The following is a 57031-nucleotide window of genomic DNA, read 5'->3' as shown; positions in this document are numbered from 1 at the left end:
ACACCCGCGGTACGAGGCGCCCACTTCCAGACGCTTTTCGCTCAGCGTACATCCGTACTGCCACCCGGCAGAAAACAGTTCCACCCCCGCCCTGCCGGCGGCACGAATGATGGATATGCTTGTAGGGGCGTCGGTAATTTTCTCCGTTCCCAGGCCTAGCAGGAGGCCGCAGCAAAGGGCAGCTTTGTCCCATGCAGAAGGCGTATCTCATGTCACCGCAACTCCCCCTCGACGAACTCACCACCGCCCTTGCACGCATCAAAGGCCTGCTCCTGACAGAAGAAAAAGTGGATCGGGCAGTTCAGCTGCTGGCAGAGGGAATCCGGGACGCTTTCCCCGGAAGTTCAGGCGCCGGCGTATCCCTTTTGGACGAACAGGGCCGCAGGACCAGCACCGGAGCAACGGACGAGGTGGTGCTCCTGGCCGATCAGGCTCAATACGAATTGGGCCAAGGGCCGTGCCTGACAGCCTGGGCAACCGAGCGGACGGTCGTAATACATGACATGTCGGTTGAGGACCGTTGGCCGCTCTGGTCCCAGGCGATCAGAGACATCTCCATTCGGTCCGTTATCAGCGCACCCCTTATGTCCGGAACGAAGTGCCTGGGAGCTTTGAAAGTCTACTCAAGCCGGCCCGAAGCTTTCGATGCCAGCATCGCCCGGCCGCTGGAGAAACTCGCCTTCCCCGCAACTACGCTGCTGGACAGCATCCAGACTTCCGAGGCGCCCGTACGCTTCAGCGAAACCCTCACGTCAGCACTGGCCAGCCGGGACACCATCAACCGTGCCCAAGGGTTCCTCATGCAACAGCACCAGCTGAGCCAGGACCAGGCGCTCCAGGAACTTCTGCGCCTGTCCCGGACCAGCAGACAGTCCCTGGTCAGCATTTGCAGTGAGATCCTCAGCGGCACGAGGAATGAGTCCGATGGCCGAAACTGACAAAAACCGCCCCGATCCCTCCAGCGCACTTGGACACGAGCAAAGCAGGGGCCTCCGCCGAGCCCTTGCCGGTTCCGAGATTGGCATTGGGGATTTGTGGCTGCGGTACTTCAGCATCGGAGGCAAGGTAGGCGAATACGAAGTCGACGCCTACATTCAGTCCCTGCTGTCGCTGCCCCCGATTGAGCGGGACCTCCTTGCCCACGCCGCAAACGAACTCATCGATGAACTCCCGCCCCGCCTCCGCGCACCCTACACAGACGAGAACCCCCGCCCGGCGACGCCCACTGCGGAATCCCCTCGGCTGCCGCCGGCACCGTAACGGCATCAGCGCCTGCCCCATCAAGGACAGCCCATCCGGGTCTGGCGTGAACCAGGGAGGCTAGGAGAGATTCCGTTGAGGCGCCGCGGCTTCGGGTTCATCAGAGGGTTTGGGCAGCAACCGCTCCGAGGATGAATGCATGGCGTCTCTCACTTTGGCCAGCCGCGCTGTTGGGATATCCGCGTTCTGCAACGCAGTCTCCAGTTCAGCCAGGGCAGTTCGGAGAGCCGGGGCTTCCGGGTGCTGGATGACCGCCGGAAGGCACGCGTCCAAGGCTTGTCCGAAGTCTTCTTTGTCGATTGCGTGCAGACGTGGTGCAAGCCGGGCAAAGGACCGCATCAGCTCGGCGCCGGCCTGGACCTGGTGCGACTCCGCAGTGGCTATCACGAGGTTGGACAAAGCCGTAAGTCCCCGGGCCACCGCACCATCGGTATAAACGATCGGCAATTCGTTGCGTTCCTTGGAGCGGTCGGACCTGTCCCGCTCTCCGCTGATCAACCAGCGCCCCAGCAGATCTGAAAGCGACCGCACAGCCGCTATGGCGGTACTCGGGCTCTGACCGGCACTGGTACCCGTGGCCCACGCTATGTTCTCCAGCTGGTCCAGGGCATAACCGGCCTCCGCATCAACATCCCTGACATCATCGATGCCAAAAGCGGAGAGAACGTCGGCATCATATGAATCATCGTCCGCATCGACTCCCACAAGACGGGCCACGACGTCGGCGAACACCAGATACTCACCCAAACGACCCTCAATGAGTATCTCCCCTTCGCGAACTGAGCGCGCCACTGCTGCCAGCTTCGGCAGGTCGATCGTCACCACGTACCCGCTGTCCAGTACACGAACGGTTCTCTCGGTGGTGCCCGGCGTGGTCTTTCGCTTTATCCTGGTGCTCCCCAGCAGGCGCAGCTCGCTTTCCCTGGCTTCAAGAGCCAGTTCATGGATAGAACGCATCACTGACTCGGGCCGCATCTGGTCAATTGTGGCGTGGATCAGCATCAAGAGGACCACCAGGGCGGTAATCGTCAGGAGCAGCGTGACGCAGGCTCCGTAAACGGGAGGGGGGTCCTGTCTGGCAAGACCGAGGACCAGAAAGGTGAAGGCAGAGGCACCCACAAAAAACCCGAAGTAAACCTGATTCGCCTTACGCCTCAGGAACTGGTCCAGGACCACTGGAGTCAGGGAGCTGGCCGTCTGCTGCACGGCAAGCAGCAGGACTGAGAAGGTAATGGACGTGACAGTCAGGAGACTTGTGGCCACCGCCGAAACAAACCCAACGGCACCGTCTCCGGGCACGAGCGTTTCCGCTGCCGTTCGAAGCCCCGCATGACCTCCAGAGGCAGCGTCGAGCACAGACACGGACACGCCTGCCAGACAAAAAGCCAACGTGATCAGCAAGGGCAGCCGCAGAAACTCGCTGATGCCTCGCTGCAGGCGGGTGGCTTCGTGCATGCCACCCGAGCTGCGGAGGGGATCCCTGAGTGCGGCTGCACGCATGTCCCGGTTGTCCGCGTCGCCCATCTGCACCTCCCGGATCGCAAGGCAAACACTAAGTCTGCTTATTATCCCATGTGCATCGCTTTCTGGGAGGTGAATCCGGCCACGGCAACACTGGTACCGTGCTGCTAGTACACCCGCCGCGGGAGCACGGACAGGAAACCGGACAATGGCCTCGAGACCAGAACCAGGCGTAGAAGCAGTGTCTGGCGCCCCCGCCCGCCGGCGCGGCGGCAAGCGCTGGCTTGCCGTGCCTGCCCTCGCCGCGGCCGGGCTGGCGGCCCTGCTCGCGGTGCCGCCAAATGTCGGCGGCAGCTCCGCCGTCGTACCTTCTGCTGCCCCTTCAGCGGCGAGCGCGGCAGCCGCCCCCAGTCCATCTACCCGCCCAGCGTCCCCTGCCGAGAAGGCCCCGACGAAGGCCGAGGTGCCGGCGGCTGCGGCACCGATCAGGTTGTCGATCAAGGCTGCGGACATCGACATGAAGGTCCTCCCGCTGACGCCCAGCGAGGATGAGCTCGCGGCCCAGTCTCTCGTACCGCCGCTCACGCTGGACGCCTACTGGCTCACAGCGTACGGCGTTCCGGGTGCGGGCTCGTCGAACACGACGTACATTGCCGGGCACAGCTGGGACGGCAAAGAGGCGCCTTTCAATAGGCTCAGCGACCGCTCCCTCGTCGGCGCGCCCGTCACCGTTACGACCGCCACGGGAACGCTGCGCTACGTCGTGGACTCGGTCACGACGCACGACAAAAACTCCCTCAAGGACAGCGAGATCTGGAACGTCGTGCCCAACCGGGTGGTCCTGATCAGCTGCTACACGGAGGACCCGTGGGGCAAGAACGTCGTGGTCACGGCCTCCCCCGCCCCGTAACGACGCTCTCTCACCTTTCGCCGCCAAACCCCAAAACGCTCTCTCACCTTTCGCCGCCAAACCCCCAACGCTCTCTCACCTTTCGGCTCCCGGCCAGCGCACTACTGTCCGCGAACGGAGAGGAATGCGTCCAGCGCGGCGAGGTCGTCCGTGTTAATGTGGTCCACTCCGGCGTTGTGCAGCTCGGTCCAAACGGCTTCCCGCGCGGGGCCCGGCTGGTCCGGCGTGGCCCAGAAGCGCACGCGGTAGCCCTTGGAGTGAGCCGTCTCCACATAGGTACGGAGCTTCGCGCGCTCGATTTCCGGCATCGGGCCAATTCCCTGCCAGGTGAAGAGCTTGGTCCAGTTGTCGCTGACCAGCGGCATCAGCGCTGCAGGTGCGCCCGACGCCAGGTCAGCGGAGCGTCCGTCGTAGAACCCGAAGCGCTTGTCGGCAGCCTGCATCGTCCCCAGCGGGCGGTTCCCGCTGATGACGGCGGTTACCGGCCCTTCCGTGACCTTGCCGTTCGCGTACCGAGTCAGAAGCTGAGGGTGTTCGGCCAGCTCCTCCTCAATGGCTTTATACGTCGCTTCACCCTCGCTCTTGATGTCGATCATCAGCTGCACGCTGCCGTCCCAGCCCGGGAAGACGCTGTGCCCTTTCTGCCGCACGAGTTCGTCCAGTGGATCCAGGTACAGGCTCTCGAGCGTGACGCCGGCGCGGGTGTCCACCAGGTCATGGGCGACGCGCAGCTCGCCATCGACCAGCCAGACGTCCGCCTCCACGCTCGTGAAACCGTGCTTCAGCGCGTCGAGCAACGGACGGTCATGCTCGTAGTCATTGTGTGCGTGAGCTGCGGCATGCGGTTGCCCGAGGGCGGCGTCGGGTGCCTGCCCAGCAGATGAGGGCGCAGCGGTTCCGATCACTGCCGTGAGGCCTACCAGTGCGGTGACGGTGCTTTTGAGCAGCACGGGGTTCTCCTTAAGTGCGGTTCGGACAGCCGTCACGCTCCCTGTTTGAGACCGTACGACGGCGTGCCCCACCACATTGCCGACCGGCAGGTAACGCCTGGCTACTGGAGACTGACGCCAGCGTGAACGGGACATGTCGTCAAGCCGTCAGCCCTCTTCCCTCCCACGGGTGGGAGGGCGTTTCAGAAAAACAGGCAAAAGGTGGGAGAGCGTTCCAGAAAAACCCGTCAGAAGTGAGAGAGCATCCGGAAAAAGCAGGCGAAAAGTGAGAGAGGGTTGGATTTGGCGGTGGTAGCGTGACGCCTATGCAGGACGTTCCCGGCCGCGAACCCCGACCCGCCCCCCGCGGCAGGGACGGCGCACCACGAGGCCGGGGCCGCGGCAGGGAGAGTGCCCCGCTGGTCAAGGCCACCCGCTACAGGGGCCGCACGGGACGCGGCAAGAGTGCCCGCGACAAGGGAGCCGCACTCCGGGGCAAAACGGGTCTGCTCAGGCTGCGCGGCTCCAAGGCATTCCCCCGGCTGCTGAACGTCTTCGCGCCGCAGCATCCCGCCCAGCTGATCGTCCTTGGTTTCGCCGCAGCGGTTGCGCTGGGCACCGGGCTCCTGATGCTGCCCATCTCCCGGAACGGACCCCAGGGTGCACCCTTCGTGGACGCACTGTTCACCTCCACGTCGGCGGTCTGCGTGACCGGGCTGAGCACGGTTGACACCCCGGTCTACTGGAGCGCATTCGGCAAGGCCGTCATCCTGGTCCTGATCCAGGTGGGCGGGTTCGGCGTGATGTCTTTCGGCACGCTGCTAGGGGTCCTGCTGGCCCGCCGGCTGGGCCTCCGCTCGAGGCTCGCGGCGGCCGCGGAAGCACAGGCGACCGGCCTGGGCGCGGTCCGTCAGGTCATGCTGGGCGTGCTTGCCATCACCCTCGTGGTGGAGGTGATCCTCGCCGGGCTGCTGGCGGCCCGGTACGTCGCCGCCTACGGATACTCCCCCGGGCGGGCCCTCTGGCACGGCGTCTTCCACTCGGTATCGGCGTTCAACAACGCAGGCTTCGCCCTGCACACGGACAATCTGATCGACTTCGCGGGCGACCCTTGGGTCTGCTTGCCGATCGCCGCCGCAGCGATCATCGGCGGCCTCGGTTTTCCGGTGCTGTTCGAACTGCACCGGCAGTACCGTAAACCCATCCACTGGAGCATGAACACGAAGCTGGTCCTGGTGGGAACGGTTGTACTCCTCGTCGGCGGCGCCGGCTTCCTGACCGCCGTCGAATGGTCCAACCCGGCCACGCTGGGAGGGCTCAGACCAGGCGAACGCGTCCTGGCTGGCTTCTTCCAGTCGGTTACTACCCGCACCGCAGGCTTCAACAGCATCGACATCGGCCAGATGCACCCGGTCTCGTGGCTTGGAATGGACATCCTGATGTTCATCGGCGGCGGTCCGGCAGGCACCGCGGGCGGCCTGAAAATCACCACGTTCGGAGTGCTGTTCTTCATCCTTGTCACTGAGCTGCGGGGCGGAACCGGCGTGAACGTCTTCAGCAAGCAGCTGCCACGCGCCGTGCACCGGCAGGCCATCACCGTGGTTCTGCTGTCCATCGCCCTGGTGGTCGGCTCCACCGTCTTCCTGATGCTCATCACCGACTTCGGCCAGGAACGGATCCTGTTTGAAGTTGTGTCCGCCTTCTCGACGACGGGACTCTCCACCGGGATCACCGCCGCCTTGCCGCCGGCCGGGCAGCTGGTCCTGGTTGTGCTGATGTTCGTCGGGCGTCTCGGTCCGGCCACGCTGGGTGCGGCGCTGGCATTGCGGGAACGCCCGGTTCTGTATGAATACCCGAAGGAAAGGCCCCTCATTGGCTAAGAACATCTTCTCCCGCAGCGGCGACCTTCCGGCGCTGGCCGATTCCGTCGTCGTTATCGGTTTGGGCCGCTTCGGAGGCGCCCTGGCCCTGGAACTTGAGGCGCAGGGCACGGAGGTCCTCGGCATCGACGCGGATGAAGAGACGGTGCAGTCCTACAACGGGCGCCTGACCCATGTGGTGCGGGCGGACTCTACCAAGGAGGAGGTGCTGCGCCAGCTCTCGGTGCACGAGTTCGACCGGGCCGTGGTGGGCATCGGCACCGACATCGAGGCGAGCATCCTTACCACCTCCCGCCTCCTCACGTTCCGCAAGCCGCAGATCTGGGCCAAGGCCATCAGCGATCCGCATGCCGAGATTTTGGAGCAGCTCGGCGTTGACCATGTAATCCGCCCGGAGCACGACATGGGCAAGCGCGTGGCCCACTTGGTCCGGGGGTCCCTGCTGGACTACGTGGAGTTCGAGGATGACTTCGTGATGATCCGCACCAGCCCGCCGGCCGAAGCGCAGGACCGGCCGCTCGGCGTGCTGGGCCTGCGGGACAAGTACGGCATCACGATCGTGGCGGTCAAGCGCCCCGGTGGCACGTGGGGCCACACCACGGCCCAGACCGTTCTCTACGAGGAGGACCAGATCATCGTGCAGGGCAGCAAGACCCAGGCCGAGCGGTTCAGCAACTTGGCCTGACGCTCACTTCGCCGGCAGGAACGCCGCGCTCCGCGCGCTGGCGCCCGTTTTCGGCACCACCGGGGCGACGGCGGGACCAGCAGCGGGGGCGACGGCGGGCTTCCGGGGAGGCGGACCGGGTTTCCCGACGGCGGGCCTCGGCGTCCGGGGCGTGAGCCGCCGGACGCTGAGCTGCTCGAGGTCCAGGAGCCGCCGGGCGCCGGTGCGGGAATCGATGATCCAGAACAGGTCGATTCCATCCAATGTGCTGACCACCTTTCCCCGGTGTGCGAGCCGCCCCCGGTGCCAGGCCTCGATCTCCTCCCCCAGTGCAAGCTCTGCCAATGACCGCACCTGAAGATCCTCATCCTCACCCATCCGTGGGCTCCTTTCACGCAACTGCTTCAACAGGGCCAGCCTGCACCATGAAGTTTTCCCGGGCGTTTCGAAAATGAGCCTGCCGGGTGTCGTTTATGTTTCCTTCGGGACCGAAAACCGCACGCGTTATCGCAGGTCAGCGAGCGATCGACGTATGGTGTGATGGCAGACACCCGCGCGACTGCCAGGCGGCAAACCAAGTCAGCAAGAATGTTTCCTCGGGCGTGCAGCAGACCGCGCAGATGCTCAAGGACACGACCGGGTTCGACGTGATCGAAATGCTCAAGGGCTTCGGCAGTTCAACCCCCGCCGCAAACACCCCGGGCACCGGCGATGGCGCGGTCAACCGCAAAAAACCGAGTTGACGCCAGGAGCGTTGCTGGCCGCTCCCCGATAAAATGAGAGTGGCCGCCGCGGCAGCAGCGCCGCTCCGGCTTTCTCGTACAGGAGGTCATGATGGGTTTGGGTGACAAGATCCACAACGCCGCCGAAAAACTCCACGGCAGAAGCAAGGAAGCGGCAGGCCGCGCTACCGGAGACGAACGGCTCCGGTCCGAAGGTAAGGGCCGCCACATCCGGGCCGACCTCAAGCAGGCCGGCGAAAAAATCAAGGATGCCTTCAGGAGGCATTAACCTTCGGTAGGCACTGAAGGTCCCGTTTTAGAGTTGGAGGCCCTGTCCTGTGAAAGCGGACAGGGTCTCTGCCGGTTTCGGCCCAACAGCACTAAAAGTGCACCGAATCACATCTCCACCCATCCACCCGGGCAGCAGCTCCGAATTGCAGGTGTCCCTCTCAGGGGAGAACCACCAAACTTGCACAAGGAGAATGCTTTCCGATGAACAAGACACTGCGCTTCCTGGCCGTTCCCACCCTTGCCCTGGGCGCCCTCGCCCTCTCCGGCGTACCCGCTGTGGCCCACGAGGGAGACCATTCCTATCAGGCCCAGCTAGGCCAACTCAACGGCAGCTCCGCTTCCGGCACCGTGGCCGTGCATGTGACCGGCAACCAGGCCCACGTCGCCCTGAATGTCTCCGGCCTGGCCGAAACCTTCAACAACGCGCCGTACCCGCACGTCCAGCACATCCACGTTGGCGCCAAGGGCCAGTGCCCGGCACCCGGAGCCGACGCCAACGGCGACGGCGTTATCTCCACCACCGAAGGCGCACCCTCCTACGGCAAGATCGGCACCACCCTCTCCACCAGCGGCGACACCAGCCCCGCGGCCGGCCTCGACCTGAAGCTCGCCGGACAGGGCGGCGCCTACACCATCGACCGCACCTTCGAACTCAACGCCGAGACCAAGCAGGCACTGCATGACGGGACCGCCGTCGTCGTCGTTCACGGCCTTGACCCCGCCACCCTGAGCGCTGCAGGCCAGGCCGCCAAGAGCGATCTCGTCCCGTCCCTGCCGCTGGCCGCCACGTCGCCGGCACTGTGCGGCACGCTGGTCGCGGGCCAGATGGCCATGCCTGAGGGCGGCGCTGACACCGGTGTTGCCCAGGCTTCGGAGACGAACGACCCCGGTGCCCTCGCCTTAGGCGGCGGCCTGGTTCTCGCCGCAGCAGCAGGCGGCACCTATGTCATCCGCCGCCGGAAAGCAGCTCAGGCGGCCTAGTCAGGATCCGGCAGCCCTCCACTCAAGCGCGAACGGGCACTTAAGGCCCCGATTCTAAGGGCCTCAAGTGTCCGTTCGCGCTTGGCCTGGGCCGCCGGGCTGCAGGAATTGCACAACGTGAAAGACGGGAACTGGGATGGATAAGGCTATGAGAAACCGCAACGTGCTGGGGTCGCTGGCGGTGGCGTCGCTGCTGCTGTCCGGCTGCGCTGCGGCTGTCGGGGCACCGGGAACAGCACCGGCGGACAGCCAAAACAGGGGCAGCCAAACCACGGGCAGTCAGCCAGCAACCCCGGCGCCGGTATCCTCCTCCCCCGCGGCAACAGAAGCAGCGAGCGCCGGCTCGACCCGCGGCCCGTCCGAAGCGTCCAAGATGATCTGCAACGACGACACCACGGGCGATATCTCCCAGATCCTGGCGCTCACCTCGGCACCCCGCACCGAGAGCACCTGGGCAGACAGCACCTACACCTGCACCTACCGCCTCGCCGGCGGCCCGCTGGTCATCACCGTCAAGGAATCACCGGACGCGGCATCGGCCCGGAAGCACTTCGCCGCCCTCCACCGGAAACTCCGCGGCGCCGAACCCATCAAGGGACTCGCAAACCTGGGGTTCCCTGCCTACCAGACGGCCGACGGCTCCGTCGTTTTCCTGAAAGACAACAGCACCCTCCACGTCGACGGCACCCGCCTGCCGGCTGCACTTGGCCCCAACGGCGTTACACCTGCCGAGTTTTCCTACCAGGTAGCCACGACCATCCTCGCCTGCTGGACGAAGCACCACTAGGACCATGACAACCTCATCGAACCGCCCCCGCCCGCCTGCCGTACCAGGAGTTGCCGTACCAAAAGTTGCTGTGCCGGGAGCTGCCGGGCAGAGTATTACCGGGCCGCGACGCGCACTGCCGGCCGTTTCCCTGATGATGCTGGCAGCCCTGGCCCTGACGGGTTGCGGAGCAGCAGCAGCAACAGGTGACGCCCCGCCGTCGTCCGTTCCGTCTGCCGCTGCTACAGACAAGGCGCCAGGCCAGGCGTCAGGCGAGGTAGAAAACACGACGGCGGCACCCAAGCCAGCGGGCCCGTCACCCACGCCGTCCCAGAAGAAGCCGGCAGCTGCGCCTGCAACCGTCGAGATTCCGGATATCGGCGTCCGGTCGCCACTGATCAAGCTGGGGCTGCGGCCGAACCGGTCTCTGGAGGTGCCGCCGGACGGCCCGGGAGCGCCGGCCGGCTGGTACAGCGGCTCGCCGTCGCCGGGGGCCATAGGGCCTGCCGTTCTGTTGGGCCACGTGAACGCGACCGGCGGCGGACCGGGAGTCTTCGCGGACCTCCGTGCATTAAAGAACGGCGCCGACATCAGGGTGACCCGCGAGGACGGCAGCACGGCCTCATTTGCTGTGTACCGGGCCGCCGCCTACAGCAAGAACAGCTTTCCCACAGTGGAGGTGTACGGCAACACCAAGGCTTCGGAGCTGCGCCTCATCACGTGCGACGGGTACGACCCCGCGACGGGAGGATTTGACGACAACTACGTGGTGTACGCAAAACTGATGGACCCGGCTACGAGGTAGGACAGTTTTCGCGCGGCCGCTGCCTATTTAGTGGACGGCGCGTTAGTGGACGGCGCGGGAGCTCTGTGCGGGCCTGAAATAGTCGGTCAGGAATCCCGCCAAGACACTGGTCAGGATCAGTATGGCGGCCGGCAAAAGCGTGATCGGGCCCACGAAGTCGCGAATGTCGATTCCAAAGAGGATCATCAGGAGGACGGCGAGGAGAATATACGCAATCGCCAACGCCGCCCCGACGCTTGTGATGGTCCTTCCCAGTGTCCGCCGCTTCTTCTTTGGGAACTGCTTCGCGTACTCATCGGCTGTGCCGAATTCCGCTGCCGCTGAGGTCCCTGCTGCTGCCTGATGAGCCCGCACTTCGCCCAGCACTTCTGCAATCTCGGACTCCGACAGCCCTCGGATCCTCAGATTAAAGGTTAGGTTTCGCTCGTAGTTCATGCTTATTCCTGTCGGATTGTGCGGATTTCGGTGAGGGCCTGGCTCATCCGCTGCCAGGCTGCTGCCGCCCGGGCCAACTCGTCTCTGCCGCGTTCGGTGAGTGTGTAACTAGATAGGTTAGCAACCTGCCCAGTGTTGAACTGCGTTGAACGGAATCGGTTGCCGTCTTGCGGACGCTCGGTAAGAGCTGTTGTGACGCTGGTCAGAAACGGCACAGCCGGAGGTGTCAGCCTGCCCCCTGGCCCGGCTCCAGCGCCAGTGGTGTGTGGCTGTAGGGGGCGCGCGGCATCCAGGGCGACTCCATCACGATTTCGTTCATGGCCCGCGCGAGAAGATCGCGTTCCTCCGGCGGCAGGCTTCCTTCCTCTGCCGCGTACGCGTTGACTTCGCTTTCATCGGCATTGCCGCCGATGCCCAGGTAATAAATCCAGAGCTGGGCCAGATTCATCCCGAGCTCCCGGATTATCGAAGCCGTCAGGATCTGCTGGTCGGCTTCCCTCATCACTGACCACCCGCCACTGCCGATTGTTCCAGCTCGAAGTTGTTGCTAGGCGTCGAAATGGGTGTTCACCGTGGTGTCTGAACAGACGGAGGCCACGACGGTGGCGGCAACGTCGCGAAGCTTGACGTTGCGGGCACTGGAAGCGTTCTTCAGGATTGACATGGCTGTCGCCTGGCTGCATCGGTTTTCGGCCATGATGATCCCCGCGGCCAAGTCGATGGTGGTGCGGGACTTCATGGCGGCTGATAGGTCATTTTTTGCGTCCGCCAGCTGGGCGATCCGAAGCGCCAGGCGCAGTGAGGTGTTGGCCTGTATGGCGAATTGCTCAGCACGGTCTATGTCAAGTCCAGAGAAGCCGTGGGCCCGCGTAGAGTAGAGATTCAGCCCTACTCCCGCGCTCCCATCATTCAGGCAGGGAACGGCGAGAATCGAGTTGACTCCTTCACTCGAAGCGGCCCTGGCGTACTGCGGCCAACGGTTGTCCTCCCGCAGTTCGGGAACATGAACGGTCACCGACTCATGGATGGCGGTGAGGCACGGACCATCGTTATAGCCGTATTGGATTTCGTCCAAAGCCCTGGCATGGGCGTCGCTGCTGGCTATGGTGGCGGCCCTCTTTTGGCGGATCAAGGTTACTCCGCAAAAAATCTCCTGCCCCGGCGAGGCCAGTTCCGAGGCGGCGACCACCGCAAGTTCGTGGAGAAAGTCTTCAACATCCACACTGTCAAGAACCAGATCCTGGAGATGTTCCTTGGTTCGGCTCTTGGTGTCCGGGGTCACTTCATCGGCCATGGCGGGCCTCATTCCTGATAGCTCCCTCATCCGCCCTGCTTACGACGGGAGCGGTGGGGGTCCGCTCAGTAACGAACGGTCCCCCAAGCCTACATCCGCACCGCTCCCGCGTCTGCTTGTTTTTTCTTGCCCTGCGGCTGCTCACGCGCCGGGATGGTCGTTGGCGACCACCCTGACGTTTTTCATGGACGGATCGGCCGGGTCGGGCAGAACCATGCCTGCATCGGCGCTGCTGCGAAGGTACTCGATGACGGCGCCATTGATCCTCTCCCGGGGAAGAATGGCAGGAATGCCCGGCTTCGTTCTGATCCACAACTTCCTCTCCTTAGCCCGAAAAGCTAAAAGCAAGTATGCTTACTATTTGCAGACGATTTTTCGCTTCTTGGAACCCTCGGACGGGTCGCTGACGCCGGGTGCTACTCCGCGTCACCCACAGGTGTCCCTCGGCCGAGAGGGCAGACATGCGAGGAGGGTGCAATGGAATACCGGCAGCCGAGTCAGCCGCGTTTGTTCGGCGTTGAGGAAGAGTTGCTGCTCGTTGACGGCGGGACGTTCCTGCCGGTGCCGGCGGCCCAGCGCGCGCTGGACCTGAAGCCGCCTCCGGCTCCGACCTCCACGCTGGAACTGGAAGTCCAGCTCGAGCAGATCGAAGTCGTGAACAGTCCCTGCTCCAGCATCATGGAGGTGCTGGAGGTCATCAGGCGGGGACGGTCCCTCGCAGACGCCGCAGCGCAGAATGTGGGGGCGCGGGCCGTGGCCATGGCGACATGCGCGACGGCGGCATCGCCCCACCTGGTGCAAACCACCCGTTACCTCGCAATGCAGTCAGGTTTTGGGCGCACACTGCGCGAACAGCTCACCTGCGGCTACCACGTACATGTGGAGGTGGGCTCCGCTGAGGAAGGCGTCGGCGTCCTGGACCGGATCAGGACGTGGCTTCCCGTTCTGCTGGCCCTGAGCGCAAACTCGCCTTTTTGGAGCGGGACGGACAGCGACTATGCCAGCTACCGCAACCAGCTGTGGAACAGGTGGCCCACTTCCGGACCCTGTGAAGTTTTCGGCTCAGCGCAGGCGTACAGGCAAGAAGTGTCCGCTCTTCTGGGGACAGGCGTTCCCCTGGATGAGGGCATGGTCTACTTCGATGCACGCCTGTCCCGCAACCACCCGACAGTCGAGGTCCGGGTGGCTGATGTCTGCCTCGTACCCGAACACGCTGCGGCCCTGGCCGTTCTGGTGCGCGGCCTGGTGGAGACAGCGGCCAGGGAGTGGAACAGCGGACGCGCTGCGCAGGTGCTGTCCGCGAGCCAGTTGCGGCTGGCCAACTGGAAAGCCAGCAAGTGCGGGGTGGAGCACGACCTGGTGGGTCCCCTCAGCAACAGACCCGAACCGGCCCACGACGTCGTGCAGCAGCTCCTCGACCACGTTGCCCCGGTGTTGGCGGAAAACGGGGAGACGTCCTCGGTGAGCACAGCAGTGGAGGCGATCCTCGCCAACGGGACCGGAGCATCCATGCAGCGCGGGGCGGCGGCCAGCTACCGGGAGGCCGCCGGGCGCAGGCAGGCTGCAGGTCGGCGGGAGACGGGCCGGCCGGGAAGACCCCTAGCGGGAGAGCTCGCCGCCGTCGTCGCAGATGCGGTGGACAGGACGCACTCGATTCCCGGAACACGGCCGCTGCCCGGCGGGCCTCCGGCCGGCATGCAACAGGCGGCTCCGGCACGCAACCGGCCGCTCCGGGCCGGCTGATACCCGAAGCGGCACGATAGGCGCCATGCCATCTTCAGGAAGGCTCTTGCCGGAAACCGTGACAAAGCTGGCAGCCGCCGTAGACGCCGGGATGTCAGGGGCCATCAATGTCCTTTCCGTGCTGGTCTCCGTGCCCGGAATTGCCTGGCCGGGCTTTGACCAAAGCGCGCTGGAGGACAGCGCAGTCAACGTCCGCAAGCTGCTCAACGAAACCGGTTTTGCTGACGCGGAGATTGTCCGCGCCACGGATGCTGCAGGCGTAGCGGGAGCACCGGCGGTCATCGCCGCCAGACCGGCAGCCCCGGTCATGCCCACAGTACTGCTCTACGCCCATCATGACGTCCAGCCGCCCGGTCCTGCCGGGGAGTGGCAGAGCGATCCCTTCGTTGCGGTCGTCCGGGACGGCCGCCTGTGGGGACGCGGCGCGGCCGATGACAAGGCCGGCATCCTCATGCACCTGGCGGCAGTCCGGGCCCTGGATACAGTTCTGGGTCCCGGCCATGGCTTGGGCCTCACCGTCTTCGTCGAAGGAGAGGAGGAATCCGGTTCCCCCACGCTGCCTGCCCTCCTTGACGAGCATGGCCCGAGGTTCCAGGCAGACGCGGCCGTCGTAGCCGACTCGGGCAGCTGGAAAATCGGAACCCCCGCCCTCACCACCAGCCTCAGGGGGCTCGTTGACGGAACTATTGAAGTGCGGACCCTGGGCCATGCGCTGCATTCGGGGACCTACGGCGGCCCTGCCCTGGATGCACTCACAGTCCTGGCCCGCCTGATGGCCACCTTCCACGATCACGACGGGTCCGTCGCTGTGGATGGCTTAGTGACAGCGTCCTTCAAAGGACCCGACTTTAGCGAGGACGCATTCCGCCGTGACGCCGGGGTTCCGGCGGGCGTCCGGCTGGCAGGGACCGGGAGGATTACCTCGAGGATGTGGAACAAGCCCGCGTTGTCCTTCATCGGGCTTGGTGCCCCGCCCATCGCCACGGCTTCGAACACCCTGATCCCTGCGGCAGCCGTCAAGTTCAGTCTCCGGATTCCACCGGGTAACGACCCCGAGCAGGCAATGGAAGCCGTCCGCCGGCATACGCTGAAGCACACCCCGTTCGGCGCCGAGGTGATATTCACCCCGGGCACAAAGAGCACACCGTTCGCGGTGGCTCCGGACGACCGCATGGCAGAGACCGCGTTGTGGTCCCTCAGCGAGGCGTGGGGAGCTGAGGCGGTGACCATGGGCGTTGGCGGGTCAGTCCCGTTCGTGGCCGAACTGACCCGGCGCCACCCCCGCTGCTCGGTCCTGCTGACGGGAGCCGAAGATCCCGACTCCCGCGCGCACGGAGCCAACGAGTCCGTGCACCTGGGAGAACTGAGAAATGCCATCCTGGCCGAAGCCCTGTTTCTCGCCGCCCTCTGCCAGCATCCCGCCGTCGGGCTGCCTTAGCAGCCCGACGGCGGTTGCCTTAGTTCCAGCCCCCGCCCATGCGCACTCGGGGCAGCCACCCGCTGCGGCCGTTGCCCGGGTACAACCACAAGGTGCCGGACGTGTCCACGGCGAGGGCATCATTGCGGCCGTCGCTGTTGAAGTCGCCTCGGCCGGCCATGGCGGACATGATGTTCCAGCCCGCACCCATGTACACCCTGGGCAGCCAGCTAGAACGCCCGTTTCCGGGGTAGAGCCACAGGTTGCCGCTGGTGTCGCGCGCCATCAGGTCGGCGCGGCGGTCGCCGTTCATGTCCCCGGAGCCGACGAGTGCGGTCATCACGTTCCAGCCGCCACCCACGCGCGCTCGGGGCAGCCAATTACCGCGCCCGTTGCCCGGGTACAGCCACAGCGTTCCGCTGGTGTCGCGGGCCAGCAAGTCAGATCGGCCGTCACTGTTCATGTCGCCGGGACCCACCAGGGCGCTCATGATGTTCCAGCCGCCGCCCACGCGCACCCTGGGCAGCCAGTTGCCGCGCCCATTGCCGGGGTACAGCCACAGCGTTCCGCCGGTGTCGCGGGCCAGGATGTCAGAGCGGCCGTCGCCGTTCATGTCGCCGGAACCGACGACGGCGGTCATCACGTTCCAGCCGCCGCCCACCCGGGCGCGGGGCAGCCACCCGCCGCGGCCGCTGCCGGGGTACAGCCACAGGTTCCCGCCGGAGTCACGCGCCAGGACGTCTGCCCTCCGGTCAGAGTTCAGGTCTCCGGCGGCAACGATCATGGTGATGTGCACTCGATCGGGCAGCACCGACGCTGCGGCGTCCACCAAGCCGGCGCCGCAGCCGAGCGGGCATCCGCCGGGAATGGGCCGGGCGGTGGCTTTCAGCCGTTCCTCCACTGCCTCCGGTGTTGCTGCAGCGCCCATTTTGGCCATAAGGAGGGCTGCTACACCAGCCACATGGGGTGCAGCGACAGACGTGCCCTGTGACACCTGGTATGTGTCCGTTGTTTCGGATTTCTGTCCTTCGTTTGACGTCGAGAAAATGCCGTCATAGCCGCTGAAACTCATGTCTCCCCCCGGGGCGGTAACGTCAACGGCAGTCCCGAAATTTGAGTAAGGTGCCAGAGCGCCAGTGCGGTCGCTGGCCGCGACGCTGATGACATTCTGACAGTTGGCGGGTTCAGACTCCGAAGCCGGAATGCTCTCGTTACCAGCAGCGACAACAACGACGGCGCCCTTCTGGCGGGCGGTGTTAATAGCGGTTTGAAAGGTTCGGGAGCATGGGCCGAAACCGCCCAGACTCAGGTTAACGACGCCGGCGGGATTGGGATTTATGGGTAGGCCGTCAATCTGTTCCCCAACTGCCCAGAGTACGCCTTCGGCAATATCCAGGAGGTCCCCCATGCCGCACGCGCCAAGCGCGCGCACAGGAAGGATCTTGGCTTCGGGTGCCACGCCCGCAACGCCTTCCCCATTGTCGGTGAAGGCAGCGATAACCCCTGCCACATGGGTGCCGTGCCATGACGACGGCGAGCCCGACCCGCAGAGCTCTGGATCCCCCCAGTCCCCCTTATCGGTTGGATCCGGATCGCGGCCGTCTCCGTCACGGGCATCGGACGGGTCCCGGAGCATGTCATAGCCCGGCAGCACGTTCGTTTCGACGCCTGGTCCCGGATCTGGGTTGACGTCGGGATGGTTTATGACCCCGGTGTCCACGACGGCCACCACTTCCCCGGCACCGGTGGTTACACCCCAGGCGCCCGGCACGCGCAGGCCGGCCGGCTCCTGGAACAGATTCCACTGGTAGGGCACACCGGGGTCATTCGGCAGATTGGCCTTCGCCTGCAGGACGCCGTTCGGCTCGGCATACTCCACTGCCGGGTCTGACCTCAAAGACGCCAGGAATGCCCCGGCATCCCCGGCAGCCAGCTTTTTACTCGTACGCAGGAGGCGGGCGCCACCGGCCGTAGCCCGCAAGTCCTTGACTTGGGTGCCGATTTTGGCTGCGGCGGACGTGAACGTCTTGGCCCGGCCGGGCGAGGCAGTCGGGTTCTTGAACTTGACGATGAACTGGTCCGTCGGCACGGCGGTGCGGGCGGGGCCCTTAGCGGCCGGAGACGGCTTGGGCGTCGGAAAGGGTGCGGGCACATCTTGGGTCGCTGATGCAGGCGGTGCGATCAGCACCGTGGCGGCCACCAGAACGGTGATGCCTGTCAGTGCCAGCGATGAGTGGAACAGGGTATTGCGCGGGTGAGGCATTGAGACCATCCTGTACGGCTGACGTCCACCACGCTGGGCCAGGACGCGATTTTTAGGGCGCGACCCCCCGCCGCGTCTGAGGACGAGTCTATCGGCCGTGTGTGACATGCGTCGCCAGCGTCCCCTGACCGGACGAGGTGCCTTTCCTCAGAGGGGACTCGCAGATGTGACAGCGACAATTTTCCTTGAGCGGATCTTGAGCAAGTGCTGATTGAGGATTGATCCGAAGCAAGGGGTTTCCTGAGCCTCAAACGGCATCGTTGTTGCCGTCAGAACAACAACGGTCTCAAGGGAAAAAGGGAGAGTCGGCATGGGCGCGGCAACCAGCACAGGCAACGCCTCAGCCTCAATCTCTGCCTCAGTGGCAGCAGGAGCACGCTTTGCCATCGTTCGCCGCATTCTGGGTCTGGTCGCCAGCACCGTCGTCGCCATTGTCTTCCTGGCGACGTGCGTCGTGGCTCCGCTGCTGCATATCGGTTACTCCCCGGTACTCACCGGCAGCATGCGCCCGGCCTTCGCTCCGGGAGACCTGCTGATCACCGCGCCTAAAGACGTGGGTGACCTGCAGCCTGGCCAGGTTGCAGTTTTTACCCCGCCAGGCGAAAGCACCCCCTACGCCCACCGCATCACTGCTATCGCTGGTACCCGGGAACACCCGGTGCTCACTACGAAGGGTGATGCTAACCCCGCTGCCGACAAGTGGCGGGCAAGGCTGGATCAGGCACAGGTGCCCGTAGTCGTGGCCAGCGTCCCGCAGGTTGGCGGCGCGCTTCTCTGGGCACAAAACCCCGTCCACCGCGCCATCTTCACCGCCCTGTTCGGCCTGTCACTGACAGCCACCAGCGTCATCTGGATCCTCCGCGCACCACCGGTAGTTTCCGGGCAAACCAGCCCCGCCGTCACTGTATAACCCCTCCAACACATCGAAGTAAGGAATACACAATGTCCGGTCTCGCTACAGCTTCCGCCTCCCGCCGCCCCAGCCCCCGCCTGATTGCAGCCTTCGCCGTCGGCGCTGCCGGCCTGGCCATCACCGGCGGCGGCGTTTACGCCGCCCTGAACGCCACCGCGACCAACACCACGGCACAGAGTGCCAGCAGCGGCATCCTCAGCCTCACCATGACGCCCAACGGCACAGGCTTCAGCCAGGGCATCTCCAATCTCGCCCCCGGCGACGTGGTGAACCGCTACGTCAACCTGACGCAGGGCGCCGACCTCGCCGGTGAGGACCTCACCCTGGCTGTCAACGACGCAACCCCGACGCTGCTCACCACTGATGCCACGAAGGGACTTCGAGTCACAGTCACGCAGTGCATCGGCGGGGACTGGACCGTTGCGGCCGGCGGAGCATGCACGGGCCTGGGTGCAACCACTGCTGTTCTTGCCAATGGCGTGCCGCTAAGCACCATTTCCACCACTCCGGCAGCACTTGCGGGCTCCGTTGCCGCAGGCTCCACGGTGAAACTGCAGCTTGCGCTGTCCCTGCCGGAACAAACTGAAACCACGGTCAACGGCACACGCCCTGCCGGTACTATCCAGGGCCTCTCCGCGGCGCTGACCTGGACCTTCAGCGAAACCCAGCGCGCCGCCACCACCACCGGAAGCTAACCGTCAGTGGACGTGCACTCAATAAGCAGCAGAGCGGGGGCCGCCGCCGTGGCCACCGCTCTGCTGCTGTGCACGTCATTGCCGGCATCCGACGCGGCCAGCAGCGCCCAAGCCGCATCAGAGACCACGGCCGTCACCAGCGGCAGCTGGGGAGCTGTTGCAACAACCCGCACGACGGCGCCCTATGGCACCGGCCCCTTGGCAATGACTTTCACTCTCCTCGGAACAGGTACGAAGTACTTCAACGTCGTCAACACAGGGACCCTCCCCCTCAGCGGTGGGACATTCACAGCAACCACAACCGCAAGCTCCGCGGCCATCGAGGCGTGCAGCACTACCTGGAGCGAGTCAAACGGCACGTGCCCCTCCGGCGTCATCACCACTGTCACCAGCACCGGAGCCGGCGCCAAGCCGTTTTCGGCCCCGCTCCCTGCTACGGGCTCCTCGATCCGCCTTCGGGCCCGGATCACCAGCCTGCAGGTTGATTCGATAGTGACGGTCAGCGTCCAGGTAACCCGGGCACAAGCTCGCGCCGCAACCATCTCGGGCGGCTGACCAGCCGCCGGAGTCGACGTCGGCAATCCAACCAAAAGGACAACCGGAATGAGGACAGGAATGGCAGCAGAAGGCAACGAAGCCGTCTTCTCCATTGTGCGGCTGCTTCGACTCGCTCAAGACCTTGAAAGCGACGCCGTAGCAATGAGCTACGCGGCAGCGTTCCTCGACATGCTCCCTGCCCGCATCGAACTCCTTCTTTCAAGCGTCCGCCAGGGTGACTACGTTGCGGCGATGGATACAGTCCTGAGCCTGAAGGTCCGGTCCTGCATGGTCGGTGGGCTTGTCGTGGAACAGAGCTGCCGCGCTCTGGAAAAGTGCCTGTCCGACGGCGACCCCTCCTCCGCCGTCATCGCCGCCCAGCGGGTCGCGAGGGACGGTCACGCGCTTCGACTGGCACTGGAGGAGTTTCTTCGGCAGTAGCGGTGTCTGCGATATCAAGATTGGCCAGGCAGTGCAGGTGGAAGGACCGGATGAGCGATAGATTGGGCAAGGTCAGGGCCAATCAGCCAACCGTCAGGTGCTCGGCCAGGAGGAAGCGATGCAGGAAGCAAAATCCATAGTTGTCGGTTATGACGGTTCAGCAGAGGGAGAGGAGGCCATCCGCTGGGCGGCGGAACAGGCGTCCCTTCGTGGCTTTCCGCTTCAGGTTGTGCACTGCTCCCTGTGGCCGCTGCTGACCAAGAACCTCGGTCCGGTGCCGGGCGTCGCCGACAGCGGACTGGAGCATGCCGGCCAGGCCACGCTCGACGAAGGTGTTGCCCACGCAAAGGCTGCAGCGCCCGGGGTGGAAGTCCGGTCCACCCTCGTCTATGGGTGGCCGGCCGTATATCTTCCCAAGCTTTCCGCAGGCCAGGAGATGCTGGTGGTCGGCAGCCGGGGCATCGGCGGATTCATGGGGCTGGTCGTAGGGTCTGTCAGCCTGGAGATGGCCGCCACCGCAGCCTGTCCCGTCGCGGTGATCCGGTCAGATGTTCACCGTGAGGGGCCGGTCGTCGTCGCGATCGACGCTTCCGGGTCCGCAACAGCACTCGAAGACGCATGCACCCTGGCCAGAGTGGGCAAAGCGGACCTGACGGTCGTTCACGTCCAGCATGCGCCGGCGGGTTTCAGGATGCCTCACGACCACGCCACTGCCCACCCGTCCTCAGAAACGCTGCTGGAGTCGGCTCTCAGCAAGGCCCGAGATCTGGCTCCCGAAAGCAAGGTTGAGGGGCAACTGCTCACCGATACCTCCATCCCCAAAGCCATCCTCAAGGCGGCGCAGAATGCCCGCATCACCGTCGTCGGAACCAAAGGCCAGGGACTCATCAGGGGCACTTTCGGCTCCACTGCCCACGCTGTCCTCCACCATGCCAAGGGCCCGGTTCTCATTTCCCGGCGCAACCCGGCCGGGCACGCGGGATAGCGCAGGCTCGCGCAGAACCTGCGGAGATGCTGTGGGCTTAACCGGCCGCGATGTCTTCGGCTCCTTGGGAAGATGGAGTATGGAATTCAACCGGTTGCTGCAGATCCGGCGCATCTACGCGCAGCCTGCTGCACTTGAGCTTCCCCGGGGCAAGGAGATCGTCGGACGCTGGCCGGACGCCGACGTCGTGCTTGTCGACAACCACTGGAACATTCCGGAGGTGCACGGTGATGAAACGAACGTGCCGCGCTGGTCCCGGATCAAGACGGAGGCCCTCGTCCTCGGCGTCAAAAAGGCGCTGACCGTCAAGCCGAACGGCCGGTCCGCGGACTTCATTGCGCCCTCAACCGCGAACGGCTGCGCCATGGCCTGCGCCTACTGCTACGTGCCCCGGCACAAGGGGTACAGCAACCCGGTCACCGTGTTCGCGAACATCGACCAGATTGCCGGAACCCTCGAGCGGCACGCCACGCGCCAGGGCATGAAGCTGGAGCCCAACCAGTGCGACCCCGAACTCTGGGTCTACGACATCGGTGAAAACAGCGACTGCTCTGTCGACGCGCTGATCAGCGACAACGTGGAAGATCTCGTCATGCTCTTCCGCGGCTTGCCCACTGCCAAGCTGTCCTTCGCCACCAAGTACGTGAATCCGGCGATGCTCGGCTGGGACCACGGCGGTCACACCCGGATCCGCTTTTCACTCATGCCCGCGGATCTGGCGAAGTCGATTGACGTGCGGACCTCGCCGGTGGCTGAACGCATGGCTGCAATCAATGACTTCGTCGCTGCCGGGTACGAGGTGCACGTGAACTTCTCTCCCGTCATCATTACGGACACCTGGCTCAGCGATTGGGCGGAGCTGCTGCGCCAACTCGATGACACCCTGACAGCCGCCGCAAAGGCACAGCTCGCGGCGGAAGTCATCTTCCTGACCCACAACGAACGGCTCCACGAGGTCAACCTGGGGTGGCATCCGCAAGCCGAGAACGTCCTGTGGCGCCCGGACCTCCAGGAATCCAAGGTCTCGTCCAACGGCTTCACCAACGTCCGCTACCGTTCAGGAACCAAGGCGGGCTATGTGCGGCAGCTGACCGCACTGATCAAGGAGATCGCGCCTTACTGCCGCATCCGCTACGCGTTCTAGGTTCACATTCTGAGATTCAAGGTGTTGGTGAGGTCAGCCGCCGTCGTCGGGCCGGAAGGCGACCGGGCCGGCCGACGCCGTAGCGAGGTAAAGCTCGGCGGTGCTGCCAACGGCGCCGACCCGCAGCGCAGAGACCTTGTACTCCCCCGCCAGCGAGCTGCCTGCGGCTGCACTACCGGCAGGGGCACCGGGCTGGTCCGGCTGCACATTTACGGTCACGGTCAGGGTGTTCGCCAGCGGGGCCAGCGCCGCACCGGCCGCCTCTGTGACGGGAACGACGGCGGAGCGGATCGCGGCATCCGCTGTTGGCAGCAGTCCCCCGGCAGCAAGGAGCGCGGCGTCGAGGGACCCGGCCACCACTTTCCCTGTCCCTGCCAGCAACGCTTCGGTGACAGGCTTGAGAAGCCCGAGGTCCACAGTGCCCAGGACCTTCGTGGACAACGTTGGCGTGGGCGGGGGCCCGGACTGGAATGCGCCCAAGGTGGTGTTGTAGCCGATCGTAACTTCAGCTACAGGGAGGCCCGCGAGGGACAGCAGCACCTTGGTTTCCATAGTGAAGGAGGTGGCGGCCAACGCTTTCTTCACCTCGGTGGTCACGGAGTCGCCCCAGGTCTTGAGCAGTGCCGAGGTCCGTTGCGTCAGGTCCTGGATTGCAGCTGTGCTCAGAACCATCTGTGTGTTGGCGGGCCGGTCATTGAGTCCAGCTGGACCGTAGGCAAGCCGGGGGAGGTCAAAGTAGATCCGGGCGTTAGCGAGGTCAACCGTCACCACTCCATCGGTGAGGGTGTTACCCAGCAACGCCCGCGCTGCGGTCAGGTCTGGAGCGCCGAAAGTGATCTTAGTTGTCGCCTCGGCGCTCAGCCCGCCCGACACAAGGCCGGTCACGTCCGTATTGATGGCGGTCGCCAAGGAACCAGTCGGGGACTCCAAAGCGGCCAGCTTCGAAGGAATGCCGTCCAGCGTTGCTGACACGCTGGCGATCATAGGCGCGACTGCCCCAGCGGACAGGTTCAGCCGGAGCCCGGCGATGCCGTAGTCGCGCGTCACCGCAGGGCTCGGGGCAAGCGCGGGCCAGCCGTTGGTCATCACGCACGCGTCCACCGCAGACGAACTGGCGACAGCACCGACGTCAAGGGTAATCGCGGCCTGCGATGCCGGAACGAAGGAGGCAAGGTTGATGCTGGCTGCCGTCGGCTTAGTGGTGGACCCGGCCGCGGTTCCGGTCCCGTCGATGGCTCCGGACTGATTGTGGACAAGACCGGCCGATCCGGTCGCCTGCCCGCTTGCCGTAGAACGCGCCCACTGGTTGTAGACCCCGGCGCTTCCGGCTGGCTGGTTCAGCCCCACCGCTGCCGAGAGCAGCGGTGAGCCGAAGGCTACGGCCCGCAGTGCTGACGTGTAGGTGACCGCATCAATCTTGGTGGCCGTTGACGGTGCCACCGTCACCGTTCCGCCCGCGTTTCCCACACGGATACCCTCAACGCCAGCCAATGTATCCAAGTCCTGGCCGCCCAAGGAGCCGGAAACTTGCCGTGCCGCTGACTGGGTATGGAAGAGGGCGGTTGTGCTGCAGTTGCCGGCCACCATGACCCCCGCGCCCGCGCTGACGTACTCATCGTCCGTCCACGCGGCGAGGGTTCCCGAGGTGGCGGCCAACAGGGCCGTAGATGCGACGGTGAACGCCGCGAGCGGCGCCGCTATTGCCAGGCGCCTGGTACGCCGCTTTCCCGTCACAGCGGTCACGAGAACCTCCGACGGCGGGCCATCAGTGTGCCTGCACCCGCAGCCACCAGCAGGATGCCTGCACCGATGTAGCCGAGGATCTGCGCACCAGTGGTGGCGAGCGGGCCGGTCAACGGCGTCGCGGACGACTCGTCGCCGCCGGCAACCACACCAATGCCGAATTTCAAGGTGCCAGCGCCGGGGCCGGGTTCGGGACCGGGCTCAAGGCCGGACCCGGTCTCTGAGGAGGCACGGCTTTCCAGGGTGAACAGCACCCAGGGCGCGTCCGCCGTCGTAAAACTGCCGAGGGGGTAGCTGAAGGTGCCGGCCGCGGAGAAGCTGTTGGCGGAGATAATCGCGCGTTCCCCGGAAGGACACCGCATGCGGGCATTTGTGCCGCTGCTTCCCTGCCACTGTGCCGGGCAGGAGCGCGCAGTGATTCGGTAGGCTTCTGACCCTGACGCGAGGGAGCCGGAGGCCTGCAGTTGGACGGTGGCCGAGGCGCTGATAGGCCCGTCGAGCACCACGCCCACCTGCCAGCTGAACGACTGGCCGGCGGACAGCGAAGGAAGCTCCAGCGGATAGACCGATGATGTCAGTCGCAGCATTCCTTCTCTTCCTGTTTCCGGCACGGGTATGACGTTGTCAGCTGCCGCGGCGGTGCCTGTTCCTGAGAGCAGCGCGAACAGAACAGAGACGGCGAGCGCGGCGCTACCGCAAAGTAGCCGTCCCATCAGGCCTCCCCGGCAAGTTCCGCTGCGTCCGCTTCAGGAGACCCGACGTCGGCGGTTCCGCCGTCGCCCGTCAACGGTTCCCGCCGCTTGGGCCAATATACCCAGCCCACCAGCCCGGCCAGGAGGGCGGTGCTGCCGCCAATCACCCAGGGTAACCGCGCGCCCATCACCCAGGACCCGAGCTCGGGAACGGAGAAGAGCAGCATGCGCGCTGACTGGACCCGGTATTCCACCGGGTCCTCCGACGTGTTGGCGTCGCCCTTCAGAACCAGCACGGCGCCGTTGGCCGACATGTCGTCGGGCGTGACGGTGACGACGCGGTGCGTGACCGGAACGGATTCGGGCGTCCGCTGAACGGTGGCGACGTCGCCCGGTTTCAAGGACGACGCCGGGACCTCGCGGACCGCTGCCAGGGCACCTACCGGATACGCGGGTTCCATCGATCCGGTGCGGAACACGACGAAGCTTACCTTGAACAGCACGGAGGCGAGAATGCAGGCGATGCAGACGGCGCCGAGGACAGCCACCAGGGTAAGACCAAAGGATCCGGCGTGGCCGATCGTCCGCCTAAGGAGCTCATGCCAGAAATTCGGTCCGCCAGATTCGAGGCGGTGCCTTGAAGGGATTACCATTGCCAGATAGCCGACAGGCTACTGACCGACGGAGCTGGTGAACTTCCACAGCGGCACGACCTTTTTGCCCTGCAGACTTGTATCAGCACCGGCGGGCAGAGTCATCGCGAAGCAGATATTCACGGGCTCCCCGGGCTGACCGGCGGCACCGGCAGGAAGGTCAAAGGAACGCGATCCGCGGGTGTTCAGTGGCAGACTGCCGAGTACATCGGATCCGACAAGTTCTGTCCCGGCAGGCTTGGTGCCGGCAGCAGTGCAGTTCGTTGCTGACACGCCGACCCAGGCACGATAGACCAGAGCCTCATACAGGTCAGTACTGTTGGCAACCCCGACGGCGGGGTCAGGGTTCTCCGCCTGCATGGCATCGGTCAATTTGACCTTAAGGTCTCCCGACCCGGCCTTGGCGCGAAGCTGGAGCGGCGCGTAAACCGTCTTCCCGGGGAACAGGTCAGCAGCCTCAATGGTGAAGTCGAGGCGGCCACCGTTCGCATTCGGTTCGTCCGTCCACTTCGCCTCGGCGGGCGGAAGCACAGTGTTCTGCTGCATCTGGTTGACTTTGGTTCCCGGCGTGTCGTTGCCGGGCCCGGCGCCACCATAGACCCACTCGTTGTCGGTCCAGGCAGCCAGCGTGAAGGTGGCTCCTACTCCCAAAACAAGCCCGGAGGCCAGCAGGGCCCGGATTTTTCCGGAACGGTGAACTTTTTTAACAACACGAGCAGGCATGGTTCCCCCCATGGGCATTTGGCTTTCACTTCCGGTGAGGAAGGTGTTGCTACCGTATGGCGCTACCCGCAACGTTCGATCAAATGTCAATCAACAACAGCCAAGGATTGGCACAGCAAGATCTTGAGGTGGGAAGCTTTCCAAGCCTTCCCGCAGGATTGCAGCAGCTCCGGAAACCGGCGCACCAACGGACGTTAGGCTTAAGACAGATCCAGACCGCCCGCCCCTCGGGCCCACCCAACGTTTGAAGGACCCCCAAATTCGTTCATCGTCGCTCCGCCCTGCCCTCGCCGCGCTGCTGCTGAGCTCATTAACAGCGACGTCCGCCGGAACTGCCGCCATAGCGGCTCCGGCCGCGCCGGAATCTCAGCAGACGGAAACCCCGACGGCGGCCCAGCAGCCGGGCGCCGCCCGGTACCTCGTGCAGTACACCGCCGGGACCGATGTGGCAGCGAAGGCGAGGGGTCTGCTCGCCCGGAATATCGCCGTCGGACGCACTTTCACGAAGGCACTGCGCGGTGCGGTTGTCTCTGCAACCCCCGCACAGGTGGCGGAACTGAAACGCTCGGCCGAGGTGGCCGCCGTCGAGATCGACGCGCCGGTCACAATCTCCGAGACCCAGCAACCGGCACCGTGGGGCCTGGACCGCACGGACCAGCGGGCACTGCCGCTGTCCGGCTCCTACACCTCGGCCACTGCCGGCGCCGCGGTGACCGCCTACGTCGTGGATACCGGAGTGCTGGCCTCCCATGCGGATTTCGGCGGACGCGTTGCTGCGGGCTGGACGGCGGTCGCCGACGGCCACGGAACCGGAGACTGCAACGGCCACGGAACCCACGTCGCCGGGACCATTGCCGGCAAAACCTACGGCATGGCCAAGGCCGCCACAGTTGTCCCCGTCCGGGCATTGAACTGCGAAGGCAAGGGGTACAACTCGGATGTGATCGCGGGCCTCGAGTGGGTCGTGTCCCATCACCAGGCGGGAACGCCCGCCGTGGCCAACCTCAGCCTGGGCAGCCCCGCGAGCTCCATGGTGGACGCCGCGGTGCAGGGTGTAATTGCCGACGGCGTCTCAGTCACCGTGGCTGCCGGCAACTCCGCCGTTGACGCCTGCACCAGCTCTCCGGCCCGGGTGCCGGAGGCCCTAACCGTTGCAGCGAGCGATTCCTCGGACCGCCAGGCCTCCTTCTCCAACTTCGGCAGCTGCGTTGACCTGTATGCGCCGGGTGTTAGCATCGCGTCCGCTGGCATCGGCTCGACGACGGCCCAGGCCACCATGAGCGGGACCTCCATGGCGGCGCCGCACGTAGCCGGCGCGGCGGCGCTCCTGCTGTCCGGAAACCCCGCACTCAGCCCGGCTGACGTCTCCGCGAAGCTGGCGGCGAACGCCAGCTCGGGTGTCATAGCAGGCCCCGGTGTTGACACACCGAACCGCCTGCTCAACACCGAGCCTGCAGCCCCCTCCCAGACGCCGGTTGCCCAGGAACCCGCGCCGCCGGCAACCGCCATTTCCGGACCGTCCATCCGCAGCGCCGCCGACACTTTGGCTGTCGCCTCGGACGGCGTGCTATGGAATTACCGGGCAAACGGCCAGGGCAGTCTCCTGCCGCGCGAAAGGATCGGCGCCGGCTGGGCAGGACTGTCGAAGGGGTTCGTAACCGACTGGAACACCGACGGCGTCTTCGACGTCATGGCGCAGTGGAACGACGGGCGGATGATTTACTACCAGGGCAAATCCACTGGGGGATTCGCCCCGGGCCAGGTTCTCAGCAAAGGCTGGGGCACGTATCACGTGACGGTCGGCCGGTGGCGCAAGGCCGATAAGTACCCGGGCATCCTTGCCTACGATTCCGCCGGAACGCTGTGGTACTACGGCAACAGCACCGGGAAGACCCTTACCCCGCGCGTCCGTACGGGAACGGGCTGGCGCGGCTACTACATGACCATGGCGGACTTCGACCAGGACGGGGCGCAGGACGTCCTCACGAGGCGGAGCGACGGCAGCCTCATGCTGTACCGCTCCACGGGAACCGGCAGCTTCGTCTCCGAAACCAGGCGCCGGATCGGCGGCGGGTGGAACACCATCAACAGCATCGCCAAAGTGACGGGCTTCCGCACCGGAACGGACGGACTCATCACCCGGCTGACCGACGGCAGGCTGGCCCACTACCCCTACAGCAAGGGGACCATGGGCACACGGAGTATCATCAGCGGAGGCTGGGGCAGCTATAACATCCTCCGCTGATACATGCCTGCGCCGCGCTACTGCTTCACGCCGTTCACAGGGCCTCTAGCTCCGGTCGACCGCGCCAGTGTCCCCGGCGCCGCGGGCGCAGTTGGCACAGCAGTACATTGCGCCCCCGCTCTCGGTGCCGTGTCCGATGATCCGGCAGCCGCAGTGGGCACAGGCCGGCGCCATGGCATGAATGGCGCATTCGAAGCTGTCGTAGGTTCCGGTCTGTTCACCTCTCGTGATGGTGAACGTCTTGTCGTAGTCGTTGCCGCAGGTGTCGCAGACCGCCATGACGGGCTCCTTGGATCGGAAGAGGAGTTTTGTATGGAAGAAGCCGCGGAAATGTGGCTTCTTCCATAAGTAGGCGCCGATCCTTCTCCCAGTTCAAGACCGCATTCCTTGTCAAAGTTTGCACCTGGCTAGGAGACCTGTCCTCCGCCCGGCTGGGATTCCGCTCTCCGCCGGCAACCCCAGCGCATTCCGTTATCGGGCGCCGCACCCGGAAAATTGTTGGTCCTGGATCAAGGAATGACCACGCGCGTTCCCCAAGGGAGTCCGTGATGCGATACTGGTGCTCCTGACGTGACAGACCTGAGCCGGAGAAAGATGCTCGAAACGACCACTTTGCGCGTTGCCTTCGGAGTCATAGCGTTCACGCTGTTTATTCTCTTTTACTCCGTGACCTTCCGCCGGACCCGCGCCGCGTACAGCCGATGGTGGTGCATCGCCCTGGCCCTGTTTCTCGTCGGTGCCACCTTGTACATTTTTGACGGCTCGGCGCAGCAAGTATGGGCAAACCCCTTGGGGAATTCGATGCTGGTCGCCGGCGCAGGCAGCGTGTGGGCCGCTGCCCGCTCGCTGCGCACTGCTCCGCCAAAACCCTGGCTGCTCCTTTCCGCTGCCGCTGTGACTGCAGTTGCTTCCGCGCTGGACAACCCTGCTGTCAATGACTGGTCCGGGGGGCCGGTGTTCCTGGCAATGATGTGCCTGATGTTCACCCTTGCCTCGTCCGAGCTGATCCGTCTAAAACGGGGGTTCTCCGACGTGCAGCTGCCGCTGGCGGCGGCCTCCGGGCTCCTCGCCGTCTTTTACTTCAGCCGATGCATTGTATTCGTCGCGGTGGGACCAAGGGATCCGTTGTTCCTCGGGGTCTTCGGTTCGGAGGTCACCACCCTGGTTAACATGGTGCTGTTGGTCGCCGTGTCTTTCAGCATGGCCGAACTCAGCAGTGAACAGGCAGCCAAGGACCTCAGCGCCCGCGCGAACAGGGACGGGCTGACCGGGCTTCTTAACCGGCAAGGGTTCCTCGATCTGGCCGCTGATGAACTGCGGCGCGGGAATGGCGACGGAACGGTGACACTAATTCTCGCCGATCTCGACCACTTTAAGGCGATCAACGACACGTACGGGCATTCGGCCGGCGACTCAATCCTCCAGGCATTCGCCACTGCGTGCCGGAGCACTGTCCGCTCGAGCGACCTGGTCAGCCGGTACGGGGGCGAGGAATTCGTGATCCTGTTGCCCGACACCGGAGCCGACCGTGCCCAGGAGATCGCCTCAGAAATCAGCCGACTGCTCAGGATCGCGGAATTACCGGACGGCATCACGCATCCGACTGTCAGCTATGGAATCGCTTCAGTCCGCAACGGGGAGCCGGATCTTGGGAAGATGATCGCTTCGGCCGACGCCGCCATGTACGAGGCCAAAGCGAACGGCCGTGACACTGTGGTCCGGTCAACAGACTAAGCCCAGGTACCAAGGGCCTGTCTGGACCGGAATACTGTGCGCAGACTTTGTCGAAGTCATGCGGGAACTGTGCTGTTAATCGTCGGGAATCTTGATCTGCGTCACACATCGTGATTCCAACAGGCAGTGAAGCACCAACCGACAGTGGAAGCGCAGGCAGTCACGTGGCAACCAGGGCAGAAAAATCCAACTACCGCTACAGCGACTTTTACTGCTTCATGACGCTGGCTGACTTCACCGCATACATTTCCATTGACGACGGCGAAGGGGATGGCGGCATTTCGATCAGTCACCGCCGCGAGACGGCCGCCTAAAGCGTCCGGCCCCGCAGGGGTTTGACCTCGTAGGCGTCTTGGCCGCCCGCGCCTGCACGGTCTAGTCTTTCCCCAAGGGCGGGACGCGGCGCAACCCTCCGAGTTGGGGTACCGTCCTGCCGGGCCTTCACCGGCTACCGGAGGCAGGAGTGATGGACGTTCCTTTCCTGGTCTGGGTGCTGACCATCGCGGGAATCCTTGCGCTGCTTGTCTTTGACTTTGTTTTCCACGTCCGCCGTGCGCATATCCCCACGCTGAAGGAAGCCGCGGCCTGGTCGTCTGTCTACGTGGGGATCGCTCTCTGCTTCGGGCTCGGCATCGCTGCCTTCCGAGGCGCCACGCGCGGCGCCGAGTACTTCGCTGGATTCATCACCGAGAAGGCCCTGTCGGTGGACAACCTGTTCGTCTTTCTGGTGATCATGACCAGCTTCCGGGTACCCCGCGAAGACCAGCAAAAAGTGCTGCTGTTCGGCATCGCGTTCGCGTTGGTCGCACGCACCGTCTTCATCCTCCTGGGCGCTGCCCTGATCAACACCTTCGCCTGGGTCTTCTATTTCTTCGGGCTCATCCTGCTGATCACGGCAGGGAATATGCTGCGGCCCGAGGGCACCGCGGAGAAATCCGCCGATAACATCATGGTCCGGACGGCCAGGCGGCTGTTCCACACCACCAACTATTACGACGGCGACAAACTGTTCACGCGTCAGAACGGCAAACGGGCGCTGACACCCATGTTGCTGGTGATGGTCGCCATTGCCGGCACCGACATTCTCTTTGCCCTGGACTCGATTCCTGCGATCTTCGGCCTGACCCAGGACGTCTTTATCGTCTTCACCGCCAATGCATTCGCGCTGCTCGGGCTTCGCCAGCTGTACTTCCTGATCGACGGCCTGCTGAACCGCCTGATCTTCCTTTCCTACGGCCTGGCACTGATCCTGGGATTCATCGGCGTGAAACTCATGCTGCACGCCCTGCACGAAAACGCCGTGCCGTTCATCAATGACGGCAAGCCGGTACCGGTAGTCGAGTTCGATACCGGGTTTTCACTGACCGTCATCATTACTGTCCTCGGGGTCACGGTCCTCGCATCCCTGCTCAGCCCACGGGGCAAGGCCCAGTCGGTTACGGCGGCTGCCCGCCGGGACGCCGCCAACTACCTGGACCCTGACTACACCGCCGACACTCAGGAACGGGACCGGATCTACGCCAGGCTGCTAAAGGAGGAACAGCAGATCCACAGCTTCGGCCGCCGGCACCGCCAAGAGCCACGGGACCAGAAAGAACTGATGAACCTGATCGCGCAGGCCCGCGAAAAACATGATGCGAAGACCGGCAGGCAGGACCCGGTGCAGGAGGACCGCTCCGACGATCCAACGGCGGACGGCGGCTGAAGCTCCGCCAAGGCCGGGCTGTATTACCTGGCAATCATGACATTGCAGTGTGCGTGGGTCAGAACCGTGGCCAGTGTCCCGTGGTGGCCTTCGCGTCGGTGGGCCCCAAGTACCAGCAGTTCGGCGTCTGCTCCTGCATCAACCAGCTCAGTGGCCAGGGGATGGCCCGAGAGCAGTTCCTCCGTCACCGCCAGGTCAGGAGCGAGATCCTGCACCCAGAGCAGGGCGGCACGCAGCACGTCCCGGCCCTGCTCCGTCGGGGTGGCATGCCGCTTCCACACCGACCCCGACGGGTCAGCGTGGACGATCCGCAGCTTGGTCTGCAGGGCCAGCGCCATGCGGACCGAGTGCTCGAGAACTACCGTCCGCAGGTGCCCGTCAATGCAGGCGACCACCGGTTTTCCCTCCCCGCGTTCCGCCCGGACCACCACCAGGGAGCAGGGGCAGGCACCGGTGAGGTCAACAGACACGGAGCCCACCAGTTTTCCGAGGAAGCCCCCCAAACCGCGGTTTCCGACCACGAGCAGGTCAGCATCCACGGATTCCTGGCGCAGGACCTGCGCGGGCAGGCCGGCAACTATCCGCGGTTCGATGTCCAATCTGGGCGAGATGCCGCGGGCGAAGTCCACACCCTCGGAGAGGATCTCCTCGGCCGCGTGGCGCAGCCCGCTGTCGGCGACGCCCTTAACCGGTCCCACGTCGTGGGTGAAGAGCGGCCAGATCCAAGCATGGATAATGCGCATCGCGGACTGCGACGCCTCTGCATACTCCACGGCCCAGCGCACGGCCAGCTTGGCCGGGTCCGAACCGTCGTATCCCACTGCCAATATGCCCACAGTTACCCGCCTTCTCACTGCCGGTGCCAGCTCCCCGGGCCCCTTTGCGGTCGCTACCCGATGGCTGGACCTACTGAATTAACGTTCCGAGGTTCCTCAATCTTCCCGCCGAGCGCTCGTCGTGCAGCTGTGCCTCGCGCTGGAGAGCGCGACGGCGGCGGTGCTGTTCCGCTCGAACGGCACCGGCGATAAGGGAACCGGAGTGGCACCGGCTAGGAACGGTGAATACGGGAATAGAATAGAGCCCTTGAACCAGAATTATCGGCCGAGCATAAATGCCAAAAACCCATTGTTTCTCATAAACTGCGCTGATCTTGATCTTTCCCTGCGGCATTCTTGAGCGAACAAGCATAAAGGCATAAACGGAGGGGAACTGAGCTAGTTCAACGGCTTGCTAATGCATTAGCGCGCTGTGTAGCAGCAAAAGCTTCCTGGTTATTACCCAACCGCTGGTGGATATTGGCCAGCACTCGCCACGGCGTCTCCAAGGCAGGATCCAACGAGGCGGCATGCTCAAGATCAGTAATTGCCTCCGCCGGATGTCCCAGGCCGAAGTGCGCCACGCCGCGGTGGACGTAGAGGGCCGTCGAATAGGGGGACTCGGCCACCAGCGCATCCAGCAGATCCTTCGCCTTTGGGGCGTCACCGCTGTAGAGGTGTCCGAGAGCCAGAGCCGTTCCTGCTTCCTGTGACTGCGGCGTCCGCTCCCGCGCAAGGGACCCCATTCGACGGCATATCGGGCAGCCTGCTGGTCCCCTTCCGTTGCGGGGCCGGCGAACGCCTGGGCTGCCAACAGCGCAGTGTCGCTGTCCCAGGCCCGGAGCTGCCAGGCCTGCTTGAACTCCTGCTGGGCTTGGCCAAGGTTACCTGCTGCGGCGGCCCGGGCGCCGGCGCCCATGGACCATTCCGCAAAGGTCGCCGGAACAGCAACCGCCAGTCCACCAATGGCCAGCAGCGTCCCGGCCAGACGGGGAACGGCGTGCAGTTTCGTGGCGGCGAATTCCCGGAGTGCGCCGCTCCTGATGAAGGCAGCCCTGCCGGCCTCGCTTCCCACCAGCCCGCCGCACAGGAACGCCACGAGCCCGGTGGTGCCGATGGACGTGAAGTGCGTGAGTAGGGCTAGTGAATACGCCGCCACCGTGACCAGCACCACGGCAAGGTACCTGCGGTCGGCAGCTGACCGGCAGTCCCCCACGCGGCGGATCACTGCCGCCACGCAGACCGCAATCAGCACCACCACAAGCACCAGCAGGGGAAGCCCGCCTGCCGCCAATGCCTGCAGCGGCCAACTATGGGGCGAGTCCGCCGGAAAGCTGTCTCCCACCGTCCGCGCCCACTCGGCCCCGAGATACCCAGGAAACGTATCAACGAAACCGCTCGGGCCGACGCCGAACAGGGGCCGATCGGCAATCAATCCAAGGCTCTGGTCCCACAGCAGCCACCGCCCGTCGACGGTCGCCGTCGACAGCAGCCGCTCGCGGGATGCGGGGGCCAGCAGGACCCCGACGGCGACGCCCGCCGCTGCGAGCGCGGCGCCGGCGGCGATCTTCGGCCGGGTCCAGGACCGGCTCCTCATCCACGTGTAGGCTCCGAATACGGCCACAGCCAACAGTGCGGCCAAGGCCGCACGGGAGCCTGAGAGGACGGTCACCCCCGCGCCGGCAAGCAGTCCGGCGCGGCGCAGCCATACCTGCCAGGCCCGGTCCGGCTCGCCTTGGGCGGCCAGGACGCCGGTGATGATGACGCCGATCAGCCCCTGGTCGGTGGCGTTGCCCAGCGTTGCCCCCAGCCGCACATCGGCAGCCCCGCCAAGCGGTCGCAGGCCGGCGCTTTCCAGCACCGCGATGGTGAAAACCACGGTACCGGCACCTGCCAGGGACAGGCCAAGAAGAGTGCGCCGTTGGCCGCCGGAACCGCCGCCCAGGACCTTGGCGCCCGCCGCGAAGACTGCCACGTAGACGCCGAGCATCAGCAGGCCCTCGTACCGCGGCCAGCGGCCGGCCATGCTGGCCAAGGGTGTGTCGGAGAGCAGCATGGCGACGGCGATCCACAAGACGCACGCGGCAAGCACGGTCGTGATTGCCAGCGGAAGCCGGGCGCCTGGCGGTGAGAACAAGCCCGCGAGGACGGCAATCATCACTACCAAGACCTTGATCCAGACAAACCGGAACAGCCCGCCCGACTGCACGGCCAGCACTGAACCCGCCATGAGGATGATGCAAAGCCCCGGCAGCCGGGATATCACTCGCTCCGTGCGCATCCTGCGGCCCTCTCCCCCAATGTACTTCGGGACCAACAATAACCGTTGACTGCAGAACGAATTTCCGTCGGATCAATAAATTGCGTAATGAGACTCCAGCATCTGTACAAAGTCGCCGGGGAAATTTGGATTTGCAGTTAGACTAAGGCGTTCTTTGACAATTTAAAGTGGCGGCCGATCCGTTTGCTGACCCATGGGGGGTAAAAATGCTCGTAAAGAGCGGGCGATTCCGTTTAAGGATCGCGTTATTGTTAGCGGTTCTTTCGGCGCTCATAGTTTCGGGGCTGGCGCCTGCCAACGCGGCCGACCTGTCCGACGCGTCAATCAGCGGACACATTTCCGTCCCGCCCGGCGCAGATGCCGGCACCACGGCGATCCATGTCTACGCTGCCACTCCCACGGGAGAGTACGTGACCACCGCCTATCCAAGTGCCGAAGGCGCCTACAGCGTCAGCAGTCTTCCGGCCGGCTCGTACAAACTGTGGTTCTACGATTACACCAACAAGTCAGTTCCTCAGTGGTACGGCGGGGCTGATCAAAGCTCGGCTACCGCATTGACTGTCGGAGCCGGGCGGCAGCTCACTGGCATCGACGTCGTCATGGCCAAGGGGGCATCAATCAGTGGCCGCATCACAGCTCCGGGTGGGGTCGACATCACGGCTGTAAGCGTCTACGCCCACAGCTCAGGCGGTTATGGCTCGTCCCGCTGGGCTGCCGTGGCCGAAGACGGAAGCTACAAGTTCACTGGTCTTGCCGCAGGCAGCTACAGAATCCAGTTCAATCCAAATAATTCCGGAGCCTTGGAGCAGTGGTACGGTGGGGCAGTCTCGTCCGACACCGCCACCGCCGTCGTACTCACGGCGGAACAGGACCTCACCGGCATGGACGCCGTCCTCGTTAAAGGAGCTTCGATCAGCGGCAAGGTGACGGCGCCTGCCGGCGTCGACTTGGCCTCGGTGAGCATTTCGGTCCACAAGGCAGCGCAGCACTCCTATTCCGGATACGGACAGATCAGCCCCGATGGCAGCTACGCAGTACGCGGTCTTCCGGCGGGCAGTTACAAACTGGAGTTCAATACCTACAGCTCCGGCGCTGCAAAACAGTGGTACTCCGGGGCCGCGACCTTCGAAACGGCTACCCCGGTGACCGTCGACTCCGGCCAGGATCTCGCTGGCATCGACGACTCGTTAATCAAGGCAGCCTCCATCAGCGGACAGGTCGCGGCACCGGCCGGCGTTGATCTGGCATCCGTTCAGGTACAGCTCTACCGGTCGGACAGCGCGGGCAATTATGCTGGGTCCGCGCAAGTTCAGGTGGACGGCAGCTACACGCTCGGGGGCCTTTCCGCCGGCAGCTACAAAGTCCAGTTCAGCGGCTACAATTCCGGCGCGCTGGAACAGTGGTACCCAGGTGCAGCCTCCTCCGACACCGCCACGGTCATCAACCTCACGGCCGGGCAGGACCTGGGCGGAGTGGACGCCACATTGGTCAAGGGGGCTTCGATCAGCGGCCACCTCACTGCAACGGCCGGTGTTGAGCTCAGCTACGTCACCGTGAGCGTCCATGCGGGCTCCGGCCAGCAGTACTCGTCTGAACGCATCGGCGCAGACGGCACTTACTTGGTGCGCGGACTCCCGGCCGGGAGCTACAAGGTCCGGTTCAGCGGCAGCGGCAGCTATTCGAGTGCACTGGAGCAGTGGTACTCCGGAGCCGCCTCGGCCGAAACAGCCACGCCTGTCACCCTGGCCGAAGGCCAGGATCTCGCCGGTGTCGATGCAAGGCTGGTGAAGGGCGCCTCGATCAGCGGAACTGTCACCGCCCCCGCAGGCGTGGACGTGAGCTCATTGGGCGTCAGTGTCCAAAGCTCGGACGGCACCTCGTGGTCCTATGGCAACGTTGAGTTCAACGGCAGCTACACCGTCAGAGGCCTCGCCGCAGGCAGCTATAAGGTGCGGTTCAGCGGGTACAACTCCGGCACCCTCACCCAGTGGTACTCGGGAGCCTCCACGTTTGAAAGTGCAACGCCCGTCATTCTTGCCGAGGGTCAGGACATCACCGGCATCGATGCAGCACTCGTTAGGGGCGCCTCGATCAGCGGTAGTGTGGCGGCACCCGCGGGAACCGATCTAACCTCTGTCTATGTGAACGTGTCGGCCGCAGATAATTCCCCGTCGTTTTCGGCGCGGGTCAACTATGACGGAAGCTACCTCGTGCGCGGCCTGCCCGCAGGCGCGTACAAGGTTCAGTTCAGCGGAAGCGGCGCGGGCACCCTCGACCAGTGGCATGCCAATGCTTCGTCCTTCGAAACGGCCACTCCCCTCACTCTTGCCGCAGGCCAAGACCTCACCGGCATCGACGCAACCCTGGTGAAGGGTGCATCTATCAGCGGAACCGTGACGGCACCCGCCGGCGTGGACCTGGGCGGCGTCAGCGTGCAGGTCCGAAGCCTGGACGGTTCTTCCTGGTTCTCCACACAGGTGGACCGAATCGGCAAATACACAGTTCGGGGACTGCCAGCCGGCACTTACAAAGTGCAGTACAGCGGGTACGCCTCCGGCACTCTCACTCAGTGGTACGCGGGAGCCTCGACATTTGAGTCCGCCACTCCCGTCACTGTCACCGCTGGCCAGGACGTGACTGGAATCGACGCTGAATTGAAGAACGGGGCGTCTATCAGCGGAAAAATCAGCGCCCCTGCAGGTGTTGACCTGACAGCTGTGTGGGCCACGGCCTACCACAGCAGTGGTGCCATGGACTACGCAGGTTCCTCCTCTGTCGCAGCGGATGGTTCCTACAAAGTGGGCGGGTTGCAGGCCGGATCCTACAAGGTGCAGTTCAACACCGGTGATTCCGGCGCCTTGGCCCAGTGGTACGGGGGCGGGCTGACCTTCAGCACTGCCACCGCCATCGCCCTCGCCGATGGTCAGGCCGTAGCCAGCGCTGACGCCGTGCTCGTGAAGGGTGCAAGCCTCAGTGGCAAGGTCACAGCGCCCGCGGGGATTTCCGTCTCCGACATCACCGTCTCGGTGCTGGAAGCAAAAGCCGGGTCGCACGCAGGATACGCCCGGGTGGCAGCCGATGGCAGCTACAGGATCGGCGGCCTTCGGGAAGGGAATTACAAGCTCCAGTTCAACGGGGGCAACTCCGGGGCGCTGGATGCCTGGCATGGGGGCGGCGAATCCCTACTGACTGCTGGGACCATCGCTGTCGGGGCAAGCCAGGACTTGGCTGACCTCAACGTGACCCTGGTCAAGGGCGCCACCATCAGCGGAAAGATCAGCGCGCCCTCCGGCGTCGATCTGACCCGCGTCTCCGTGGCCACCAGCAGGGATGAAAGCCCGATAGCGAGGTCGTTTCCCGTGAACGCAGATGGCACGTACCAGATCAAGGGACTGCTGGCGGGAACCCACAAGGTGCGTTTCAGCGGTGGTGAGTCCGGCGCCTTGGACGAGTGGTACGACGATGCGAAGACGCAGGCCGAGGCGGCTCCCATCACCTTGACTGCCGGAGAGGGCCGCACGGGCGTGGACGCGGTTCTTGCCCAGGGCGCGAGCATCAGCGGCAAGGTTTCTGTGCCTGCCGGGGTAAGCAGCTTCGGTGTGGTCATCCTCCACAAGGGCGACAACACCGTCGCGAAATCCGTCTATTTCGGCTCTGATGGCAGCTACCTGCTGCAGGGGCTGGAGGCCGGTAGCTACAAGTTGCAGTTCAATGCATACACTTCGGCAGTTCTGCAGCAGTGGTACAGCAACGCCTCGTCCATGGAGGCGGCAACCCCTGTCACAGTGACGGACGGCCAGAGCGTAACCTCCGTGGATGCAACGCTGGTCAAGGGCGCCACCATCAGCGGAAAAATCACAGCCCCTGAAGGCGTCTCCCTTGGCGCTGCCCAGGTCGGTGCCTACAAGTCCGGATCCGCCGACGCCACGGCGGCCCGCAGCTCCGTGCTCGCCGATGGTTCCTACACACTGGTTGGCCTGGAGCCCGGCACGTACAAACTGCAGTTCCTCGGACTGCGCAGCGGCGCCGTCGATGGCTGGTTCGGCGGGTCCGCGTTCGAAACTGCAACTGCCAGACCGGTTGCAGCGGAACAAAACATGACCGGGGTGGACTTAACGGTAGTGACCGGTGCGTCCATCACCGGAAAGGTCTCGGGTGCAAACTCATATGGCTACCCGCTCTCGGTCCTGGATGAATCCGGAAAGCTCGTCAAGAGCGAGTACACGGACCAGTCCGGTAATTACAGCGTGGTCGGGCTCGCACCTGGGTCGTACAAGGTTGCCTTTAACCGCTCCAGCGGATACGCCGCGGAAGAAGCGCAGTTCTACCAGAACAAGCCCGAATCAGCAGGCATCGGCCAAGCTCAGCTGATCCAGCTCACCCCGGGGCAGTCCGTACCGAATATCGATGCGGCCCTGTCTGCGGGCGGATCAGTGGGCGGCACGGTACTGAACAAGGCCGGAAAGCCAGCGGCCAACCTCTATGTCCAGGCCTATACAACCGACGGCTCGCTGGTCACCCGCGGCGGCACGACGGATGCGGCCGGCAAGTACAGCGTCACCGGCCTGACCTCCGGGAAGTACGTTCTTCGGGTGCGTGGATGGGTTGACGGCGACCTCTACTCGGGCAACACCGCCACCGAACCCTCCGCAAGTCCCGTCACGGTCGTCAGCGGCAGCACTACGCCGTATGACCTGTCCTGGGCAGCGGTACGTCTTGCCCTCACCGCCCCGGTTCCCACCATCACGGGCACCGCCGCTGTAGGCTCAACCCTCACCGCGGACCCGGGAACCTGGGAACCGGCACCGGTCACCCTGGCCTACCAGTGGAAAGCAAACGGCACCGCCATCACCGGCGCCACCGCCAGCACCTACAAGCTCGCTGCCGCGGACGCCGGCAAGACCCTGACCGTCACCGTGACAGGAACCAAGGACGGCTACACCAGCGAGGCCAAGACATCGGCGGCTACCGCCACCGTTGCCGCCGGCACCCTCACCGCCCCGGTTCCCACCATCACGGGCACGGCCGCGGTAGGCTCAACCCTCACCGCGGACCCGGGCACCTGGGAACCGGCACCGGTCACCCTGGCCTACCAATGGAAAGCTGGCGGCACCGCCGTCACCGGCGCCACCGCCAGCACCTACAAACCCACGACGGCGGATCTGGGCAAAACCCTGACCGTCACCGTGACGGGAACCAAGGACGGCTACACCACGGTCGTCAAGGCTTCCTCGGCCACTGGAACCGTCATGGCTGCCAACCCGATACTGACGGCGCCCACGCCTACTATCTCCGGCACCGCCAAGGTGGGCGTCGCACTCACAGCCGCACCAGGCACATGGGGACCGGCGACCGTCACCCTGGGCTACCAGTGGAAAGCGAACGGCATCGCCATCACCGGCGCCACCGCCGCTATCTACCGGCCCACGGCGACGGATCTGGGCAAAACCCTGACCGTCACCGTCACCGGAACCAAGGCAGGCTACACCACGGCGGCCAAGACCAGTGCAGCAACGGCGAAGGTCGCCGCGGGCACCCTGACCGTGCCGGCGGTCACCATCACGGGCACGCTCAGGGTCGGCTCTACCCTTACCGCGGCAGGCACCTGGGGACCGGCACCGCTCACTCTGAAGTACCAGTGGAAAGCGAACGGCATCGCCATCACCGGCGCCACCGCCAGCACCTACAAGCCGCCCGCAACCGTCCTGGGCAAAACCCTGACCGTCACCGTCACCGGATCCAAGGCCGGCTACACCACGGTCGCCAAGACCAGCGCAGCAACGGCCAAGGTCGCCGCAGGCATCCTGACAGCACCGGTGCCGCGCATTACCGGAACGGCCAAGGTGGGCAACACCCTGACGGCAACCGGCACTTGGGGGCCGGCACCGGTCACCCTGAAGTACCAGTGGAAGGCGAACGGCATCGCCATCACCGGCGCCACCGCCAGCACCTACAAGGCTGCCCCAACCGTCCTGGGCAAAACCCTGACCGTCACCGTCACCGGATCCAAGGCCGGCTACACCACGGTCACCAAGACCAGCGCAGCAACCGCCAGGGTCGCGGCGGGAACCATGACAGCACCGGTGCCGCGCATTACCGGAACGGTTAAGGTCGGTTCCATCCTGACGGCCGTCCCAGGCACTTGGGGACCGGCACCGGTGACCCTGAAGTACCAGTGGAAAGCGAACGGCATCGCCATCACCGGCGCGACCGCGAGCACCTACAAACCGACAACGACGGTCCGGGGAAAGACCCTGACCGTCACCGTCACCGGGGCCAAGGCCGGCTACACCACGGTCGCCAAGACCAGTGCAGCCACCGCCAAGGTGATTTAGCTACCAGTCCCAAGCAATAACGAACGAGGCCCCGTCCAGACGTTTTCTGGACGGGGCCTCATTCGTCCCGCCGGGCGAGGCCAAAGCACGGCGAGACCGAAATTGGCGTTACGACACAACGGCGAAGACGTCGGCGATCACGGCGAGGGTCGTCGTGGGCACCCTCAGCGCTCCGGTTCCCGTGATTAGCGGTGCCGTCGGGGCCTAAGTCAAAAGCACCTATACGCCAATGCTCCCCCGGCGCGCTATCAGCGTCAGCGTGACGGGCACCAAGTCCGGCTTTACGACGGCGGTGAGGACCTCCGCGACGACGGCACCGGTGAGCTAACTGGCGGCGTCCCTCGAATCGGAGGCCTTTTAACCATGCACGTGACTGCGTTTGACGGTCATAACGACAGCTCCACAACGACTCCCGCCATCTTCACCTAGGCTCGGCAGTACAGTGGGCAGCTCACCGGAAGCAAGGCAGGGGTCAGCGGCTCAGCGCCATCCACACGACGGCTGCCGTCACGACGGCCAAAACGGCCAGCCCTGCATATGACAGAGCCTGCAGCCGGCGCTGCCGGGCATTACGCTGATGATCCCGTTCCATGTACCGGTTCCCCATGCAATCGAGGCTAGGCAGGAGACCTTGGGCTAACCTTGGGCTGAAAGTGCCGCCTACCGGTACCCGTCCACAATGGCAGCAGCAATCTCCTTGTACGCCCGCCGGGTCTCCGGCTTCAGCACGTCCAGGGTCACCAGGTCCCCGTCGGCCACTCCCCTGTCATGCGGAACAGCAATGAGCTCGCGGCACATCCCAGCGAGGTGCTCTTCGATGGCGTCCTTGTCCACACGGGAGGAGACCTCGTCCTTGTCCGTGATCACCACGATCGCATTGCGGGCCAGGTCCTCGTAACCGTGGCTGGCCAGCCACTGCAGGGTATTGCGGGCACGCTTGGCACCGCTCACCGCGTAGCCGGCGGCGATGATCAGGTTATCCGCGGACTGCAGGATCCCCTTCATCGCGTTGTGGGTGACGCCGGTGCCGCAGTCGGTCAGCGCTACCGAGTAGTAGCTGCCGATCAGCTTGCGGATCCGCAGGTACTCCTCGGCGGTCAGCGAATCGGATACCTCGGGGTCCTGCTCGCCGGCGACGAGGTGCAGCCGGCCCGAGTGGTGCATGTAGCGGGACAGCTCAGTTAGGGAGTCGATCGAGTCGATGTTCTTGAGCAGGTCAGTGATGGTTCGAGGCGTGGCCTGCTGGTAGATGCCCTCGCCCAGCGCGCGCTCCACAAGGTCCCCGGAGTCCGGGTTCGCGTCGATGGCGCAGGGCGGGTCACCGCGGAATTCGGCGAGGGTCAGGCCCACGCCCACAGTAGTGGAAGTCTTGCCGATGCCGCCCTTGAGGCTGAGCACGGCGGTGTTGAAGCTGCCCTGCAGCTGGCGGGAGATACGCCGGGCGAGCTCCTCCTCCTCTCGCTCCAACGGGCTGGGCCCCATGTTCCACGCCCCGCCGCTCACCCGGTACAGGAAGCCCCGGAAGCCCCGCTTGGGTCGGGGCTTCTGCTCGCGGACGAACGACGTCGGCAGTGCGGTGGCGTCCGCCACCGGCTGCTCCGGTTCGGCCTCGGTTCCCGGGACGGACGGAGCCGACGCTGCCGCCGGCTTGCGATTTGGCGCGGGCGGTGCTTCCGGCACGCTGGAGACTCCGTCGGCAACGGCCGCCGCCTGCGCCCAGGAGGAGCTGCGGACCGGGAGCACCGGAGCAGAGCTGGTGTCGGGTATCACGGCCTCGAAGGATCCTGTCCAGTCGTTGGAGTCGCTGCCGTCCCGGCGCCGGGAACGGCGGCGCCGCAACTCCGGCTGCACTATGTCGGTTTCCGGTTCAGGCATGTGTCATCAGACCTGGACCAGGGCAGCCCCCACGACCGCCGTGGTCAGCACCAGGAGGAGGCCCAGACCAACGTAGCTCCACCATTTAGGGCGGCTGCGGTGGGGATTGATGTCGACGTACGGCATACCTACTTCACCCGGGCCGGTACGGAGTGGGTGGATGCAGGAGCCATGGCGCAGCGCTTAAGGCACAGCAGCGCGTAGAGGCCGGTGAATGGAATCAGGAGGCTGCCCAGCAGGGCGCAGAGCGCAAAGATGAAGTCGGGAAGGGCCACGATAAACCTCCGGGACGTTGAGACCTTAAGCAGTCGCATTAGGTTTGGCGACGGCGACAGTAGCTGACAGTAGATCCCCCATAGATCTTTGGTCAGACTACTTAGCAATCAACCCGGATGTCCACTCGGACACGCATCAACAGAACCATCGACGCGTCAGCATGGCGCGGCGGGCGCCTCCCGTTGCTCTATTTCTGCAGCGAAAGCACCACTACTGCCGCCGTCAGAACGGCCAGTATCGCCAGTACCACGTAGCTCAACACCTGCAACTGACGGCGACGGCTCTCCCGCCGCGACCCCCTGCCGTATCGCGTTGCCCCATAAACACTCATGGGTCCGACGCTAATGGCACAACATCAAGAAAGGCTCAAGCCAAGCACAGGAATGACTCAAGACGCCCACGCCCACGCCCACCGGTGAGATGGTGATTCCTCAGATCTTTTCGTTCACGTCCGACGCGTCCGAAGCGCGATGGACGCGAGCAGCGCGCCGTCCCTTCAGCCGGCCGGAAGACTGGAGGCGCGGAAACGCGCTGTGCCGCCCCCCAAGCGGTGGCAACTGAGCCACAGATACCCCGGAAACAGGGGCATTCTGGCTCCTTTGCTGGCGGGGCATGTCCTGCCCGTCTAGCCCGGGCCTCTCCGGCAGGGAATTGTCGACGATGACGTTGTGCTGGAGGAATTTGCGGATCCAGGCACAGATTCCGTTGTTCATCCCCTCAACCTAGAGGGTGTGCAGACGGCACCCCAGAGTAGCCGGTACCTGTTTTTCAGTCGCAGGGCTACTTTGCATACTCAGCCTTTAGTGCTGCTGCCGCGTCTCCTGCAGGCGTTTGATGAACCAGCGCGACTGCTCGGGCCCGTACGGCAGGACAGGAATTGCCTTGGTCGCATCCGAGGGAGTGTCCCTGATCGACTGCCTCGCCTGGCGGACCGCCGTCGTCATCGTGTCCGCCATGGTCTTGACGAAACGGTCACTGCAGGGCTCGCCATGGCCGGGGATGAGGAACTCGTAGCGGTGCCGCAACGCAGACAGGTGCCGCAGTGCACCGGCCCACTCCTCTGGGTAGGAGTCCTCGAAGGAGGGGTGCGCACCCTGCTCCACCAGGTCGCCCGCGTACAGAGTCGTGGTGGTGCCGACCAGCAGGTCGCCGTCAGTGTGCCCGCGGCCGAGGTAGAACAGCGTGGCTGCCTGCCCGCCGAGGTCCACGAGGACCGGCTGGTCTCGGACCAGCGCGTTCGGCACGACGAGCTCGACGTTCTCCCCTTGGCCGGCGGCCATGTCAGGCTCGAGCTCGGCCACGGCTCCCCGCTGGGCGTTGCCGTTTTCGCCGATCTCTTCGGCACAGTTCTCGTGCGCCCAGAATTCCGTCACTCCATCCTCCGCGAAGACGGCGTTTCCGAAGAAGTGATCGTAGTGCGCATGGGTGTTAACCACCACGAGGGGAAGCTGGGTCTTGCCCCTCACGGCCTCCAAAATCTCGCGCCCCTGCCGCGGCCCGCCTCCGGTATCAATGACCATCGCCCGTTCCGTGCCGACGATCAGTCCGGTGTTGAGCTTTGAGCCTTCCGTCGTCAGCACAAAGTTGTCCGTGCCGACTTCGAGCCATCGTGACATTCGTTCTCCGTACATCTTGGGAGCGTCTGCGGTGTTCAGACTTCGATTCTATCCGCGACTTTGCAGGCTGTTGGGAAATTAGAACTAGTTCTAAAGTAGGGAAATGCATCTCTCCCGATACATTCCGGCGCACACCCGAGAGGATACGATCACTTTCCCGCTACCGCAGCATGCAAACACGTCGACGCCCACGTCACGAAGGCTGACGGTGACAGCTCCTATAGGATGCAGGTGACCGCCTTCAAGACACCACAGGGTAAGTAGAGACATATATCGATACGGTCAAAGAAGGATTTTCTGCCTTGAAAGGCCACGTGAGCCGTCAAAGGAAACTGCTTGCAATAGTTGCTTGGGGCGGCATGGCCCTCTGGTCATGGCTATTCGCAGGCTTGTTCCTTTATGTTGAACCAGCTGTGAGCTCACCACGACCGGCGGCTGTGTTGTTCGTTCTCGCGCCGCAAACGGAAGCCCGTGTGAAAGCCGCAGAGGAACTTATGGCCGCAGGCTTCGCGGAAACGCTCGTGCTGTCGGTTCCGACCAACGGCAGCCCGCCCCCTGATGTGTGTAAGAAAAAACGGTCCTATCCAATCATCTGTTTCGCGCCGGACCCAGTAACCACCCAAGGCGAAGCTCGTGCACTTCGCAAACTCGCCGAGGACCACAAGTGGCAGAGCGTTAATGCGCTAACTGCCAAGTTCCACATCACCCGGTCGCGCATTATCCTTCAACGCTGTTTTGAAGGCGACCTGAACATGGTCAGTTATGAGCAGCATCTGTCCGCTATTTCTTGGGCCTACCGATATATTTATGAGACCGCCGCTTTTGCAAAAGTGGCCTTCAACCCCGGCTGCTGAAGCGCAACTAGGGGTCCACATGGATCAGCTCGATTTTTAATCAACTTACCTTTGACCGGTTGTGGGGCGGCAGCTTGCTGCCGCCCCACATTCACATCGGCCTCGGAAGCACTGGCTGGCGCCCAAGGGGCGCCTGGTCCTTCTGCAGGCCATTGTCGCCGGGACGAATCCAGAGGGGGCCCAGCTTGACGCGGGCTCGTGATGTGGTGCGGCAGGGCATTCCGGATCATTTCAAGGGCCCGCGCGGGTGGCGGAGTTGCGATCTTTCCGAGTGAGGCTTAGCCGCCCACAAGCACATTCCACGAGTTGCACGTTCCTGCGCTCCTGCAGGGTAATTGTCTAACGCAGGTGGGCGCCCGCAGGCCTCGACCTCATTTCGCTTACTCTACGGTGACGCTCTTGGCCAGGTTGCGCGGCTGGTCCACGTCATAACCCTTTGCGCCGGCCAGCTCAGCGGCAAAAATCTGCAGCGGAACAGTGGTGAGCAGCGGCATCAGCAGCGTCGGGGTCTCCGGGACGTAGAACACGTGCTCAGCGTAATCCTTGACCGACTCGTCGCCTTCCTCAGCGACCACCAAGGTGCGGGCACCACGTGCCCGGACTTCCTGGATGTTGCTGACAACCTTGGAGTGCAGCGAGTCCCGGCCGCGCGGGGACGGCACCACCACGAAGACCGGCTGGCCGTCATCGATCAGGGCGATCGGGCCGTGCTTGAGCTCACCCGCAGCGAAGCCCTCAGCATGGATGTAGGCGATCTCCTTCAGCTTCAAAGCACCCTCAAGGGCAACCGGGAAGCCAACGTGGCGGCCCAGGAACAGCACGGACTTCTCGTCCTTCATGCTCCGCGCGAGCTCACGCAGGGGCCCCGCGTTGTCCAGGATCTTCTGAATCTTGGCCGGGATCTTGCCCAGGTCCGCAAGGACGTCCTTGATCTGCCCGGAGAAGATGTTCCCGCGCAGCTGGGCAAGGTACAGGCCCAACAGGTACGCGGCGGTGATCTGCGCCAGGAACGCCTTCGTGGAGGCGACGGCGATCTCCGGACCGGCGTGCGTGTACAGCACGGCGTCGGACTCACGCGGAATGGTCGAGCCGTTGGTATTGCAGATGGAGATCGTTTTGGCGCCCTGTTCACGCGCGTACCGCACGGCCATCAGCGTGTCCATCGTTTCACCGGACTGGCTGATCGAGACCACCAGGGTGTTCGAATCCACGATCGGGTCCCGGTAACGGAACTCGTGCGCCAGCTCGACCTCGGTGGGGATCCGGCACCAATTCTCGATCGCGTACTTCGCCACCAGGCCCGCGTACGCTGCAGTGCCGCACGCAAGCACAATGATCTTGTCCACCTGCTTGAGCAGCTGCGGATCAATACGAACCTCATCCAGCGTGAGCTTGCCGTTCAGGTCCGAACGCCCAAGGAGGGTCTGTGCCACGGCATCAGGCTGGTCGTGGATTTCCTTCTCCATGAAGGAGCTGAAACCGCCCTTCTCGGCCGAGGCAGGGTCCCAGTCCACGTGGTATTCCTTACCCGAGGCCGGGGCACCGTAAAAGTCGGTGATCTCCACCGAGTCCGCGGTGATCGTCACGATCTGGTCCTGGCCAAGCTCCACCGCGCGGCGGGTGTAGTCAATGAACCCGGACACGTCCGAGCCCAGGAAGTTCTCGCCCTCCCCCAGGCCGACCACCAGCGGGGAGTTCCGGCGCGCAGCGACCACCACGTCCGGCTGGTCAGCATGCACCGCAAGGAGCGTGAACGCACCCTCAAGACGCTGGCAGGCCAGCTCCATCGCCCGGGTCAGACCGCCGTTAGAGACGTCACCGCCAAGCTTGTTCCGGAAAATGTCACCCAGCAGCGCCGCGGCTACCTCGGTGTCCGTCTCCGACGCAAAGACAACACCCTTGGACAAAAGCTCCAGCTTCAGCTCCGCGAAGTTTTCAATGATGCCGTTGTGAATCACCGCAAGCTTCCCGCCATCAGACAGATGCGGGTGCGCGTTCTGATCCGTCGGGCCGCCATGCGTAGCCCACCGCGTGTGCCCGATCCCGGTCAGCGACTCCGGCAGCGGCCGCGCCTCCAGCTCCGCGAGCAAATTGCTCAGCTTCCCGGACTTCTTCCGTGAGGAAATCTCCCCGTCAGCCACCACCGCCACACCCGCGGAGTCATACCCCCGGTACTCCAGACGGCGCAGCCCCTCAAGAACAACATCCAACGCACCATGGCCAGCGTTAGCCCGGCCAGACGAACTGCCTACATAACCCACGATTCCACACATGGATGAAAACGATACATGGCTTAAAAGGTGTCCCTATATTTTGGGACGGTTATGGCCAAGATCGCCTCGGAAGAATTCGGCCCTCCATGGAACGGCGTGCTGAGTCCCGGCACACAAGCACCGGTTGCACTTTGGCAGTCTAGACAGACACCAACAAATTGGTGGGGGCAGTCCAGTGGACCATCGCCTTCCCCACAAGGCAACGATATTTTCACTTGCCCTGTATATCACCACGACGCCGGCAACGACGACGCGGCGCCCTAAAATGCGACTGGAGTCAGGTTATAGATCTGCGAGCATCGCTCCCGGGTTTTCCAGTCCATCCGCCACGTAACGTAGGAATCCGCCGGCCGTTCCGCCGTCACACACTCTGTGGTCGAAGGTCAGCGTCAATTCAGTGATCTTCCGGACCGCGAGTTCGCCGTTCACAACCCAAGGCTTGTCGATGATTCGCCCGATGCCGAGAATCGCTACTTCGGGGTAATTGATGATTGCTGCCGAACCATCTACCCCGAACACACCGTAGTTATTCAGCGTAAAGCTGCCGCTTCTCAGTTCGGCCGGCGTCGCCTTGCCCTCCCGTGCGACGGCGGTAAGACGTTTGATCTCAGCATCCAGTTCGCGGGCGCTGAGTTTCTCGGCGTTTCGGACCGAAGGCACCACCAAGCCGCGGTCCGTTTGAGCTGCGAAGCCAAGGTTGATGCCGTCAAAGGCGACGATTTCCTGCTGCTCCTCGCCGGCAAAGCTTTGGTCAGTAATAATCCTCGTATTCAATTCCGGATACTTCTTCAACCCAGCCGTGACAAAGCGCGCGATGAAGGCCAAAAGGCCGGGAGCGTTGTGCCCATCTTTCTTTTTCAGGTCGGCACGCATCTCAACGAGAGCTGTCGCATCCACATCCACCCAGACTGTCGCTTCAGGAATCTCGGTGCGGCTGCGGCTCATGTTGGAGGCCACGGCTTTGCGGACACCACGCACCGGCGTGCGGCTCGCAATGCCGAGGCCGGTGCGGGGGTCGGTGTCGGCGGCGGTCGCGATTTTTGGGGCCTTGATCTCCGCCGGCTCAGCCAACGGTAATGGTTCCGCCACGGAACCCGCTTCAGTTTCGGCAAGCCCAACCTCCGGCGATTTGATCGCGGCTTCGACGTCGCGGCGCATGATCAGGCCGCTCTCGCCCGAGCCCTGCACATGTCCCAGGTCCACGCCGTGCTCCTTAGCCATCCGGCGAACCAGCGGGGAGATCACTGCCCCCAACTTGCCGGGCGCCTGGGTGCGCATCAGCAGGAGGTCGTCGGCGGCAGTGGTCATTTTGGTTGTACCGCTGCTGGTCCTGGCAGTCCTTGATTCCTTAGCTTCGGTGAGCGCAGTACCGGCTGTTGCGCCATCAGACGGCGCTGATGTGCGGCCTGCCCTGGTTCGACGGGCCACTCCACGGCCGCCCGGCGTTCCGTAGCCAATCAGCACGTTGCCGGAGCCTGCCTTCTCTTCCTCGCGGTAAGTTTCGGCCGTCACCTCGGCCGGCTTCGCCACTGAACCTCCGATAGGCGTGACCGAGATGAGCGGCTTGCCCACGTCCAGTGTCTGGCCCGGTTCGCCGTGGAGTTCTGCAACGGTGCCTGCGTACGGGGACGGGACTTCGACCATAGACTTGGCGGTCTCGACCTCGGCGATGGGCTGGTCCACGCGGATTTCGTCGCCCACGGACACGAGCCAGTTCACCAGTTCCGCTTCGGTAAGGCCTTCGCCCAGGTCGGGCAGCAGGAATACTTTTGTTTCGGTCATCTGTTTAGTCTTCCCACTGGAGGTCGTCGACGGCGTCGAGGATGCGGTCCACGCCAGGCAGGTAGTAATGCTCGAGCTTCGGGGCAGGGTACGGAACGTCGAAGCCCGTCACGCGGCGGATCGGCGCGGCCAGGTAGTGGAAGCAGCGCTCCTGCATACGAGCCACAATCTCAGAGGAGGCAGATGCGAAACCATGTGCCTCGGCGATCACCACGGCGCGGCCGGTCTTGCGGACAGAGGCGGCGACTGTCTCGTCGTCGAACGGCACCAAAGTGCGGACGTCGATGACTTCCAGGGAGCGGCCCTCTTCGGCAGCGGCGGCAGCGGCGGCGAGCGCCGTGGGGACGGACGGCCCGTACGCGATGAGCGTTGCGTCGGTGCCGGGACGGGCGACGGCCGCATGGCCTTCCGTGGACGTCCCCCGTTCGCTGTTGTCCTCGTGTTCCCGGCGGAGCGCCTCAAGGTCCACCAGGTCCTTAGACCAGTAGAGCTTCTTGGGTTCCATGAACATCACAGGGTCGTCAGAGTCGATGGCCTCACGGAGCATCCGGTAGCCGTCGGCCACGGTGGCCGGGGTGTAGACCTTCAGGCCGGCGGTGTGCGCGTAGTAGGACTCGGACGAGTCGCAGTGGTGCTCCACTCCCCCGATGCCGCCGGCATAGGGAACACGGATGACCATGGGCAGTTTGAGGGCACCCCTGGTCCGGTTGTGCATCTTGGCCACGTGGCTGGCGATCTGCTCGAAGGCCGGGTAGGCAAACGCATCGAACTGCATCTCGATAACAGGCCGCATGCCGTTCATGGCCATGCCCACGGCCATGCCCACGATCCCCGACTCGGCCAGCGGGGTGTCAAAGCAGCGCTGCTCGCCGAAGGTTTTGGTGAGGCCGTCGGTGATGCGGAAGACGCCGCCAAGCATGCCGACATCCTCCCCAAAGACAAGGACGGACTTGTCCGCATGCATGGCGTCGGCCATAGCCGTGTTCAAGGCCTTCGCCATGGTTACGGGCTGCGGGCCGGCCGCCTCCGCCGTAGCCGCAGCGGAGGCGGCTGCCCGTGCTGTTGCAGAACTGACATTGCCGTTGGCTTCGGACGACGTGGTGATGGTGGGGCTCATTCGGGGGCCTCCGTTTTGGATGAAGCGCCGGCACTGGCGTCGCGGGCTAGCTCGTCGGCGAGCAGGGCGGACTGTTCCTTGAGCTGCGGCGTGGTAGTTGAGAAGACGTACTTAAAGAGGTCCTGCGGGTCCACCGGAACGTCCTCGCTGAGGCCGTTGCGAAGCTGAGTCGCAATGGCTTCCGCTTTCTGTGTTATCAGGGACTCGCCGTCGTCGTCCAGCAGCCCCTTGTCCGTTAGATATTTCTTCATCCGCGTCAGTGGATCGCGCGCCACCCACTGGACGACTTCGCTGTCCTGCCGGTAGCGGGTGGCGTCATCAGCGTTGGTGTGTGCCTGCATGCGGTAGGTGTGGGCCTCTACCAGGAGCGGGCCGGATCCTTCGCGTGCCAGCTTGACTGCCCTGTCGAGCACAGCGAGGAGGGCGACGACGTCGTTGCCATCCACACGTTCGCCGGCCATCCCGTAGCCAACGGCTTTGTGGGCAAGCGACGGAGCCACGGACTGGTGTGCGAGCGGCACGGAGATGGCGTACTGGTTGTTCTGGACGAAGAAGATGACGGGAAGGTGGAAGACGGCGGCGAAGTTCAGGGCCTCGTGGAAGTCGCCTTCGCTGGTGGCGCCGTCACCGCACATCGCCAGCACGACGGTGTCCTCACCGCGCAACTTGGCGGCATGCGCGACGCCGACCGCGTGGAGCAGCTGGGTGGTGAGCGGGGTGCATTGGATGCCAACCTTGTGCTCGGCCGGGTTGTAGCCGCTGTGCCAGTCACCGCGGAACAGCGTCATGGTCTGGACCGGGTCTACTCCCCTGGCCATGACGGCGACGGAGTCTCGGTAGGTGGGAAACATCCAGTCGCCCTCAGATAGGCAGAGGGCGGCCGCGACCTGGCAGGCCTCCTGGCCGTGGCTGGAGGGGTAGACGGCCATCCGGCCCTGGCGGACCAGGGCTGAGTTCTGGTCGTTGACCCGGCGGCCAACAACAAGTTGCTCGTAGGCAGCAAGCAGTTCCTGGTCGCTGGGCAACGGATACTCGTGGCCCGGTTCAGTTCCCTGTTCGGAGTGGGGCTTGAGGTTACCGTCCTGGTCCACCATCTGAATCTGGTGCCGTGCCGGCAGCATGTAGTCCTCGGCGGTGATGCCGAATTTGCGCACGGCTTCGGCAACGGCGCCTTCCAGGTGCAGGTCTTCGCCCTGCTCCGGCGCCTGCCCGGCATGTACTGCCTGGTCCCGGGCAGTGTGGTCCGCGGAGATCGTCATTGGTCCATCCTTCTCTAGCCACTATTCGTCTTCAGTATGCCCCCGGGCGATATTTCGTATCCAGCCTCTGCCGGAATCGTGGAGGATCTTGAGGTATTGCCCTACGCTGAGAGACGAACTGCAAGTGTGAGCTGGATTACTGACGGGAGTAGTAGACGAATGGCTGGAGCTGAGCCGGAGCAGGTGGCGGTTCCGCTGGACGATGTAGACCGCAGAATCATCGCGGAGCTGACACGGGACGGGCGGATGTCTGTGACGCAGGTGGCCGAGAACGTACACATTTCGCGGGCACACGCCTACACGAGGATTGCCCGGCTGACCGGTGAGGGCGTGCTGACGAAGTTCACCGCCCTAGTGGATCCAATCAAAGCGGGACTGAAGTCATCGGCCTACGTGACGCTCAAGGTGCGGCAGCATTCCTGGCGGGAGCTTCGCGAGCTCCTGCGGGCCATTCCTGAGGTGCACCACATTGCCCTGGTAGGTGGGGACTTTGACGTAATCCTGCTAGTGCGGGCGGTGGACAACGTGGACCTGCGGAGGGTGATATTCGATCAGCTACAGTCGATGCCCGGGGTGCTGGATACGCAGACGTTTTTGGTGTTTGAGGATGTGGATACGCGGTGAGGAAAGCTGCACGAGCCGACAAGAATCTCCCCGCCCGATCGGTTAGCGAGCTGGCACTCCCCTTACCACCGCAGACGGTGCGACATCTTTCGTTACACAGGCCGAGGCCCCAATAACGCTGCCTTTCCCGGCTCGTAGGCCCTGCAAGATTATCGCGTTCGCTCCCAATAAAACCTGAGACTCACAGTGCACGCTGCCGGACACGATAGATCCAGGATTCAGGGATACATAATCATCCAATACCGCGTCGTGCCCTACTGTGACATTGGGGTTGATCTGAACGTGGCGCCCCACTCGCACATTAGTAGATACCTGGACACCGGCACACAGAACGGCACCAGGCCCTATCGTCGACTCCGAGCCGATTACCGCAGTCGGATGAATAGCTCTCCCTGGGATGCATCCCGCAGCGTCAAACTTGCCGCTGACTAGCCGCCTGATTTCGGGGTCTCCGATGGCCACGAGGTACTGGGAAGGCCGTCCTCTGCTCAACCAGTCCTGCTCGGATCCCAAATAGGGAACTCCTAATCTTTCAAGCCGTCCAAGATTGAGATCGGATGGATTGGAGTCCAAAACACCCTGGAGGTCATAGACCGGACTTGCTTTGGCGAGGTTCTGGGCGCGAATAACGTCGATGGTCTCTCTTCCAAAACCTCCAGCCCCTACTATGACAAGTCTCTCTGTCAATGTTGCCTCCCCATCTGCTAAAGCTAGCTTCGTACAAACCTCGTCCCGGGCAGTGCTCCATCACGCCGTACCCCAGTCTGCCCGCGACTCTGCTTCATATTAGTCGCGGCTAGTACTGCAGCCGGTTCCGGTTGGCTTGCCCAGTCGGACAAGGCCCCCGAATGCACGAAGGCCACAGGTGCTTGATAACATTGCGGCTCGGGGGATGGACTTTCCCTCATACTCATGGCCTGACTGATTGAAAGCGAAAAGTATGACTGAGAGAGCACAAACCGTAGTCGTTGTTGGGCAAGGCTACGTCGGTCTGCCGGTGGCCATGAGGGCAGTAGAGGTAGGGTTCAACGTCGTTGGCGTTGACATTGATAAAAATCGTATTGACAGCCTTGCTGCAGGCAAGTCGTATGTAGACGACATCACGGATACAGAGTTGGCTGCGGCGTTAAGTAGCGGGCGCTATCTCCCAAGCACCAGTTACGACCATGCAGAAAATTTCGACATTGCTGTTATCACAGTTCCCACGCCTTTGCGGGAGAGCCTTCCAGACCTGACATTTATCGAGGATTCGAGCAGGGCTCTCGCTGCTCATTTAAGACCGGGCGCGACTGTCATTCTTGAATCCACAACCTATCCTGGAACCACTGAAGAACTGCTGGTACCGGTTCTGGAAGGCGGATCTGGACTAACTGCAGGAGTCGATTTTTACGCAGGCTACAGCCCTGAGAGAATCGATCCAGGAAACAAGACCTGGGGATTTGTCGAAACGCCGAAAGTGGTTTCAGGAATTGGTTCAGAATCCTTGATCCGAGTCAAAAGCTTTTATGATAGCCTGGTCAATACAACGGTTCCGGTAAGTACGCCAAAAGAGGCCGAGCTAACCAAGCTTCTAGAAAATACGTTCCGGCATGTAAACATAGCCCTCGTCAATGAGCTAGCTGTTTTCGCAAACGAACTTGACGTTAATGTATGGGAAGCCATCGAAGCAGCCGGAACCAAACCGTTTGGCTTTATGAAATTCACGCCTGGCCCTGGTGTCGGCGGGCACTGTCTCCCCGTAGATCCCAGTTATTTGTCATGGCAGGTGCGTAGGAAACTAGGCCAAAATTTTAGGTTCGTAGAACTAGCCAACGACATCAACGATCACATGCCTGACTATGTGGTTCAACGAGTGATTGCAAACCTAAACAATCGAGGCAAAGCCGTCCGAGGAGCTAGGATCGCCCTCATAGGCTTGGCATATAAAAAGAACACAGGCGATATACGCGAGTCACCCTCACTGAGGTTGATCGAGCTCCTTCAGCAATTCGGTGCAGATCTAGTCGCAATTGATCCTCACGTAGAGGACTACCGCTGGCCTCAAGGAGTCGAACGGATTTCCATGACGAAGAACGTCCTCGAGTCCTTGGATCTCGCCATTCTGGTGACAGACCACGACGACGTCGATCTTCATCTTATCGAATCATCTCGAACCCCGATAATAGATACACGGAATCGAATCAATAGTCCCGCAGCTGACCTTCTCTAATGACTGTACCGATGAATTCCCCAAAGAGCGTTGCCGTTTTTTCGGCCTTTTATTTGCCCGCTTTTCTCGGCGGGGGACCGATACGGTCGCTGTCGGCCTTAGTAAAGACTGCCCCTTCACAGTTCGTACCAGCCATTATTTCGAGCGATACGGATCTTGGCGAGCAAATACCCTTGCCCGTGAAGAATAATTCGTGGACGAGCCATGATGGCGTCGCGGTGTATTATGCATCAGCGTCGAAAATTCAATGCTTGGTGGCCGCATTGAAGGCAACGCGGGGATTACGGCCAGATATCATCTATTTGAGTAGTTTTTTCAACTTGCGTTTCTCCATACTGCCTCAATTAATGATAGCCGTCGGCTATTTCAGGCCGAAGAGCGTCGCTCTAGCCCCTCGCGGTGAATTTAGCTCAGGTGCCTTGGGGATCAAGGGCGCCAAGAAACGCCTCTACATATCCATATATCGGCGTTGCGGAATGGCAAAAAAAGTAATTTGGCATGCGTCGAGTTCCCGTGAGGCCTCCGACATCCGCCGCGCAGTCGGTCACAACGTGAAAGTCGTCATACGGGAAAATGATACCGACCTGCCGGTGACGGCTACGGCTCCAGCTTATACGCCGCAGGAGTTTATACAGGCAGTGTTTGTAGGCAGGGTGGTCCGAATCAAGGGTTTGCTGACATTGCTTGAAGCGTTGAAACAATGCACAGCACCTCTTAGCCTAGATGTTTACGGTCCGGAAGAAGATCTCAACTATGCACTCGAGTGCAGGCGGCGTGCGCAGGAGCTCCCTGATCACGTTGTCGTGAGATTTTTGGGTGCATTCCCAAATGATGCGGTCCGTGCTGCGCTACCCAAATATGACCTAATGATGTTTCCGACCGCCGGAGAAAATTTTGGTCATGTTATCGCAGAGGCATTGTCCGCTTCCTGTCCCGTGATGTGTGCCGACGTAACTCCTTGGACCTCACGGATTGTCTCTGGTGGCGGCATCATAGTGAAGGACAACACTGTGCAAGGCTGGGCCGCAGCGATAGAAGACTACGCCACCAAGTCGCCATCACAGCGGATGGCAACGCGTGAGGCTGCTGGAGCATGCTTTGACCGTTGGCGCCGAAGTTCTGCAGCAGACCATGTCTTCAGCATGCTGTTGCAGGCGGAAGAGGAACTAAAACCCCAAGGCTAGCCTTGCCCTGACTGAGTCGTGTTGGCACGTTGACTCCAAAATAGCCCGCAATCCGGCCCCTTCACGGTTTAGCGGCTCTTGGTGGTTGATGGGATTTGAGTTCGTGTCGTTGAAGACAAAGGGGCCCGCTGCCCTGTTGGGGTGAGTGTGTCTAAGCATTCAACCTGGAACAGGACCACGAGCCTTGAACGAGCCTACCGGGGTCGCAGCCGACGCTGCCACCATCCTCTTCAACCTGCCGACTACCGCGCCATTTCCACCACCGCCACGGCTGGCCGCCGGCAGGTCATCATCCAAGGGGACCAGCTGCCGGGCTGCCCGAGCTGCGGGGTCATTGTGTCCCGGCGGAAGGAGCGGCGCTTCCAGCGGCTCCGCGATGTTCCTGTTGCGGCGCCCGTGAATGTGCTTTGGTCCAAGTACCGCTGGTACTGCGAAGAACCGGCCTGCGACAGGTTGTCGTTCTTCGAATTGACGCCACAGGCCCCGCGCCGCGCCCGCTC

The 57031-nt window shown here is 63.7% G+C and carries 53 protein-coding genes and 1 pseudogene (1 of these 54 only partly in view); 28 read left to right on the top strand and 26 right to left on the bottom strand.

All coding sequences use genetic code 11. From position 1 onward, the window contains the following. Window positions 1-209 precede the first annotated feature (209 nt). On the top strand, window positions 210-938 hold the full coding sequence (locus M1E01_RS04805; RefSeq protein ID WP_457973972.1) for a GAF and ANTAR domain-containing protein: 729 nt from the start codon (window positions 210-212) through the stop codon (window positions 936-938). Further along, window positions 925-1260, top strand: coding sequence for a hypothetical protein (locus M1E01_RS04800; RefSeq protein ID WP_457973971.1), 336 nt, complete (start codon window positions 925-927; stop codon window positions 1258-1260). Before M1E01_RS04805 ends, M1E01_RS04800 begins: the two co-directional genes overlap by 14 nt. 60 nt (window positions 1261-1320) lie before the next feature. On the opposite strand, the gene M1E01_RS04795 is transcribed toward M1E01_RS04800, so the two are convergent. Continuing rightward, window positions 1321-2784 carry a DUF2254 family protein gene (locus M1E01_RS04795; RefSeq protein ID WP_457973970.1) on the bottom strand — a complete coding sequence of 488 codons (1464 nt, stop codon included), beginning with the start codon at window positions 2782-2784 and terminating at the stop codon, window positions 1321-1323. 178 nt (window positions 2785-2962) lie between these two features. Here M1E01_RS04795 and M1E01_RS04790 point away from each other — a divergent pair, with 178 nt between their 5' ends. Further along, entirely contained in the window at window positions 2963-3631 is a 669-nt protein-coding gene (locus M1E01_RS04790) for a class F sortase (protein WP_457973968.1), read from the top strand. 101 nt (window positions 3632-3732) lie between these two features. On the opposite strand, the gene M1E01_RS04785 is transcribed toward M1E01_RS04790, so the two are convergent. After that, the gene (locus tag M1E01_RS04785) at window positions 3733-4581 is read right to left on the bottom strand and encodes a phosphatidylinositol-specific phospholipase C/glycerophosphodiester phosphodiesterase family protein (protein WP_457974864.1); all 849 of its coding nucleotides are present in this window, start codon (window positions 4579-4581) and stop codon (window positions 3733-3735) included. A gap of 305 nt (window positions 4582-4886) precedes the next feature. Between M1E01_RS04785 and M1E01_RS04780 the strand changes: the two genes are divergently transcribed. Then, window positions 4887-6440, top strand: coding sequence for a TrkH family potassium uptake protein (locus M1E01_RS04780; protein WP_457973967.1), 1554 nt, complete (start codon window positions 4887-4889; stop codon window positions 6438-6440). Further along, window positions 6433-7125 carry a potassium channel family protein gene (locus M1E01_RS04775; protein WP_457973966.1) on the top strand — a complete coding sequence of 231 codons (693 nt, stop codon included), beginning with the start codon at window positions 6433-6435 and terminating at the stop codon, window positions 7123-7125. Before M1E01_RS04780 ends, M1E01_RS04775 begins: the two co-directional genes overlap by 8 nt. Before the next feature lie 3 nt (window positions 7126-7128). Here M1E01_RS04775 and M1E01_RS04770 read toward each other — a convergent pair whose 3' ends face one another. Then, window positions 7129-7482, bottom strand: coding sequence for a hypothetical protein (locus M1E01_RS04770; RefSeq protein ID WP_457973964.1), 354 nt, complete (start codon window positions 7480-7482; stop codon window positions 7129-7131). 95 nt (window positions 7483-7577) lie between these two features. Between M1E01_RS04770 and M1E01_RS04765 the strand changes: the two genes are divergently transcribed. The 5 genes from M1E01_RS04765 to M1E01_RS04745 all read left to right on the top strand — a co-directional run bounded on the left by M1E01_RS04765 (window position 7578) and on the right by M1E01_RS04745 (window position 10669). Beyond that, on the top strand, window positions 7578-7847 hold the full coding sequence (locus tag M1E01_RS04765) for a hypothetical protein (protein WP_457973962.1): 270 nt from the start codon (window positions 7578-7580) through the stop codon (window positions 7845-7847). 91 nt (window positions 7848-7938) lie between these two features. Further along, window positions 7939-8115, top strand: coding sequence for a CsbD family protein (locus M1E01_RS04760; protein WP_457974863.1), 177 nt, complete (start codon window positions 7939-7941; stop codon window positions 8113-8115). Between the two features lie 203 nt (window positions 8116-8318). Then, window positions 8319-9098, top strand: coding sequence for a hypothetical protein (locus M1E01_RS04755; RefSeq protein ID WP_457973961.1), 780 nt, complete (start codon window positions 8319-8321; stop codon window positions 9096-9098). A gap of 148 nt (window positions 9099-9246) precedes the next feature. Then, window positions 9247-9885 carry a hypothetical protein gene (locus tag M1E01_RS04750; protein ID WP_457973960.1) on the top strand — a complete coding sequence of 213 codons (639 nt, stop codon included), beginning with the start codon at window positions 9247-9249 and terminating at the stop codon, window positions 9883-9885. A gap of 4 nt (window positions 9886-9889) precedes the next feature. Then, window positions 9890-10669, top strand: a complete 780-nt coding sequence (locus M1E01_RS04745; RefSeq protein ID WP_457973959.1) for a class F sortase — start codon at window positions 9890-9892, stop codon at window positions 10667-10669. A 42-nt stretch (window positions 10670-10711) separates the two neighbouring features. Here M1E01_RS04745 and M1E01_RS04740 read toward each other — a convergent pair whose 3' ends face one another. From M1E01_RS04740 to M1E01_RS04725, 4 genes are all read right to left on the bottom strand, one after another. Further along, window positions 10712-11104, bottom strand: a complete 393-nt coding sequence (locus M1E01_RS04740; RefSeq protein WP_457973958.1) for a hypothetical protein — start codon at window positions 11102-11104, stop codon at window positions 10712-10714. Window positions 11105-11330: 226 nt separating this feature from the next. Next, the gene (locus M1E01_RS04735; protein ID WP_457973957.1) at window positions 11331-11606 is read right to left on the bottom strand and encodes a hypothetical protein; all 276 of its coding nucleotides are present in this window, start codon (window positions 11604-11606) and stop codon (window positions 11331-11333) included. Between the two features lie 45 nt (window positions 11607-11651). Beyond that, the gene (locus tag M1E01_RS04730; RefSeq protein ID WP_457973955.1) at window positions 11652-12398 is read right to left on the bottom strand and encodes a GAF and ANTAR domain-containing protein; all 747 of its coding nucleotides are present in this window, start codon (window positions 12396-12398) and stop codon (window positions 11652-11654) included. A 141-nt stretch (window positions 12399-12539) separates the two neighbouring features. Continuing rightward, window positions 12540-12713, bottom strand: a complete 174-nt coding sequence (locus tag M1E01_RS04725; RefSeq protein ID WP_457973954.1) for a hypothetical protein — start codon at window positions 12711-12713, stop codon at window positions 12540-12542. Between the two features lie 162 nt (window positions 12714-12875). On the opposite strand from M1E01_RS04725, the gene M1E01_RS04720 reads away from it, so the two are divergent. Both M1E01_RS04720 and M1E01_RS04715 read left to right on the top strand, forming a co-directional pair. Continuing rightward, window positions 12876-14141 (top strand): glutamate--cysteine ligase, encoded by a 1266-nt coding sequence (locus M1E01_RS04720; protein WP_457973952.1) that lies wholly within the window; start codon window positions 12876-12878, stop codon window positions 14139-14141. 46 nt (window positions 14142-14187) lie between these two features. After that, window positions 14188-15579 (top strand): M20/M25/M40 family metallo-hydrolase, encoded by a 1392-nt coding sequence (locus M1E01_RS04715; RefSeq protein WP_457973951.1) that lies wholly within the window; start codon window positions 14188-14190, stop codon window positions 15577-15579. Window positions 15580-15598: 19 nt separating this feature from the next. On the opposite strand, the gene M1E01_RS04710 is transcribed toward M1E01_RS04715, so the two are convergent. Continuing rightward, a complete protein-coding gene (locus M1E01_RS04710) occupies window positions 15599-17821 on the bottom strand; it encodes a S8 family serine peptidase (RefSeq protein ID WP_457973950.1) in 2223 nt (740 codons plus the stop codon). 310 nt (window positions 17822-18131) lie between these two features. Here M1E01_RS04710 and M1E01_RS04705 point away from each other — a divergent pair, with 310 nt between their 5' ends. Both M1E01_RS04705 and M1E01_RS04700 read left to right on the top strand, forming a co-directional pair. Beyond that, the gene (locus M1E01_RS04705; RefSeq protein ID WP_457973949.1) at window positions 18132-18731 is read left to right on the top strand and encodes a signal peptidase I; all 600 of its coding nucleotides are present in this window, start codon (window positions 18132-18134) and stop codon (window positions 18729-18731) included. Between the two features lie 32 nt (window positions 18732-18763). After that, the gene (locus M1E01_RS04700) at window positions 18764-19429 is read left to right on the top strand and encodes a TasA family protein (protein ID WP_457973948.1); all 666 of its coding nucleotides are present in this window, start codon (window positions 18764-18766) and stop codon (window positions 19427-19429) included. On the opposite strand, the gene M1E01_RS04695 is transcribed toward M1E01_RS04700, so the two are convergent. After that, window positions 19426-19602: a hypothetical protein gene (locus M1E01_RS04695; RefSeq protein WP_457973947.1), complete on the bottom strand. Its 177-nt coding sequence runs from the start codon at window positions 19600-19602 to the stop codon at window positions 19426-19428. The genes M1E01_RS04700 and M1E01_RS04695 overlap by 4 nt on opposite strands. A gap of 31 nt (window positions 19603-19633) precedes the next feature. Here M1E01_RS04695 and M1E01_RS04690 point away from each other — a divergent pair, with 31 nt between their 5' ends. The 4 genes from M1E01_RS04690 to M1E01_RS04675 all read left to right on the top strand — a co-directional run bounded on the left by M1E01_RS04690 (window position 19634) and on the right by M1E01_RS04675 (window position 22536). Beyond that, entirely contained in the window at window positions 19634-19984 is a 351-nt protein-coding gene (locus tag M1E01_RS04690) for a hypothetical protein (protein ID WP_457973946.1), read from the top strand. Window positions 19985-20044: 60 nt separating this feature from the next. Then, window positions 20045-20407: a hypothetical protein gene (locus M1E01_RS04685; protein ID WP_457973945.1), complete on the top strand. Its 363-nt coding sequence runs from the start codon at window positions 20045-20047 to the stop codon at window positions 20405-20407. A gap of 118 nt (window positions 20408-20525) precedes the next feature. Then, the gene (locus tag M1E01_RS04680) at window positions 20526-21392 is read left to right on the top strand and encodes a universal stress protein (protein WP_457973944.1); all 867 of its coding nucleotides are present in this window, start codon (window positions 20526-20528) and stop codon (window positions 21390-21392) included. 79 nt (window positions 21393-21471) lie between these two features. After that, window positions 21472-22536, top strand: a complete 1065-nt coding sequence (locus M1E01_RS04675) for a spore photoproduct lyase family protein (RefSeq protein WP_457973943.1) — start codon at window positions 21472-21474, stop codon at window positions 22534-22536. A gap of 33 nt (window positions 22537-22569) precedes the next feature. On the opposite strand, the gene M1E01_RS04670 is transcribed toward M1E01_RS04675, so the two are convergent. The 4 genes from M1E01_RS04670 to M1E01_RS04655 are packed head-to-tail and all read right to left on the bottom strand — an operon-like array spanning window position 22570 to window position 26347. Further along, window positions 22570-24279 carry a choice-of-anchor G family protein gene (locus M1E01_RS04670; protein WP_457973942.1) on the bottom strand — a complete coding sequence of 570 codons (1710 nt, stop codon included), beginning with the start codon at window positions 24277-24279 and terminating at the stop codon, window positions 22570-22572. Beyond that, entirely contained in the window at window positions 24276-24992 is a 717-nt protein-coding gene (locus M1E01_RS04665; protein ID WP_457973941.1) for a hypothetical protein, read from the bottom strand. Before M1E01_RS04665 ends, M1E01_RS04670 begins: the two co-directional genes overlap by 4 nt. Continuing rightward, complete coding sequence (locus tag M1E01_RS04660) at window positions 24992-25624, bottom strand: signal peptidase I (RefSeq protein ID WP_457973940.1); 633 nt, start codon at window positions 25622-25624, stop codon at window positions 24992-24994. The genes M1E01_RS04665 and M1E01_RS04660 overlap by 1 nt, the downstream gene beginning before the upstream one ends. A gap of 18 nt (window positions 25625-25642) precedes the next feature. After that, on the bottom strand, window positions 25643-26347 hold the full coding sequence (locus M1E01_RS04655) for a hypothetical protein (RefSeq protein WP_457973939.1): 705 nt from the start codon (window positions 26345-26347) through the stop codon (window positions 25643-25645). A gap of 244 nt (window positions 26348-26591) precedes the next feature. Between M1E01_RS04655 and M1E01_RS04650 the strand changes: the two genes are divergently transcribed. Beyond that, window positions 26592-28592, top strand: a complete 2001-nt coding sequence (locus M1E01_RS04650) for a S8 family serine peptidase (RefSeq protein ID WP_457973938.1) — start codon at window positions 26592-26594, stop codon at window positions 28590-28592. Window positions 28593-28637: 45 nt separating this feature from the next. Here M1E01_RS04650 and M1E01_RS04645 read toward each other — a convergent pair whose 3' ends face one another. Further along, a complete protein-coding gene (locus M1E01_RS04645) occupies window positions 28638-28871 on the bottom strand; it encodes a hypothetical protein (protein ID WP_457973936.1) in 234 nt (77 codons plus the stop codon). A gap of 315 nt (window positions 28872-29186) precedes the next feature. On the opposite strand from M1E01_RS04645, the gene M1E01_RS04640 reads away from it, so the two are divergent. From M1E01_RS04640 to M1E01_RS04630, 3 genes are all read left to right on the top strand, one after another. After that, complete coding sequence (locus M1E01_RS04640) at window positions 29187-30326, top strand: diguanylate cyclase (RefSeq protein ID WP_457973935.1); 1140 nt, start codon at window positions 29187-29189, stop codon at window positions 30324-30326. 164 nt (window positions 30327-30490) lie between these two features. Beyond that, a complete protein-coding gene (locus tag M1E01_RS04635; protein ID WP_457973934.1) occupies window positions 30491-30640 on the top strand; it encodes a hypothetical protein in 150 nt (49 codons plus the stop codon). A gap of 152 nt (window positions 30641-30792) precedes the next feature. Beyond that, entirely contained in the window at window positions 30793-32031 is a 1239-nt protein-coding gene (locus tag M1E01_RS04630; RefSeq protein ID WP_457973933.1) for a TerC family protein, read from the top strand. 23 nt (window positions 32032-32054) lie between these two features. Here the strand turns inward: M1E01_RS04630 and M1E01_RS04625 are convergent, their stop codons facing one another. From M1E01_RS04625 to M1E01_RS04615, 3 genes and pseudogenes are all read right to left on the bottom strand, one after another. Then, on the bottom strand, window positions 32055-32867 hold the full coding sequence (locus M1E01_RS04625) for a universal stress protein (protein WP_457973932.1): 813 nt from the start codon (window positions 32865-32867) through the stop codon (window positions 32055-32057). A 383-nt stretch (window positions 32868-33250) separates the two neighbouring features. Continuing rightward, the gene (locus M1E01_RS04620; protein ID WP_457974862.1) at window positions 33251-33592 is read right to left on the bottom strand and encodes a tetratricopeptide repeat protein; all 342 of its coding nucleotides are present in this window, start codon (window positions 33590-33592) and stop codon (window positions 33251-33253) included. A gap of 572 nt (window positions 33593-34164) precedes the next feature. Then, a pseudogene (locus tag M1E01_RS04615) lies at window positions 34165-34836 on the bottom strand (O-antigen ligase family protein); the annotation flags it as partial. 539 nt (window positions 34837-35375) lie between these two features. On the opposite strand from M1E01_RS04615, the gene M1E01_RS04610 reads away from it, so the two are divergent. Next, window positions 35376-41462, top strand: coding sequence for a beta strand repeat-containing protein (locus tag M1E01_RS04610; RefSeq protein ID WP_457973931.1), 6087 nt, complete (start codon window positions 35376-35378; stop codon window positions 41460-41462). Window positions 41463-42122: 660 nt separating this feature from the next. Here M1E01_RS04610 and M1E01_RS04605 read toward each other — a convergent pair. From M1E01_RS04605 to M1E01_RS04590, 4 genes are all read right to left on the bottom strand, one after another. Continuing rightward, entirely contained in the window at window positions 42123-43337 is a 1215-nt protein-coding gene (locus M1E01_RS04605) for a MinD/ParA family protein (protein WP_457973930.1), read from the bottom strand. Between the two features lie 128 nt (window positions 43338-43465). Further along, the gene (locus M1E01_RS04600; RefSeq protein ID WP_457973929.1) at window positions 43466-43651 is read right to left on the bottom strand and encodes a hypothetical protein; all 186 of its coding nucleotides are present in this window, start codon (window positions 43649-43651) and stop codon (window positions 43466-43468) included. Between the two features lie 393 nt (window positions 43652-44044). Then, window positions 44045-44326: a hypothetical protein gene (locus M1E01_RS04595; RefSeq protein WP_457973928.1), complete on the bottom strand. Its 282-nt coding sequence runs from the start codon at window positions 44324-44326 to the stop codon at window positions 44045-44047. 87 nt (window positions 44327-44413) lie between these two features. Continuing rightward, window positions 44414-45229, bottom strand: a complete 816-nt coding sequence (locus M1E01_RS04590) for an MBL fold metallo-hydrolase (protein WP_457973927.1) — start codon at window positions 45227-45229, stop codon at window positions 44414-44416. A 302-nt stretch (window positions 45230-45531) separates the two neighbouring features. Between M1E01_RS04590 and M1E01_RS04585 the strand changes: the two genes are divergently transcribed. Continuing rightward, the gene (locus M1E01_RS04585; RefSeq protein WP_457973926.1) at window positions 45532-46083 is read left to right on the top strand and encodes a YdcF family protein; all 552 of its coding nucleotides are present in this window, start codon (window positions 45532-45534) and stop codon (window positions 46081-46083) included. A gap of 380 nt (window positions 46084-46463) precedes the next feature. Here the strand turns inward: M1E01_RS04585 and glmS are convergent, their stop codons facing one another. The 4 genes from glmS to pdhA form a co-directional block, all read right to left on the bottom strand. Further along, a complete protein-coding gene (gene glmS, locus M1E01_RS04580; protein WP_457973925.1) occupies window positions 46464-48356 on the bottom strand; it encodes a glutamine--fructose-6-phosphate transaminase (isomerizing) in 1893 nt (630 codons plus the stop codon). A 282-nt stretch (window positions 48357-48638) separates the two neighbouring features. Further along, window positions 48639-50138 carry a dihydrolipoamide acetyltransferase family protein gene (locus M1E01_RS04575; protein ID WP_457973924.1) on the bottom strand — a complete coding sequence of 500 codons (1500 nt, stop codon included), beginning with the start codon at window positions 50136-50138 and terminating at the stop codon, window positions 48639-48641. Window positions 50139-50142: 4 nt separating this feature from the next. Next, complete coding sequence (locus M1E01_RS04570; protein ID WP_457973923.1) at window positions 50143-51255, bottom strand: alpha-ketoacid dehydrogenase subunit beta; 1113 nt, start codon at window positions 51253-51255, stop codon at window positions 50143-50145. Next, a complete protein-coding gene (gene pdhA, locus M1E01_RS04565) occupies window positions 51252-52514 on the bottom strand; it encodes a pyruvate dehydrogenase (acetyl-transferring) E1 component subunit alpha (RefSeq protein WP_457973922.1) in 1263 nt (420 codons plus the stop codon). The genes M1E01_RS04570 and pdhA overlap by 4 nt, the downstream gene beginning before the upstream one ends. Before the next feature lie 159 nt (window positions 52515-52673). Here pdhA and M1E01_RS04560 point away from each other — a divergent pair, with 159 nt between their 5' ends. Continuing rightward, a complete protein-coding gene (locus M1E01_RS04560) occupies window positions 52674-53138 on the top strand; it encodes an Lrp/AsnC family transcriptional regulator (RefSeq protein ID WP_457973921.1) in 465 nt (154 codons plus the stop codon). 42 nt (window positions 53139-53180) lie between these two features. On the opposite strand, the gene M1E01_RS04555 is transcribed toward M1E01_RS04560, so the two are convergent. After that, window positions 53181-53825, bottom strand: a complete 645-nt coding sequence (locus M1E01_RS04555) for an acetyltransferase (protein WP_457973920.1) — start codon at window positions 53823-53825, stop codon at window positions 53181-53183. A gap of 253 nt (window positions 53826-54078) precedes the next feature. Between M1E01_RS04555 and M1E01_RS04550 the strand changes: the two genes are divergently transcribed. From M1E01_RS04550 to M1E01_RS04540, 3 genes are all read left to right on the top strand, one after another. Further along, complete coding sequence (locus tag M1E01_RS04550) at window positions 54079-55347, top strand: nucleotide sugar dehydrogenase (protein WP_457973919.1); 1269 nt, start codon at window positions 54079-54081, stop codon at window positions 55345-55347. Window positions 55348-55358: 11 nt separating this feature from the next. Beyond that, window positions 55359-56531, top strand: a complete 1173-nt coding sequence (locus M1E01_RS04545; RefSeq protein ID WP_457973918.1) for a glycosyltransferase family 4 protein — start codon at window positions 55359-55361, stop codon at window positions 56529-56531. A gap of 147 nt (window positions 56532-56678) precedes the next feature. After that, window positions 56679-57031 carry the beginning of a transposase gene (locus M1E01_RS04540; RefSeq protein WP_457973917.1) on the top strand. 808 nt of this gene lie beyond the right edge of the window, so 353 of the gene's 1161 nt are visible here — the first part of the coding sequence; the start codon lies at window positions 56679-56681; the stop codon falls past the right edge of the window.

The organism is Arthrobacter sp. D1-17 (assembly GCF_054130535.1).
This window is presented reverse-complemented; position numbering and strand designations above follow the sequence as displayed.

Bases quoted from the DNA above. Each gene is read 5' to 3' on its own strand.
- M1E01_RS04780 (WP_457973967.1), top strand. From the start codon at position 4,887: ATGCAGGACGTTCCCGGCCGCGAACCCCGACCCGCCCCCCGCGGCAGG.
- M1E01_RS04575 (WP_457973924.1), bottom strand. From the start codon at position 50,138: ATGACCGAAACAAAAGTATTCCTGCTGCCCGACCTGGGCGAAGGCCTT.
- M1E01_RS04740 (WP_457973958.1), bottom strand. From the start codon at position 11,104: ATGAACTACGAGCGAAACCTAACCTTTAATCTGAGGATCCGAGGGCTG.
- M1E01_RS04800 (WP_457973971.1), top strand. From the start codon at position 925: ATGGCCGAAACTGACAAAAACCGCCCCGATCCCTCCAGCGCACTTGGA.
- M1E01_RS04795 (WP_457973970.1), bottom strand. From the start codon at position 2,784: ATGGGCGACGCGGACAACCGGGACATGCGTGCAGCCGCACTCAGGGAT.
- M1E01_RS04595 (WP_457973928.1), bottom strand. From the start codon at position 44,326: ATGAACAACGGAATCTGTGCCTGGATCCGCAAATTCCTCCAGCACAAC.
- M1E01_RS04735 (WP_457973957.1), bottom strand. From the start codon at position 11,606: ATGAGGGAAGCCGACCAGCAGATCCTGACGGCTTCGATAATCCGGGAG.
- M1E01_RS04660 (WP_457973940.1), bottom strand. From the start codon at position 25,624: ATGGTAATCCCTTCAAGGCACCGCCTCGAATCTGGCGGACCGAATTTC.
- M1E01_RS04680 (WP_457973944.1), top strand. From the start codon at position 20,526: ATGCAGGAAGCAAAATCCATAGTTGTCGGTTATGACGGTTCAGCAGAG.
- M1E01_RS04675 (WP_457973943.1), top strand. From the start codon at position 21,472: ATGGAATTCAACCGGTTGCTGCAGATCCGGCGCATCTACGCGCAGCCT.
- M1E01_RS04805 (WP_457973972.1), top strand. From the start codon at position 210: ATGTCACCGCAACTCCCCCTCGACGAACTCACCACCGCCCTTGCACGC.
- M1E01_RS04755 (WP_457973961.1), top strand. From the start codon at position 8,319: ATGAACAAGACACTGCGCTTCCTGGCCGTTCCCACCCTTGCCCTGGGC.
- M1E01_RS04750 (WP_457973960.1), top strand. From the start codon at position 9,247: ATGAGAAACCGCAACGTGCTGGGGTCGCTGGCGGTGGCGTCGCTGCTG.
- M1E01_RS04600 (WP_457973929.1), bottom strand. From the start codon at position 43,651: ATGCGACTGCTTAAGGTCTCAACGTCCCGGAGGTTTATCGTGGCCCTT.
- M1E01_RS04640 (WP_457973935.1), top strand. From the start codon at position 29,187: ATGCTCGAAACGACCACTTTGCGCGTTGCCTTCGGAGTCATAGCGTTC.
- M1E01_RS04770 (WP_457973964.1), bottom strand. From the start codon at position 7,482: ATGGGTGAGGATGAGGATCTTCAGGTGCGGTCATTGGCAGAGCTTGCA.
- glmS (WP_457973925.1), bottom strand. From the start codon at position 48,356: ATGTGTGGAATCGTGGGTTATGTAGGCAGTTCGTCTGGCCGGGCTAAC.
- M1E01_RS04645 (WP_457973936.1), bottom strand. From the start codon at position 28,871: ATGGCGGTCTGCGACACCTGCGGCAACGACTACGACAAGACGTTCACC.
- M1E01_RS04765 (WP_457973962.1), top strand. From the start codon at position 7,578: ATGTTTCCTTCGGGACCGAAAACCGCACGCGTTATCGCAGGTCAGCGA.
- M1E01_RS04545 (WP_457973918.1), top strand. From the start codon at position 55,359: ATGAATTCCCCAAAGAGCGTTGCCGTTTTTTCGGCCTTTTATTTGCCC.
- M1E01_RS04700 (WP_457973948.1), top strand. From the start codon at position 18,764: ATGTCCGGTCTCGCTACAGCTTCCGCCTCCCGCCGCCCCAGCCCCCGC.
- M1E01_RS04655 (WP_457973939.1), bottom strand. From the start codon at position 26,347: ATGCCTGCTCGTGTTGTTAAAAAAGTTCACCGTTCCGGAAAAATCCGG.
- M1E01_RS04630 (WP_457973933.1), top strand. From the start codon at position 30,793: ATGGACGTTCCTTTCCTGGTCTGGGTGCTGACCATCGCGGGAATCCTT.
- M1E01_RS04665 (WP_457973941.1), bottom strand. From the start codon at position 24,992: ATGGGACGGCTACTTTGCGGTAGCGCCGCGCTCGCCGTCTCTGTTCTG.
- M1E01_RS04620 (WP_457974862.1), bottom strand. From the start codon at position 33,592: ATGGGGTCCCTTGCGCGGGAGCGGACGCCGCAGTCACAGGAAGCAGGA.
- M1E01_RS04590 (WP_457973927.1), bottom strand. From the start codon at position 45,229: ATGTCACGATGGCTCGAAGTCGGCACGGACAACTTTGTGCTGACGACG.
- M1E01_RS04710 (WP_457973950.1), bottom strand. From the start codon at position 17,821: ATGCCTCACCCGCGCAATACCCTGTTCCACTCATCGCTGGCACTGACA.
- pdhA (WP_457973922.1), bottom strand. From the start codon at position 52,514: ATGACGATCTCCGCGGACCACACTGCCCGGGACCAGGCAGTACATGCC.
- M1E01_RS04605 (WP_457973930.1), bottom strand. From the start codon at position 43,337: ATGCCTGAACCGGAAACCGACATAGTGCAGCCGGAGTTGCGGCGCCGC.
- M1E01_RS04720 (WP_457973952.1), top strand. From the start codon at position 12,876: ATGGAATACCGGCAGCCGAGTCAGCCGCGTTTGTTCGGCGTTGAGGAA.
- M1E01_RS04705 (WP_457973949.1), top strand. From the start codon at position 18,132: ATGGGCGCGGCAACCAGCACAGGCAACGCCTCAGCCTCAATCTCTGCC.
- M1E01_RS04570 (WP_457973923.1), bottom strand. From the start codon at position 51,255: ATGAGCCCCACCATCACCACGTCGTCCGAAGCCAACGGCAATGTCAGT.
- M1E01_RS04730 (WP_457973955.1), bottom strand. From the start codon at position 12,398: ATGGCCGATGAAGTGACCCCGGACACCAAGAGCCGAACCAAGGAACAT.
- M1E01_RS04560 (WP_457973921.1), top strand. From the start codon at position 52,674: ATGGCTGGAGCTGAGCCGGAGCAGGTGGCGGTTCCGCTGGACGATGTA.
- M1E01_RS04760 (WP_457974863.1), top strand. From the start codon at position 7,939: ATGGGTTTGGGTGACAAGATCCACAACGCCGCCGAAAAACTCCACGGC.
- M1E01_RS04685 (WP_457973945.1), top strand. From the start codon at position 20,045: ATGGCAGCAGAAGGCAACGAAGCCGTCTTCTCCATTGTGCGGCTGCTT.
- M1E01_RS04550 (WP_457973919.1), top strand. From the start codon at position 54,079: ATGACTGAGAGAGCACAAACCGTAGTCGTTGTTGGGCAAGGCTACGTC.
- M1E01_RS04690 (WP_457973946.1), top strand. From the start codon at position 19,634: ATGACTTTCACTCTCCTCGGAACAGGTACGAAGTACTTCAACGTCGTC.
- M1E01_RS04745 (WP_457973959.1), top strand. From the start codon at position 9,890: ATGACAACCTCATCGAACCGCCCCCGCCCGCCTGCCGTACCAGGAGTT.